Below are 51,335 nucleotides of genomic sequence, written 5' to 3' on the forward strand. Positions count from 1 at the left end.
TTCCTTTATTACCCCAGCATACTTTTTGATACACCACCAAGTATTTATCATGTCGAGCCGTTTTGAAGGGCTGAACCTAGCGGTGCTAGAAGCGATGGCAAGTGGCTGTGTCGTTATGGGAAGTACTGCAATGGGAGTAAAGGAGTTGATTGAAGACAACAAGGATGGCTTCTTGTTTTCAGTCGGGGCAGCAACAGAGCTGGCGAATATCATCGCGACTGTACTATCTAATCCATCAAACTACCAAGCACTAGCAACGGCAGCTAGAGAGAAAGTTTTAGTTCATTATGATAAAAAACAGGTCACTCAAGCGTATTATCAATTATTTCAGAATTTATTAACAAGCTGTTAATTATAAAGTTTTTAATGTGAGTGTTGTATGAATAAAGAAGATCTAACAATTGGTATTTTAATACCTGTTTATAATGTAGCGGATTATGTAGAAGAGTGTATAGAATCAATACTCACTCAAATCGATACTAGAGCATCTATTTTAATAATGAACGATGCTTCGACAGATAATAGTGCAGCTATTATCAAGCGTTTTGAAAATTACCCTCAAGTGCAAATCTTCGATGCGCCTTATAATAGAGGTTTGTCAGACACACGCAATGCGCTTTTCGATATGGGCCAAACAGAGTATATCTGGTTTATTGACTCTGATGATGTTATGTACGAAGGTGCTTATAAATCTGTCATGTCTCAAATAGAAAAATTGAACTCGGATGTGCTATGTGCCGATTATGTATCATTACGAGGAAAAAAAGAGGTAAATAAAAAAGGGTTTATAGGCACGTCTAATAAAAATTATATCAATAAGAGCAATAGCTTCTTAGATAATATTATTGAAAATAATAGTAATCATGTTTGGAATAAGGTTTTTAGAAGACAGATAATACAAGACATAAGGTTTAAAGAAGGATTGAATTTTGAAGATATTTTGTATATGACTGATATCTCATTAAAGAGTTTTCAATATAGCTATTTAAAATAGCCTGTAATAAAGTATCGTGAGCGTGAAGGGTCTATTTTAAAGAATATCGACAAAAAATACGTAGATGATTATTTATATGCTTTCACTTATCGCGTTGAAAACTATCAGAGAGATGGTGAAAAAGATGGCTATCATTATTTGCTGTATAAAGTATATAAACGTTATATAGGGCTGTTAAATAAAATCGCTAAAAACCATCAGGAAGATTTGTTAAAAGACACCTATGCTCAATACAATAAGTACTTCTCAGAGCTTTATCTTGTTGCTAATAAAGAGCTGCGAATACATCAAAGAATAACTCTGAATATTAAACGTTCCAAATTAGACAAAATTCTGAAAGGTATGTAGACCATGCAAAAGATCTTTAACGTTATCCGTAATAAGCCCTTTAAGGTTTTCTATAATGGCCTAGTGCCTAGAAATGTAAGGAAGCGCTGGAATTATCAGTATGATGATAAAATTAAGCAAGAAAAAGTAGCCTCTTACTGGAGGATGGTTCTTGATCAATACGCTGACAAAAAAATAGAAAAGTATGATACTCCACCAATCAAAAAAGAACTGGTAGGCAAAAAAATTATTTGGCAATATTGGGGACAGGGATTAGAAAATTTACCGGAAATGGTGGAAATATGTTTTTCTTCAGTAGACAGTCATGCTCACGATTATCAGGTTATCAGAATTACTGATGAAAACATAAATGAATATATAAAGCTTCCAGAGTTTGTTGATGAAAAACGTAAAAATGGAGTTTTTAGACCAGTATTCTTTTCTGATTTGCTGCGTGTTGCATTGTTGTCAATCTATGGTGGGGTTTGGCTAGATGCTTCCGTTTTATTAACAGATAGGCTACCCAAGGAATATGCAAACTGTAATTTTTTTATGTATAGCCGTGATCCTAACTCTCTTAATAAAAATTGGGGTACAAATGATACACATTTTTACTTTAATTGGAGAGATGAATTTAAAGTAAAACATCTTAGTAGTATTATGTTTTCTAAGCCAAACTCAATGATTACAAAGACCTTGGTTGACTTGCTGCTTTATTATTGGGAAAATGAAAGTAAAATTGAGTATTACTTTTTCTTTCAAGTAATGATTAATGAATTAAAGGAGTCAAAAATTATAGATTTTGAATTTCCTGTTATTGATGATACTTTTCCACATTTATTACAATCTGAGATAAAAAAGCAATTTAATGAAGACGAATACAAAAAAATAGTTTCACAAGCTAGTATTCATAAGTTGACTATTCATGAGGCTTTCAAGGAAGAGTATTTCGAAAAACAAACATATTATGGCTATCTAAAAAATAGATATATATATATAAATAAAGGGGCTGTAGTAGATAAGGATTAAACATCACACCATATTCTCAGAGTTTTAAGCTGAGTAGACGGTGATCCATAGTTGAATCTAAACTCACACTCTTTTAAAAATAAATGGAAGTTCTTCTTATCGATCCCATTATATTTTCTGAGTATTCGTTTAGACTGGTTCCAAAAGTTCTCAATGCCATTGATGTGATTGTTTTTACCGCAAGTAAACTCTTTAGAGTGATTGACTCTGAGGTGTTTAAACTCGCTCACATCTAACGCATTGTAACTTCGATAACTATCAGTATAAACAAAGCTGTCAGGCTTGATTTTACGCTTAATAACAGACATTAGAGTCGTCTGTTTGGTGTCTGCTACGACAATGGTATAAACCTTACCATTTCGTTTTAGAATACCAAATACAGCTGTCTTACCAGCAGCCCCGCGACCTCTTTTGCCTTTGCGTACGCCGCCAAAGTAACTTTCATCTAATTCGACTTCACCATCAAAGAGCTCATCAGCTTCTAATGAGAGATGGTCGTCTATTACAAGTCTAATTTTATGATAAAAAAGTGCCGCAGTGTTAGGTTGAATGTCGAGCAAGTCTGCGGCTGTTCTAGCAGTCACTTCAGCCGTGAAAAACTCTAAGAGCCTTCGCTGTACTTTTTTACTTAGTTTACAACGGGTTATCTTCATAAAAGTAGTCTAGCATAGTGCTTATCTACTACAGCCTCTAAATAAATTAAGCATGAAATTTTTGCATGGTTCCAAACCAATTTTGCTCACCATTGCTATTTTTACCAAGATAGTGAAATTTAAATAGATTGGATTGCTTAAGATGACACATTAAATAAACACCTTGATCATCGTCCACAATGTTTTTTTGAAATAATTCTTCTTGACAATTTTTTACAACATTAAAGAACTCTCTCCAAATATTTTGATTAGCTACTGTTACGCCACCTATGATAACTGCTCTATTATTTAAAATAGCAGATAAAACTTTGTTTTTTGTATGAGGGAAGTTGGGATTGTTAAAAAATAAAAAAAACTTGTCTTTTGTTAATGTGAAAAAATGAACATGTAAGTCATCAAAAGGGTAGTACCAATTATTAATACCTAGCAGAGTAGTATTATCTCTACAATATCCGAAGTCTACCCAAGCAACCAGATCATTAGACAAGTTAAAATCTTCAATAGCTTTGTTTACAAAGTAAGTTTTTAGATTAGTTACTAGGACATACTTTTCAGACCAATACTCAGGGTTGAGCTTGTGTTTATCGGGTATTTTACTCTTGAAATTATTGCTGTTAATTATCGATTTAATTTCATCTAGTAAGTTTCTAAACTTTTTTTCTAAATCAATAATGATGATCTTGGTTGGTTTGTTACCTCTTAATTTTCTGATATAAGGCTTCATTTCCTCAAAGGTAAATACAACCATTTCATTATCGAGTTTTGCTAAGTTCTCAAAATATGATAGGTATGTTTGATTATCCCTAAGTAGATGAGAAGGGTGTCCTTTTTCAGTGGACCAATCACCTCTACCAATATCAAAATAGGCAGTAACAATTGTGATTGACTTTTCAGTTGTTGATATTGAATTATCCATTACTACCGCCAATAATCTTTTAGCCAAGGGCTTGGCTTAACATGACGATACCACTTGCCTCCGCTACCATTGATGGCATCTGGCGGATTAATCTCACCATGAAAGATGACAATCTTTGCACCATCCAGCAGAGTAGGTGCGCGCACAAAGTTAAAGGGAATAGGGGCGATGCATTGGTACTTGAAGCTGACACACCATGTTTTATCCCAATACTCTAAATGATGATGCTCACGTAAATAGTTAGACAGATAAGCCTGCTCATGGCGCACTTGGGTACGAATGGTAGCAAAGTTACGCTCAAAGTTTGCGAGCAAATCAGGATAGGTGTTCATGCCAATGTTGAAACGATAAACAGAGCTATTACCAATCATTCGCCACGGTTTTTTCCAATCACGGATAATCACCACGCTGTCCTTGTGCTGAGCTTGATAGGTAAAAAAGGCGTCTATGTTATCAACAATAACAATGTCGATATCTAAAAATAAAGCCACACCTTTAAGACCATATAGTTCAGGTTTGAAAGTCGTGAGTTTTTTCCAACCACGCTCAGGTCCAGCAGGCAAATCCATCTTTGGAATAGGATGGCAAGTCACAGCAGGGTCGATACCGCTGCTATCATCAGTGAGGCAGATCATTTGAAAGTCTAAGGTCAAATGGCGACTGACCATATTATAAAGACGGTTGACGTACTCAGCGCCGTATTTGTTACCCCATTTCATACAGATAACATAACGCTGCTCAGCAGTGCTGCTGCGTGCGTGCGTGTGGTCTTTCGATGAGGTATTGGTTACGTCAGTTGCCATAATGCACTCATATTAATATAAATAAAAAATATTTAGGGCGTGTTCTCATTTTTAACATGGTGATAAAAATGAGATAAATTGTCGCCAAACAAGAAAGTAGCGCAGACAATATTGAGTTATTGACGGACTATTTGACGCTATTTGGCAAAATTTAGTCATCTCTAATCCATTTATAAGACGATCGATTGAACTGAGGACACGCCCTAGTAACGTTCAAAGGTACAAAAGTAAGCCGATATTATCACAGCTATGATTCACGATATCTCTAAACGTTTGGCTAATTGTAAGGTCATTGTTCATTGTTCATGGCCAGCGCGCGTGATTGTATCATGAACGTTTTGATCAGCCCGCTTGTTATCACGAATGAATTTGGCCAAAGTTTTTTCATCAACGTTGTAAGGATTCCCTAATGTGGGAATGTGTTTGAAACGTCGATAGCCCCACATATAGTGACTGCATTTTTCTTCAATCATCTGTTGCATGGCTTGGTTAAGTGCATAAGCGGCGGTCTCGGCATGACGATCATAAAGTGCTGGATCATCGAGCTTATAACAATAAATGTCAAATCCACGACCATCGTCACGGCGAATACAAGATAAGCCGACCAAGGCACATCTGGTTTTACTAGCAAGTTTAGAAGCAAGAGTACTGGTTAGCGTTTTAATACCAAAAAAGGGCACAACCACGCCGCCCGAAGGATCAGGAACATGATCGGGTAAGACGATACTAAAGCCACCTTGTTTGAGGGTTTTAAATATGGCTTTGACACCGCTACCATCGGTTGGTACTAAGGTCGCATTAAGCCTTGAACGCCCTTGTAGCACAAAGTTGTTGGTAATGTCACCTTTGACAGGTTTGTACATAATGGTTGGGGAACCAAATTGATTGAGCCAAGCGTTCATCATCTCCCATGTACCGAGATGCGGCACGATAGCGAGCATGCCGTTGGCACTCGCAAGTCCTTCTAATAAAATGTCTTTATTATGAACGTCGCGAATCTGAGCGATACTCCACTCAGGTGGCATGGCCCAGCTTTTAATCGATTCAATACTGGTCAAACACTGGTGATAAATAATCTCTTTGGTTAACACTTGTTTTTGCACATCAGTCAGCTTAGGCGCAATTAACGCCAAATTGATACTGACTGTACGCATGATACTAAAATTGGGTATCTTGATAATCACCCACGCAACAAAACGTGCCAGTATCTGCAAGACAGACAATGGCACGATTTTAAAAATGTGATACGGATTCATAACCATTCACACGGTGATGAATCACGTAATAAGTACTGAAAAAAATATCCGGACATCGTTAGACCATTTATTGCGCAGGTTTGTTGGTGTCAGCCTGTGCTTTTTCGCGCACACGGATACCAAGATCACGTAGCTGCTTGCTATCAACTTCAGCAGGTGCTTGAGTTAGTGGGCACTCAGCAGTTTTGGTTTTCGGGAAAGCGATAACATCACGGATAGAGTCTGCGCCTACCATGAGCATAATTAAGCGATCTAAACCAAAGGCCAAGCCACCATGCGGCGGCGCACCGAATTTTAAGGCGTCAAGTAAGAAGCCAAACTTATCTTGAGCTTCTTGCTCGCCGATACCTAACGCTTCAAGTACGGCTTGCTGCATATCATAGGTATTGATACGTAAGCTACCACCACCAACTTCTGTACCATTTAGTACCATATCATAAGCGATAGAAAGGGCAGATTCTGGGTTGTTTTTCAATTCATCAACAGAACCTTTAGGTTTAGTAAACGGGTGATGCATTGACGTCCAACGACCATCGTCCGTTTGCTCAAACATTGGGAAATCGGTGACCCAAAGTGGTGCCCACAGACAAGTAGTCATTTCAAGGTCTAGACCAATTTTTTGACGTAGTGCGCCGATTGCGTCATTGACGACACTGGCTTTATCCGCACCAAAGAAAATAATATCGTTGCTTTCTGCACCAGTACGCTCAATCAAGCTTACCAAGACGTCATCAGTCATATTTTTGATGATAGGAGACTGAAGACCAGATTCTTGGTCAACGCCGTTGTTGATGTTGCTCGCATCATTGACTTTGATATAAGCCAAACCACGTGCACCATAAATGCTAACGAATTTGGTATAAGCATCGATTTGCTTACGGCTTAATGACGCGCCACCAGGGATGCGTAGGGCAGCAACACGACCTTTAGGATCGTTAGCAGGACCGGCAAATACTTTAAAATCAACGTCTTTCATTAAATCAGCAACGTCGATGAGTTTTAATGGAATACGTAAGTCAGGCTTGTCTGAGGCATAGTCACGCATTGCTTCAGCGTAAGTCATGCGTGGGAATTGCTCAAACTCAACATCCATCATGGTTTTAAATAAATGCTTAATCAAACCTTCGTTGATGTTCATGATTTCTTCTTCATTTAAGAAAGAAGTTTCAATATCGACTTGGGTAAATTCAGGCTGACGGTCAGCACGTAAGTCTTCATCACGGAAACATTTAGCGATTTGATAATAACGATCAAAACCTGACACCATCAGCAACTGTTTAAATAGTTGTGGTGATTGTGGCAAGGCGAAAAAGTTACCTGGGCGTGTGCGTGATGGCACAAGATAATCGCGCGCGCCTTCTGGTGTCGCACGAGTCAAGATAGGGGTCTCAACGTCTAAGAAACCATGGTCATCTAAGTAACGACGAATGGCGGACGTGGCTTTAGCACGGAAAACCATACGCTCTTGCATTTGCGGACGACGCATATCAAGATAGCGGTATTTCAAACGCAAGTCTTCTGATACCGTGGTTTTCTCATCATTTAATGGGAAAGGCGGTGTTTCAGATTTTGCCAATACTTCAATTTCTTTGCCCAGCAGCTCAATCTGACCACTGGTCATATTATTGTTTTCAGTACCCGCGTAGCGTTGACGTACGCGACCAGTGATTTTTAGCACATATTCAGGACGTACCGCATCAGCCATTGCAAAGGCTTCTGGCGTATCAGGGTCAACGACGACCTGCAAGATACCAGCGCGGTCACGCATGTCTAAAAAAATCACGCCACCGTGATCGCGACGACGATGTACCCAGCCTACGATACTGATGGTTTGATCGATGAAGCTTTCGGTTACGGCTCCGCAATATTCGTCTCGATATTCGCTATGCGTCATAGTGCTTTGCGTCATAATATAATTATCCAGTTGTCAGCCCAATTCGAAATACAATAATGCAGCCATTGCTGTACGATTCAAGCTATCCGCTAAAAACGCACAAATAACGCGATTAAGACAAATGGTCATCACGTTGGCTACAGAAAATTTGGTGTAAACGCATATTATGCCTAATCTGCCCTTGTTATACAACCAGTGGCGTCCAATCAAAGCGTAGGAAAGTATCAGTAATGGGCGTATTTATTCAGTAACATTTGCATCGGGTTAAATATTGTCATTTTGCTTGAAAATATCAGCCACTGTGCACATATCAGGCTCACTTATAAAATCTTATTAAAATTATTCTAATCATGTAAGGAATGCTACTCATGCTTTTTCACCCTGCTAAGAACCCTGTTGAGCTACAAGTTGTTCATCTAAATAAAAGCCAAGAACAACGCCGTGAAGACTTAATGGAGGCAACTCAAGGTAAAGCCGCGCTTAAGCAATTCAAAAAAGTAATGGCTAAAAAAGCCAAGCAAGCATTGAAGGCAAAAAGCAAAAATAAGAAAAAAAACAGTGATAATAAATCACAAGTGTTCGTTCTCGACTTTGACGGTGATATCAAAGCCACGGCAGTCAAGCATTTACGCGAAGAAATCAGCACATTAATCAGCAGTGCAAATAAAGGCGATGAAGTCGTGGTACGTCTTGAATCAGGCGGCGGGTTGGTTCATGGTTATGGTTTGGCAGCAGCGCAATTGGCACGTCTAAAAGAGGCTGGTTTAAAATTGACAGTCTGTGTCGATAAAGTCGCGGCCAGTGGCGGTTATATGATGGCTTGTGTGGCAGATAACGTAGTGGCTGCGCCCTTTGCTATTATTGGCTCAATCGGTGTGGTATCACAGTTGCCAAACTTTCATAAATGGCTAAAAAATCATGACGTCGATTATGAGATGTTTACCGCTGGTGACTATAAACGTACCGTTACTATGTTTGGTGAAAATGATGCTGACGACCGTGCCAAGTACCAAGAAGAGCTTGAGCAAACGCATGAGTTATTCAAACATTTCGTTAACACCTATCGTCCAGCATTGGATGTCGCAAAAGTAGCAACAGGCGAGCATTGGTATGGTGAAGACGCACTAAAATTGAATTTAATTGACAGCCTACAAACCTCAGACAGCTATATTTTAGAGCGTATGGACGACAATGAAGTCTATGCACTGCATTCACGTCAAAAGCCAACGCTCGCCGAGAAGTTGGGATTGTCACAAGCTGCCGAAGCAACGGTGAATATTGCGATTGATAAGCTGCCAGATGCGCTAGCACGCTTTGATTTTAATAGCCGTTTAAATATCCTAAAGTAGTTTTCAGTTTTCCACTCTAAATAGAAGCATTGTTTGTATTTTGTAAAAGGCGTGTCCTAGCGGGTCGCGCCTTTTTGCTGTTTATTCATAAATGCTGTGTTATAAATGTGGCATACAGAACAGAGTATACGCACGTACACTATAAGATTAGTATTGGGCTTTTTATAAAAGCTTTATGTGAACGTGATGAAAATCATTAACCATCAGCAAGGAAAAGGATGCCAGCTATGTCTGAAAATACATTGATGTTTACCGCCACCGAACATGGTCAAGCCATGTATGCCAAAGTCAAAGCATTTATCGAAACTCATATTGAACCAATAGAAGCACAGTTTTGGGCGGATTGTCATGCGCAAAACCCAGACGGTAATTGGAAAAATTGGCAATGGCCAGAAAAATATGAGATTTTGCGTAAACAAGCACGCGAAGCCGGTCTATGGAATTTATTTTTGCCAGATGACACGCTAGGGGCAGGGCTGTCGGTGACCGATTATGCACCGATTGCCGAGCTCACTGGACGTAGTTTATTAGCGCCTTATGTGTTTAACTGTAATGCCCCCGATAGTGGCAACATGGAGCTATTATGGCGCTATGGTTCAGAGGAGCAGCAAGACAAATGGCTCACACCAATCTTAGAAGGTAGAACGCGTTCGGTATTTTGTATGACTGAGCCTGATGTCGCCTCCAGTGATGCGACCAATATGCAAGCGACAGCTGTGGTTGATGGCGATGAGATTATTATCAATGGCAGTAAATGGTGGTCATCGGGTCTGGGTGACCCTGCGGTCGACATTTTGATTGTGATGGCGTACACGCCTGATGAGAATAAAGACCGTCATCATCAACATTCGATGGTATTGGTCCCAGCAAAGACAGCGGGTGTCAACATCGAGCGCATGCTCAAAGTCTTTGGCGATTATGATGCGCCGCATGGCCATGGTGAAGTCAGCTTTGATAAAGTACGTGTGCCCGTCAGTCACTTTATCGGTGGTGCAGGTATGGGCTTTGAGATTGCACAAGGTCGCCTAGGACCAGGTCGTATTCACCATTGCATGCGCTGTATTGGCGCTGCCGAAAAGTCGCTAGAGCTGGCTGTTAAGCGCGGCATGGAGCGTACGGCTTTTGGTAAGCCGTTATTACAACTGGGTGGTAATTTTGAGCGTATCGCTGAGGCGCGTATTAAGATTGACCAAGCGCGTTTATTGACATTATATGCAGCGCAAAAAATGGACGCGCAAGGCACAAAAGCGGCATTGACTGAAATCTCTGCTATTAAAGTGGTTGCGCCAACCGTGCTACAAGAAGTGGTCGATATGGCGATTCAGATTCATGGTGGCATGGGCGTTTGCCAAGATACGATGCTACCTGCATTCTTTGCGCAAGCACGAGCGCTGCGCTTAGCCGATGGTCCTGATGAAGTGCATAAAACGATGATTGCTAAGTTAGAATTAAAGCGTCAGGGTTTTATTCGCCCTTCTAAACCTGGTAAATCCTAAGTTTAGTTATTCATAAATTTATAGAAACTGATTTAAATAACCATCTGTTTAACTTAATTTCTCATTGAAATTCACTATTACACCGTTAATAGTGAATTTTCAGCCCTATACTCACTGATAAAACATAATTGACCACAGGATAAGGAATGTCATATGGCAACTGCTAATCAAAGCAAAACTACCATTGAAGAAGTAGCTAATAAAATCTTAGATAAAGGCGGTGAGGTTCGTGAGGGTGAAGAGCTTGATACCAAAGCGGTCAGCTCATGGCTACGTGATCAGGGTGTGGATATAAAAGGCGAACCTACCGTTACTCAATTTTCAGGTGGTGCCTCAAACTGGACCTATCGTTTGCAATATGAAGGCGAAGGTAAAAGCCAAGATTTAATTTTACGCCGTCCACCAAAAGGTACCAAAGCAAAATCAGCACACGACATGGTGCGCGAATATACGGTTCAAAAATCCTTAGAAGATGCTTATCCTTATGTACCTAAAATGGTCGCGCTATGTACCGATGAAGATGTTATCGGCGCTGACTTTTATGTCATGGAGCGTATGGAAGGTATCATTCCTCGTGCCAATTTGCCAAAAGGCATCGATTTAAATGAAGAGCAAACGCGTGCATTATGTACCAATGTCATCGATGCTTTGATTGAATTGCATCAAGTCGATTATAAAGCGCATCCTGATTTGGTCCATCTTGGACGCGGTGAAGGTTATTGCGAACGTCAAGTAACTGGCTGGGACAAGCGTTATGTCAAAGCCAAAACGTCTAACGTCCCAAGTTTTGCCTTAGTCCGTCAATGGCTCGGTAAGCATACGCCTGCTGATAGTAAGACTTGCCTCATTCATAATGATTGGCGCTTTGATAATGTGATTTTGGATGCAGCAGATCCGACCAAGGTGATCGGCGTACTCGACTGGGAGATGGCGACCTTGGGCGATCCTTTGATGGATTTGGGCAGCGCATTGGCGTATTGGATTGAAGAAGATGACAACATCATTATGCAGCAGTCACGCCGTCAGCCCACCCATTTAAAAGGCATGATGACTCGCGATGAGGTGGTTGCTTATTATCTTGAGCAGACAGGTCTAGAAATAGACAACTGGACGTTTTATGAAGTGTTTGGGTTATTCCGTCTAGCGGGTATCGTTCAGCAGATTTATTACCGCTACTATCATAAACAAACGACCAATCCCGCCTTTAAAAATTTCTGGATTATTGTGCACGTATTACATGCCAAATGTCTTAAACTGATTGCTCAATATGAAGGTGAGATTTTGTTTACTAGCCGAGTACAGCCGCATCTACAGGATATGGGTGTTGATGCTGCGATGATTGAGCAGTTGCCAAGTCCTATACAGGCTGTGATTAAAGGTATTTTGCCAAAGAGCTATTTTGGACAAAGCGCACCTAAAGCTGAAGAGTAAGCAGCTTAAAAATTAAAAATCTAGGGCATATCCTCAATTGAATCGAGCATTCTCTAAATGGGTTAAAAATGGCTGAATTTTGCCAAACTGCGTCAAATAGCTTATGAATATCTTGATATTATTTGCGCTATTTTCCTTGTTTGGCGGCAATTTATCTCATTTTTTTCACCATTTTTAAAATGAGGACAAGCCCTAGTACGTTGAAAAATTATAAGAGTGCGATTAATAAGGCAGTATTTTATGACAACCATACTTTTGGCCCGTCATGGTCAAGCGTCATTTGGACAAGAGAATTACGATCAACTCTCAGAGCTGGGTGGCAAGCAAGCGCAGATGCTAGGTCAGCATTACGCGACGACTCAGCGTCGAATTGATGCGATTTTTACTGGTAGTTTGGTTAGGCAGCAAGACTCTGCACATCATTTTTGGCAGCGTTATCAGTCATTTTTTGATAGCGATAGCAATATCTCTAGTAAGCCTGCGATCGATATAAGTGCACCGGATAGCTATGTACTGCCACAATTTGATGAATTTAATCATAAGGACGTGTTTATAAAGTCTAATCCTGCTTTCATGAGTAAAGGTGCTATTGCCGCTGAGATTGCGCAAGCAGAAGTGCCGTCTATGCGTTTAGCGGAGCTGTTTGATGCTGCAATGCAGCGCTGGCATGCGGGTGGGGATGACGGTGATTATATTGAGAACTGGCCACAATTTAATGAGCGGGCAAAACAAGCGCTTGAGCAAGTGCGTTTGCAAGTGGCTAATCTGAATTTAGAGCGTGATAGTACGGTGCTGGTGTTTACTTCGGGCGGCATTATTTCGGCTATTACCGCGCAGTTATTACAACAAGGCAGTCAGACTGCGTATCAAATTAATAAAAGCTTGGTTAATACGGGCGTGACGTCTATTACTTTAAAAGCGCAGAGTACACGGCTATTGTCTTTAAATGAATACAGTCACTTATTTTCTGATGGCAAACGCTTCGTGACGTGGCGATAACATAGCATGTGATGGCCGGTGAGACATCAAGGTCATAATTCAGCCACAATTAAGCCGTGATTAACATCAGGATAAAATGATCACTCTAAACACGCAGCAGATTTTTATGTTATTAAAATCTGCTATGATAATTGTTGAGTATTTTTATGACAGACAAGCCGCACTTATCAATTTGCGATATTATAGACTGTCAACTTCATATAATATGGATGTAAACAGGACGTTCTATGCAAAATAAATTGATCAATTTAGTCACTAAAAGCGCCAAACAAAGTAAAAATCAGCTATTTAGCGCGATTGTGCCCGCACGATACCTAAAAGGTTTAAATAAGCAGCAGATTGGTCGTGGTAAAACAGTATTAATCACGGGTGCCAGCTCAGGACTGGGCGAAGGCATGGCAAGATTGTTTGCTAAGCTTGGCTATAATTTGGCGATTTGCGCGCGTCGTACCGACCGTCTAGAAAGTCTACAATCAGAGTTAATGGCAGCGTATCCTGATATTCGTGTTGAATATCGAGCATTAGATGTCAGCGACTATGATGCCATATTCAATGTATTTGATGCGTTCGCAACTGACTTTGGTCATATCGATCGTGTGGTGGTCAATGCAGGAGTCGGGGATAGTCGCCGTATTGGTAAAGGGCGCTTCGATACCAACCGCCGCACCGTTGAGATTAACTTTGTCTCTGCGCTCGCGCAATGTGAAGCGGCGATGAATATATTCCGCGCACAAAACAGCGGTCATCTGGTGGTGATATCAAGCATGTCAGCAATGCGTGGACTGCCTAAGCATTTGACCGCTTATGGCGCAAGTAAGGCAGGTCTGGCTCATCTGGCAGAAGGCATTCGTGCTGATATGTTATTAACCAAATTGCCCATTAAAGTCTCGACCATCTATCCGGGTTATATCCGTACTGAAATTAATGAAAATGCCAAATCACTACCGTTTGAAGTGGATGCAGATACGGGTACCAAATCCATCGTTGCAGCGATTGAGGCTGGAGTAGATGAAGCTTGTGTACCAAGTCTACCGTGGTCTATTGTCGGTCAAGCAATGAAGCATTTACCATTGCAAGTGGTTAATAAAGTCAATTAGTAACTATTTGACTTCATTGCTTTGGTATCAACAGCAATAAAGTCAAAAAGAAGACAATAAAAAACCCTCAACCTTAATGCTGAGGGTTTTTTATTGTCTTCTTTTTAAACATCTAAAATCTATGCACTACAGGGTTTGAGGGTTATCGGACAGATGCTTTTCACGTAACTTTTGACGCAATATTTTACCCACATTACTCTTTGGCAACTCGCTGACAAATTCGATATGACGTGGGCATTTATAACCAGTCAAATTGTCCAAAGCAAACTCTTTAATATCACTCTTGGTAACATTATTATCAGCAGGGACGATATAAATTTTGACTGCTTCGCCTTGGTGGTCATCAGGAATACCGATCACTGCGCAATCAATGATGCCTTTATAATCTAGCATGACTGACTCGATTTCATTTGGGAAGACGTTAAAGCCTGAAACCAAAATCATATCTTTTTTGCGATCAAGTAAAGTGATATAGCCCTGTTCATCCATACTGATGATATCGCCAGTACGGAAGTAACCATCACTGGTAAAGTCATTGCTATTGTCTTTATTAAAATAGCCTGAAGTGATGTTTGGGCCTTTAATGCACATCTCGCCAGCTTGATGTAAGCCGACACGATTACCTTCATCATCAACGACAATGATATCTACGCTAGGGACTGGTATACCAATCGTACCGTTAAACTTGCGATCAGTGATGACGTTAGCCGTACCAGCTGCAACCCCTTCAGTCATCCCCCAACCTTCGACCATCGGGCAGCCAGTGACTTCTAACCAGCGAGCAGCTGTTTGTTCAGTTGCTGCCATACCACCTGCTTGTGAGATGCGCAGTGAGCTAAAGTCCAAATCTTTAAAGGTTGGTTGGTCAAGTAAGCCTTTAAACAAAGTATTCACTGCTGGCAATATATGGAACGGCTGTTTTGACAGCGTTTTAACAAAGCCTGGCATATCGCGTGGGTTAGGAATCAAGATAAAGGTGTAACCCGAGCGCATGCCTAACAGGGTCAGCATAAAGGCAAAAATATGATACAGCGGTAACGCCATGACCATATTGATATAGACCTCATTAATATCTGAGGTGATAGGGCGGTACCAAGCTTCTGACTGCATCGCAGCGGCGACAACGTTACGCTGAGTCAAAACAGCGCCTTTCGACAAACCAGTCGTTCCACCAGTATATTGCAAAATTGCTTTTTGTTGCAGTGTGGTTTTTGGTGCTTGGATAGGCAAATTTTTGCCTTTCTTCAGCACATCAGGAAACTTGGTCACATCGTATTTAGGGTCATTCAGGTTATATTTAGGCACTAAGCGTTTGACCTGACGGATAACCGTATTGACCAAAATACCCTTTAGCCCCATCATATCGCCCATTTTCGAGAGGACAATACGCTTGATGTCGGTTTCTTCAATGACTTGTTCGAGCGCTTGAGCAAAGTTATCAACCACAAAAATAACCTGAGCACCCGAGTCGTTCAACTGATGGCGCAGCTCACGACCGGTATACAGTGGGTTAACAGGGGTACACACGTAGCCCGCTCGCAAAATACCAATCATCGTTGGCAGATATTGCGGCACGTTTGGCATCATGAGTGCGACCACACTGCCTTTAGGAATGCCTTGCGCTTGTAACCATGCGGCAACGGCCAGTGAGGCTTTATCCACATCACCATAAGTATGAGTGACACCCATACAAATAGTCATAGGATGCATACGAAAACGATTGAAACATTCCTCATACAGCTCTATGAGGCTCTCATATTGATCAGGATTAATGGTCTTGGGTACGTTTTCTGGATATTGCGCCAACCAAGGCTTATCTACTGTCATACTTAGCGTCCTTAAATGTTGTGATACGTTAAGGTTCTATAAAAGAGTAGTCACATCCTTGTCAACAATATAAATCATCGCCTTGAGAGCAATGGATTGTCGCGTGCTATCCTATTGATTCACAGACTGCTAAAATACGGTGACCTTTATATAAATTATTTAACTACAAGCTCATTTCACTATAAAAAGCAGTGGTCTAAATACAGTAAACAGCTGGTTACTATTGTCCTTACTAAGAAAAGCACCACTTGCTCATAAACTGATCTGAATTGAACGACTATCGACTCACACTAATAAAAAATAGCGTGACTTATTTTGGCAACACATTAACATAACTACAATTGATATTGTTATTTTTATACAAGAACTTGATAGTTTATAATTAAGTTTGATAAAGCAAAAAATATATGTTGTAACAGCATAGAGGATAAGCGGTTAGCAACAAGGTGCGAACGGTATTTCTCTTGGAAATTTGTGAAATATTATAAGAATCATCTATTTTGTAAGAAAAGTTGTTACGTAAAAGCATTAACATTATAGTTACAAATGAATGACTTTCTGTATAAGAATGATAGATTCACATAAAAAAAGCGCTCTACATATGATGTAAAACGCTTTTTGATAATGATTTCTTTATTTACAATTGTGGGTTGTCCGACATATGCTTTTCACGCAGTTTTTGACGTAATACTTTACCCACATTACTCTTTGGCAACTCGCTGACAAATTCGATATGACGCGGGCATTTATAGCCAGTCATATTGTCCAATGCAAATTCTTTAATGACGTCCTTGGTGACATTGTTATCGGCAGGGACGATATAAATTTTGACCGCTTCACCTTGATGCTCATCGGGAATACCAATCACCGCACAATCAATAATACCATCACAATCTAGCATCACTGATTCAACCTCATTTGGGAAGACATTAAAGCCTGAAACCAAAATCATGTCTTTTTTACGGTCTAATAATCTAAAGTATCCTTTTTCATCCATGCTGACGATATCGCCAGTGCGAAAGTAGCCATCTGCCGTAAAGTCATCACTACTGTCTCTGTTAAGATAACCTGAGGTTACGTTAGGACCTTTGACACACATCTCACCAGCTTCGTTTACACCAACGCGATTGCCTTCATCATCGATGACAATGACATCGACACTAGAGACAGGCACACCAATCGTACCGTTGAACTTGCGATCAGTGATGACGTTAGCGGTACCTACAGCGACCCCTTCTGTCATACCCCAACCCTCAATCATAGCGCAACCAGTGACTTCTAACCAGCGTGCCGCTGTCTGCTCAGTTGCTGCCATACCACCTGCTTGTGAGATGCGTAGTGAGCTAAAGTCTAACTCTTTAAAGTTTGGATGATCAAGTAAGCCTTTAAACAAGGTATTCACCGCTGGCAATATATGGAACGGCTGTTTTGATAAGGTTTTAATGAATCCTGGTATATCACGTGGATTAGGTATCAAGATAAAGGTGTAGCCTGAGCGCATGCCGAGTAGACTGAGCATAAAGGCAAAAATATGATAGAGCGGTAACGCCATGACCATATTGATATAGACCTCATTAATCTCTGACGTAATCGGTTTGGTCCATGCTTCTGATTGCATCGCAGCCGCGACGATATTGCGCTGCGTTAAGATAGCCCCTTTAGATAGTCCTGTTGTGCCACCTGTATACTGTAAAAATGCTTTTTGATCTAATTGCATTTTTGGTTTATGGAAAGGAAGGCTTTTGCCTTTCTTCAGCACATCAGGAAACTTGGTCACTTCGTGCTTAGGGTCATTCAACTTGTACTTAGGCACTAAGCGTTTGACCTGACGAATGATGGTATTCACTAAGATACCTTTTAAGCCCATCATGTCGCCCATTTTTGATAGGACAATACGCTTAATATTGGTCTCATCAATGACTTGTTCGAGCGCTTGAGCAAAGTTATCAACCACAAAAATAACCTGAGCGCCAGAATCATTTAATTGATGGCGCAGCTCACGACCAGTGTAAAGTGGGTTAACTGGGGTACACACATAACCCGCCCGCAAAATACCAATCATCGTTGGCAGATATTGCGGCACGTTTGGCATCATAAGTGCGACTACACTGCCTTGAGGCAGCCCCTGCGCCTGCAACCATGCAGCAACGGCAAGTGAAGCTTTATCAACATCATCGTAGGTATGGGTCACGCCCATACAGATACTCATAGGGTGCAGACGAAAGCGCTCAAAGCATTCTTCGTACAGCTCCATGATGCTGCTATATCTATCGGGGTTGATAGTTTTTGGTACACCATTAGGATAATGGGCAAGCCAAGGTTTATTCGGCGTCATAGTCAGCGTCCTTGAAGTTTAAAATAGGGTGAATTCTGTCGTAAAGCAGTCATATCCGTGTCAATAAAACACATCAGCGCTGACGTAAACCGTTTGCCGCTGAGCGTGATAATATCCTTATCTATTGACTGGCTGCTAGGTTTTATTGCTATCGTACAAAACGACTTAATCATTATTAAAGGATAATGACGTCAATTGAACGAACAGATCGCTTAATTGTAAAAGCATTTTTGCTCTTAAATAAGCTCCACCTGTTATCTAACACTAAGGTATCAGAAAATAATGATACATTTAAGCAATACAGTAGCATGAATGTCATCAAATATTATACTAATATGAAATACTGAGCAGTGCATAAATAAAGCTGAAAAATATGATTTTTATGGAATTTCACGTGACTAGATAGATGCGCTGTTTGTCATTTAAGATACGCTATTCGCCACTTAATAAGTATAGAAATGAATGAGTTGAGCAAAAAAATTATCATAGCCAACATCAATATATCAACTATAGATTTGTCAGCACTCCAACTGAATGCAGTTATGCTCAATTATTAAGGTAATATCAGTTGCTTGTTTTGATTAAAAAAGCGTCGATAAATGAGTAAAGCGCTGATCGTACAGCCGAGCGTACTGCTCACACATATCAAAAACATAGTGACTATCTGATAGCGAATCGCTTGAGTGGGGTCAGCGCCAGCCAATATTTGACCCGTCATCATTCCGGGCAAGCTAACGATACCGACGACTAGCATAGAGTTCAGCGTTGGAGTCATGCCATTGACAATGGCGGCGCGTATTGGTTCATGTACCGCTTCAAATGGGCGAGCAGATAGGCTGAGCATCATCTCTATACGTCCTTGCTGCTCATGAAAGGATTCAATCAACTGGTTGCTGGTCAATGAGATAGCGGTGAGCGAATTGCCCAATATTAGCCCCAATATAGGAATAACGAATTGCGGTGTGTACCAAGGCTGTACCTTTAAAATAACCATGATGGCTATGGCAGTGACTAATATAGCCGAAGCGCTCACTGCTAGCAAAGTGTCAGTTAACAAACCTTTATAGCTGCGTTTGACGCGATTTTTGGCAGCAGCGCCTGCAATCAAGGTCATGATGGTCAAAATTAACAGGACTTCATACCACTGTTCACGAGCGAAAATCCATGCCAATATCAAGCCGATAAAACTGAGCTGGAGCACCGTGCGGATAGCCGCGATTAACAGCGTTTTGGTCAGCTGTAAGCGTAGCCGCCAAGAGATAATAAGAACGATGATAATTAAGCTGCTGGCAAGGGCAATATCACCGTAAGTTAAAAATACTTGTATGTCATCTGTACCGCTCATAGTGGCTCATTATATAAACTGACGAATATAAGATAGACGTTAATACGAATTTGTTAAAAAAAGTCATCTTAAAGAGTGACCTGACAGGCTTAGCTCAACGTTAGAATATCTCAGTTAATACCCCTGCTTGCATCTGCCAATGCTGATCGGCTAACGGCATGATGTCTTGTGTATCGTGAGTTACCCACAGTAATGTACGCTGCTCATCTGCCTCTAACCAGTTCATGAGTAGATTGACGAGCTGGGCTGATGTGTCACTATCTAGGGCCGCGGTAGGCTCATCTAGTAATAACACCCGAGGGTTCAATTGTAAGAGGCGTAACGTGTTGACCAGTTGCCGCTCACCGCCCGATAGATGATAGATTTCTTGCTGCAAAAAGTCAGCGCTGCGTTGCAATTGCTCAAGCTGTGCGATATGCCAGTCGATATCAAACCTGCGATGCTGATGCGCTTGTAGCTGATAAGGCATTTGCAAGTTCTCAAGCACACTGCCTTCTAATAATTGTGGGTGCTGGGCGAGTAGGGCAACGTGCGTGCGCCACTGTATCGGTGCAGTATCATGGATACTACAATAAGCACTACTGGTTGATTGGTCATCAGAGCGCAAACGCACATTGCCGCCGCTCATTGGCAGTAGTCCAGCCAATACCCGTAATAATACCGATTTACCACTGCCAGAAGCGCCTGTTAACACGGTTACTTGACCTGCTAACAGCTTGCCTGTGGCGCCATCGATTAATAATCGTTGATGTGCAGGTATGATTGGCTGAGAGACAGAGTTTGGTCTTAGTTTGCCGATCCATCTTTGACAAATGGTAGATAGCGCAGATGTTGTGGCTTCTGTGGCCTCCATATTTTTGTCATTAATATTTTTATCGCCAACCTTATTCTCATTATAGGCAGGTATGCTGGCTGTATGTTTACTATGTACCTGAATATTCTCGAATATCAGTATCGGTTTATTATTATGAAGATGCATAAGTCGTTATCGCCAATTATTCAGCCACTAATTATTCAACCATTCAGTATCTAACTACTAAGTATCCAACCACTAATTATCCAACCACTAATTATCCAACCACTAATTATCCAACCACTAAGCATTCAACTGCTCGTGGATCGCTTGCTCAATGGCATCGCGTAAATGCTTTGGAACACGAATAGGGCGCATGGGCATGGCACTAGCAACCGCAGTATCTACCTTACTATTGGATAGCGGTTTGGTTTTGACTTGGTTTTGCACACAAGCAATGACGATTTTGCCACTACTTAATAAACTGCTAGCATTATTGGCATTGCTATTAGCATGATCAGGAGAAAGGCTGTCTGGGCTGTGACGATGAATGCTCTGGTAAAAGATAATGCTGGCAGGTTTTAACTCGACTTTATCGATGCGCACACTGATGACTTCATCTAACAAAATAGCTCTTTTATATTGCAAGTCTGCTTGACTGACGACAAAATGCTGGATTTCTCCATCGTCAGTCTGCAAAAAATACCCGTTTAAATTCAGTTCCCCAAACCAATCACGGCGGCAGTTTTCAAAAAACACCAAATGATTGGCATGGTAGACTATACCGCCTGCATCAGTATGGTTAATATAGACATTATAATTTTTGGTAAACAATGGCGTATATTCGCCGTCTACACTTGCCACTGTGTTTTTGCTGTTATTTTTTATCATAAAGATGCTCGGTCATTGTTTTAATAAATATTGTTCGATGTTCATGATTCGATGGCCAAAATTTGATAGCAGCCATATTAACCACAACTACTCTAGCTTAAGATATCAGGGCGCGCAACAGTTAGGTCGGTCGACGTCTGTTATGATAGTGGATTATGCATTTTCATAGCCCATTTCTTTATATTAGCACCGTATTTTCATCAATTAGTATAGGATAATTTATGACCCGTTTTGTCAGTTTTAATATCAATGGTATTCGCGCTCGTCAACATCAGCTTGAGGCCGTGCGAGAAGTGATCGATCCTGATGTGATGGGTCTACAGGAAACCAAAGTACATGATGAACAGTTTCCCTTGGAAAACATAGAGAGTCTGGGCTATCACGTAGAGTACTTTGGTCAAAAAGCCCATTATGGCGTGGCATTACTATCCAAGGTTTCACCTATATTTGTGCAAAAGGGTTTTCCTGGTGAAGATGACGAGGCACAGAAGCGTTTTATTCATGCACGATATGAATTTGACGGTCGTGAAATTGATGTGCTCAATGGTTATTTTCCACAAGGAGAGAGCCAAGACCATCCGACTAAATTCCCGATGAAGCGGGCTTATTATGCAGATTTAATGGCGTATATCGATACCCTAAAAGCAGAAGGTCGCTCGCTCATAATCATGGGTGATATGAATATTGCCCCAGAAGATACTGATATTGGCATCGGCGACGTCAATGCTAAGCGCTGGTTGAAAAATAGAAAGACCTCATTTTTACCAGAAGAACGCGAGTGGTATGCGGCGCTGATGTCACGCGAGCTGACAGATACCTATCGCTTACATTATCCAAAAAGCACAGAGCTATATAGCTGGTTTGATTATCGCAGTCATGGGTTCAATGATGAGCCGAAACGTGGCTTGCGTATCGATCATATTTTGTGCAGCTCGGATCTTGTTGAGGCCTGTGTTGATGCTGGGATTAGTTATGAGCTACGGGCGATGGAAAAACCGTCTGATCATGCGCCAATTTGGTCGGCATTTGATTTAAAAAAACGGTAATATTTATATAGGTCGCGTTTGATACTTCACCAGCAGTAGCGTCATGGTTGAAGGCTCAACGCATCTTAGTATTTACCACATCATCTGTTATAAATAATGATAAAAATTTTACAATAAGGATTGAACCATGGCAGTCGGAAATGTTGCAGTACCTGATATTATTTATCCTATCGAAGGAATCAAGCTAAGCGCCACAGCCGCAGGCGTACGCTATAAAGACCGAGATGATTTAGTGGTGGTTGAGATCGCTGATACCGCGACCACTGCGGTTGTGACCACCAAAAACACCTTTTGTGCTGCGCCTGTACGGGTGTTGCGTGAGCATTTTGCCAAGATGAGTCCGCGTTATTTGGTCACTAACACAGGTAATGCTAATGCTGGGACGGGTGCTGATGGCAAACGTCGAGCCGTTGATATCTGTGCCGCTCTGGCGAGTAAGGCTGGCGTGGATAGTAATGCAATATTGCCATTCTCGACTGGTGTCATTGGCGAGCCATTAAATAGCGATGCGGTCATCGCGGGCTTAGATAATGCACTTGCCAATTTGGGGGCTGATAATTGGCTTGCCGCGGCGAATGGTATTCGCACTACAGATACGATTCCGAAGCTCGCTAGCCAAAAAATCGATGTGGCGGGTGTCAGCTATCATGTGACAGGTATGTCGAAAGGCTCAGGCATGATACGCCCTAATATGGCAACCATGCTGGGTTATGTGGCAACTGACGCCAATATCGCCGCTGACTTATTACAAGAAATGCTAAGTGCCATCAATGAGCAGTCTTTTAACCGCATCACTGTCGATGGCGACACTTCAACCAATGATTGCTGTGTGTTGATCGCCACGGGTGCTGCCAGCTCAGATATCATTGATAGTCCAGAACATCCGCATTATCAGGCTATATTTTCGGCTTTGACCGAGGTGTTTGTCCGTCTGGCGCAATTAATCGTACGTGATGGCGAGGGTGCTACCAAGTTTATGACCGTCAACGTCACTGGTGGCAAGACAATGCAAGAGTGCTGCGATGTGGCATATGCGGTCGCGCATTCACCGTTGGTCAAAACCGCGTTCTTTGCTAGCGATGCCAACTGGGGTCGTATCTTAGCGGCAGTGGGTTATGCTGGTATCGAAGACTTGGATACGGAACAAGTGGATGTCTATTTAGATGAAGTCATGATTTGCCAGAATGGTGGCGTCGCTCCTAGTTATACGGAAGCGGCAGGTAAGACCGTCATGAGTCGCCCTGAGATTACCATTCATATCGATCTTGCTCGCGGCGATGCCAGTGACACCGTTTATACTTGTGATTTGTCCTATGACTACGTCAAAATTAATGCGGATTATCGCAGTTAAAAACTATTGATAATTATTAAAAACTAAAACCAACCATTTTTTTGGTCTATTTATCATCAAGCCAGGGCATGTATTGCTCTGGCTTTTTATTGTGCACATTAAGTATGTGTCAATAAGTATGTATCAATTTACCCTGTTATTTCATACGTTCCATTAACATCAGTTGCAAAAGCTGACGTTACTTTACAAAGCAGTTATAGAGCAGAAGACGAGTTGCGCTCTATACTGGCCTCAGTAAACAAACAATAGACGACATTATTGAGACGTAATAGGTTTATTCGGTAAAGCTAAATCAGGTAAATACTCTTGCTTGGCTCAATATTGACAGTAGTATTACACCCATCGCAAAAATTGACTGATATTTTCAAATATATATTTACCAGCATGATGTGTCCAAAACAATAATCTCAAACCATCAATAATGTATTTATAACAATTAACTGAGGATTTAATAATGAAAAAATTAGTACTTGCAGCAGTAATGACCGCCTTTGCCCTGTCAGGTTGTTCTACCATGGGTATGGATAACGAACGTACGATGGTTGTCGATGGGCAACCTATGAATGTTAAAGTGGTTAACATTCCAAGTTTTGAAATAGAAGTAGCACCACTGAAAGCCGTCTGTGAGCTGTCAACAACTGAGGGTACTAAGGTTGAAGCAGAATGCCTACAGTATCGCCAGACTTATCAGAAAAACTACACACCTTTAAACGGCAATATTCAGGGCTTCACTTATGAGCCAAACTATCGTTATATTCTAGATGTTCGCCAAGAAGTAATGATGGATGAAAATACTAACATGGCCAAGCCAGTTTGGATTCTAAACGAAGTGGTTTCAAAAACAGCTGAGTAATGAATCATTGAGCATGTCTAGTTAGTAACCACATCTAACTAAAATAAAAAAGACCTCTAATTCTTCATTAGGGGTCTTTTTTATTTCAGCAAATACTTGGGAATGTGATGTCAGGATAAGCTATATTAAACAATCGTTATGTTAGCACTGACTATATTTTACACTGACGCCATGAGTGGCAGTAGGGATACGATTGTCTGCATAAACGGCAAGACCGCCTCGTGAGGTTTCTTTGTATTTATCTAGCATATCCGCACCAGTGACTTTCATGGTTTCAATCACTTTATCTAAAGAGACAAAGTGCTGTCCATTACCACGGCAAGCAAGTCGCGCCGCATTGACAGCTTTGACAGCACCCATGGCATTGCGCTCGATACAAGGCACTTGCACTAGACCGCCTACAGGGTCGCATGTTAGACCTAAGTTATGTTCGATACCAATTTCGGCCGCATTCAGGCATTTAGCTGGATCACCGCCTAAGATTTCTGCCAATGCAGAAGCTGCCATGGCACAAGCAGAACCAACTTCACCTTGGCAACCAACTTCAGCGCCAGAGATGGAGGCATTCTGTTTGATTAAACTGCCAATAGCAGTCGCATTTAACAAAAACTTGCGTGCACCATCTTGGCTATAGCTTGATAAAAAGTCGCGATAGTAATGCATCACCGCAGGAATAATACCTGCTGCACCGTTGGTGGGGGCAGTGACGACATTTCCACCATTGGCATTTTCTTCATTGACCGCCAAGGCATATAAATCAATCCAGTCCATGGCAGCGAGTTTGTCATTTTTGGTAATGGGTTGGTTTTTCTCGGCGCACAATTGTAGATGTAACGCTTGGGCACGGCGTTTTACATCCAAGCCACCAGGTAATATGCCACTGTTTTGACAGCCTCGCGTCACGCAGTCCTGCATTGACTCCCAAATAGAGTCTAAATAAACAAAAACTTCTGATTGATTGCGGTAATGACATTCATTTGCCAATACCAATTCACTCACGCTTAAGTGGTGTTGACGACATTGCTCCAGCAATTCTGCGGCGCTGTTAAAGGGGTAAGGAATGGCGTCAATGGTCGGCGTGGCGTTATCTTCATCCGGATTGGTGGCATCCTCTTCATTGATAACAAAGCCGCCACCTACCGAATAATAGGTTTGTTGATAATGACTGCCGTCGGTCAATAATGCACGGATAGTCAAGGCATTAGGATGGTAGGGCAAAACGGTTTCGTCATACCAGTGAATATCGCGCTCTGTCTCAAAGGCAATAACATGCGTGCCTGCTATATTGAGCTGTTTGTCCGAAAAAATCGGTGACAAATATTGACTGGTCAAACGGGTATCGATCGTACTAGGAGCATGCCCAAGCAGCCCTAACAATATAGCAGTATCGGTTGCATGCCCTTTGCCAGTGGCTGCCAAAGAGCCATAAAGCTCAATTTCAACGCCTGTAATAGCCGTCAGCTCTGTTTGCTTGGTTAATGAGCCCAAAAAAAGATTGGCGGCGACCATGGGTCCTACCGTATGTGAGCTTGATGGGCCAATACCAATTTTAAATAAATCAAAAACACTAATCATAATAACTTACCAAGTTTTTTAAGTGCACTAACATGTTGTATAGCTGCTTTAGGCACTTTCATTGAGAATATAACAGGCAGCTCTCGCTTATAGCACCGACAAAGGTGTAGAGGAAGCACCGCCCATGGAAGTATTAACGCAAAAGAGGAAAAATGGTGATTGAATAATAACTTTTATTTGTTTTGAAACTCCGCTATCATGCTCGGAGCTAATGGCTATGTAACATCCTGTAAGTTGATTGTCGCTGCAGAGTACACTGAGTCATAAGCGACCATAACCATTTTTTAGTTAAACATATCCGACCACATACATCTACCAAAACATGGTCACCATACCAAATAATACTTTTGGTTTGCCATATTGCAACATAAATGAATGAATCAGGGCGACATATTATAAATGAAAAGATGCGGATTTTACTCGTTATCGTAATTTCTAGCCACATATTCTTGCCGATTGATGCTCTGATTTAACGCAATTTTTATTTTTCATTTACTGTTGTCTATTATTTTAGCCCAGTTTACATAGGACAAGCGTGTATGCCCTCTCAAAAAGACCCTTCCTCGCCTTTAGAAAACAGCGCTCAAGCACCATCTGCTGAACATGGATTAGAGGCTGCGGCGATCAGTCCTCCGTACAATACAGACTTTGAAAATGGACGCTGGTTTCCGACATGGCGTCCTTATCAAGGCGATTTAGATCGTGATCCAGTCGGTATCAATGAATATTTGCCACCGTCAAAAAGCGTGCTATTAGGTGTACAGCATACTTTTGCGATGTTTGGTGCGACTGTGCTTGCACCGCTGTTAATGGGCTTTGATCCCAACTTAGCCATTTTGATGTCAGGTATCTGTACGGTGATGTTCTTTCTGATCACTGGTGGGCGTATGCCGAGCTATTTGGGCTCAAGTTTTGCTTTCATTGGTCCCGTTATCGCTGTGACAGCTTATGCAGGCGCAGGGTTCAATGGTAATTTGAATGTCGCTTTGGGCGGCATCATGGCTTGCGGTATCATTTATGCGTTAATTGGGCTGCTGGTGATGAAAACGGGTACTGGCTGGATTGAGCGTTTGATGCCGCCTATCGTTACTGGTGCTATCGTGATGATTATTGGTCTTAATTTAGCGCCAGTGACCATTCAAGGGGTGTCTGCCAATCAGTTTGATGCTTGGATGGCTACCTTGACCGTATTACTCATCAGTGGTGTGGCTGTCTTTACACGTGGTATGCTGCGTCGTCTGTTATTACTGGTTGGTTTAATATTATCCTATTTTGCCTATTTTATCATGACCAACGTCATGGGTTTTGGCGCGGCGATTGACTTTAGTGGTGTGGCAGCTGCTTCGTGGTTTGGTTTACCTAGTATCCATACGCCTCGCTTTGAGATGAGTGCTATTATTCTGATTGCGCCTGTGGCCTTTATTTTGGTGGCTGAAAACTTAGGGCATTTTAAGGCTGTCGAAGGTATGACCAAAGCTCGTGTAACGCCTTATATGGGTCGAGCATTTTTTGCTGATGGTTTGGCAACCACTTTTTCAGCAGGATTTGGCGGTACTGGTGTGACGACTTATGCTGAAAACATCGGTGTGATGGCGGTGACTAAGGTGTATAGCACAACAATATTTGTCGTGGCAGGCGTGGTAGCTATTTTGTTAGGGCTATCACCGAAATTTGGTGCCATCATTCAGACGATACCAGCCGCTTTATTGGGCGGTGCGTCCATTGTGGTGTTCGGTTTGATTGCTATTGCAGGCGTCAAAATTTGGATAGACAGTCGTATCGACTTTAGCAAAAACAGCAATCTAATTATCGCGGCCGTGACCGTTATTATGGGTACCGGTAACTTTAGTTTGCATTTAGGCGGCTTTGATTTGGGCGGTATCGGTACGGCAACTTTGGCAGCGATTGTCTTAAATGCGTTATTTAACCAAGGATCTGAAGCGAAGGCTGCTCATCAATCATTGGCTAAGTAATCAGCTTTTATGATGCTGAGGTTTTATACCTATCAGATAACGACGATAACAGCGTATATCACTCCATAAAAAGCGCCCATGCTATCGGTAGCATGGGCGCTTTTTATGGAGTGGCAGCAAGTGCACGATAAAAATGCAGAATAAAAGCTACTTGTAGTCTCGCTTGTAAAATTTTGAGAAAAACCGATAACGTCGTAGGGCGCGCGGCTTAGGTTTCAGTGAGCCCAAATAGATTGCAAACATGGTCAACAGAGCACCGCTCCACTGTAAGCTATTAATTGGTTTGTCCAGCCAGCTATAATCAATGACCAATGCGGCAATAGGTTCTGATAATAATAATAATCCAGTTAACGCCAAAGACAGCTTAGGAATGGAATAGGCAATTAGCCCCCACGCCAAGCATTGCATCACCGTACCGTAGATGAGCACCCAGCCAATCTCAGACCAAGTGTTTGGTAAAATATGACCCATATCAAACACAAACATAGGAACAATCATCGCCAATACACCACCGATACTAATCAGCTGCATCAGCATAAATATAGGTGTGGGTTCAGTATCATGCGTCTTACGGATAAAAGTCATCGATGCTGCTAGCATTGCCCCTGAGACGATACCAGTGATGAACCCCCAGGTGGCGGCGCTGTTATGCGCAAACTCAGGACTGCCTATCATGGCCACACCAAACATGGCTAAAAACAAACTGATGAGCTGCAATATAGATTGGCGCTCGTTAAAATATAAGAACCCAATGGCGGCTAAAAAGAAAATCTGTAGGCTATTCAATAAAGTCGAGATACCAGGGCCGACCGCATAAATACTCTCGTGCCAGAGCGCCAGATCTAAGCCTAAAAAGACACCTGATAATAAACCATAAAAAATAGCGCGCCTTGAGCGGGGTAGACGCTGTCCCATGATTTTGGCCAATACAGCGAATACGACACCTGAAATAGCCAAGCGCCAAAATGCCATTGCCCAACCACCAATATCAACGTGAGCGACAATCAAACTACCCAGACCAAAGATAATACAACCAATGACCAACCCAGTAGAGGCAGAGCGTGAAGAAGCAATCGCCATACAATGTCCTTATATCCGTATTATTATTTTATCTTACTGTATCAACGATGACGCCAATGAATACTGACGCTAATACAAGCCGTATTGTCTAGGTTTTGACGCTAAAATGAAATGGTCAAACCATCATTTATGCTTATTGTTTGATTTATTATCAAGATATTAGGTTTTATCTCTTATATGCTAGGTATAAAATCAACGATGACCTTAAGCTTCTCTCATATAAGAAAATCTCTATAACAATGCGAATATATGGTGGAGACATTCTTACAGGAACGATGTTGGCGTGGATATCACTATTTGCTAATCTAGTGGTTTATAATCTCTGTAGTGGCACAATAAAACAGGATAGTTTCTTATTAGTCTTTACCTCAAGTACTTAAATACCATTAGCCTAGGTTCATCTATGTTGCGACGTTCATTATCCCTACAACAACGACCATTGATATCTGGTTTTGCTATCGCCATCTTTGCTATTACGCTATTTATGGTGCCAAGCGTACAAGCGGCCAGTTGCAAAATTCCAAAAAGTTATTATAAAAACGTGGCTTGTACGGCAAATAGCGGCTATTTTTTGGCGACAAAAGATTTCGGCGCGCCTGTTGCTCTGATTAATAGTAAGGGCAAAAGCGTCGTTGATTTATCACGCTATCAAAAAGTTGATGCCAGTAAGATATCGGCAGGTTTACTTCCTGTACTGCGCAACGGTCATGTCGGTTATCTTAATATGCAAGGTCGTGAAGTAGTACCTGCGATGTATGATGTGCTTAAAGAAGGACAGGGTTGGGCGCGTCCCGTCTCTAACGGGCGTATCGTGGTAAAGCAGGATGGTAAATATGGGGTCATTACTACTAGTAATAAAACCATCGTGCCATTTTCGTCCGCGATTAGTGACATTGATGATTACCAAAATGGTGTCACCCGTGTACGTAAAAATCAAGCAATCAGTTGGATTGATGAAAACGGTAAAACGACCAGTGACCCAAATGGTAGTAACAACGAGCAATCCACGACGCCACGAGCACCTGCCAGCGCTAATGGCAATGCATCCTCATCCAACCAGACACTTCCCAATCGTTTTACGATGCTACAACCGCGTCAGCAAGATGGCAAATGGGGATTTATCGATGACAATAATGTGACCATGATTACCTATTCTTTTGATGAAGTACGTCCCTTTGCCGAAGGCTTGGCTGGCGTGCGCATCGATGAGAACTGGGGCTTTGTTAATCTTGGTGGCGAGTTGGTGATTCCTTTTCGCTTTGCCAATAGCGGTGTGTCAGCTGGTGATCTTTATCAAGGCAAACCCGCCTTTACCTTTACTGGTGGTAAAGCGTGGATTGGCAATCTAAAAAACGGCAATAAAATGTGTATCGATAAAGAGGGTACAGGAGTAGGCTGTGATTAAGCGGCGCGTCCAAATCTAAAGACTTACATGATCTAATGACCTAGGTAAAATATCCAGCATAAAAAAGAGCGTAAACCCTATGAATCAATAGTAGGATTTACGCTCTTTTTTATTACAGATTTTATTATGAGTAAATAGCTATTTTTCTAATAAATGATTACTGATTAAATCCACCATATAAGGTTGATAGTATTCAGGAATATCATGCGCCATGCCTTCGATTAAATGAAACTTGGCATTCGGAATGGTCTTGGCAACCACACGACCTTGTGAGGCGGGCAGTAGTCCATCTGCGCTACCATGCAGTACGATAGTCGGTGCTTTGACTTGCTTGCTAAACCGGCTAATAGAGCCTGACGCCAAGATAGCATTGAGCTGTTGTACCGTGCCGAGCGGATGAAAGTTGCGCTGATAACGCAATTTGGCAATTTCACGCACCATACGTACGTTGACATGCCCAGGCGTACCGACTGTCTTCATAAACCACACGCTATGGCGCACGATATCGCGCTCAGAATGACTTTCAGGGCGGTTGATCAGGGTATATAGCTGCTTAGGTTTCGGTGGTTTTAAAAATGCACGGTTGGTCGTGGTAAACATCAACGCCATACGCTGCACTAAACTTGGATAACGTGCCGCTACGATTTGCGCAATCATGCCGCCCATAGAAGCCCCAATCAGATGGGTTTTTCCCAACTGCAACGCCTTAATCAAACGAGCGGTATCTTCTGCCATATCCGTTAAATTATAAGCAACTTGCGTACCTTTATTGGACAACCCGGTTTGCAGGCGCATCATCATTTTTAGCTGACTGATACGCGGTAGTCCATCAATCTGCACTTTAGAAGACAGACCAATATCACGATTATCAAAACGAATGACAAAAAACCCGGCATCAATAAGGCGCTTGATAAAATTATCTGGCCAAAATATCATCTGTGAGCCAAGTCCCATAATCATGAGCAGTGGTGGATTATTAGGATTACCACCTGCCTCAACACACAGCTCAATGCCATCGCCGATATCAATCATTGATTGATACAGATGCTTGCTAAGGTCAGAGTCTCGCCATTGGTGCGCGCCAAACTTTTGCCACTCAGGAGTAGGGTAGCCACCTAAGTTTTCTGGTAGGGTTGCCGATGGTTTGATGTCATTCGATGTTGTCATGAAGTGTCCTAATTAGAGGGTCGTCTATTACAGCTCAAGCATCTCAAAATCAAGCTTGCCCACACCGCACTCTGGGCAGGTCCAATCATCAGGGATGTCATCCCATTTGGTGCCTGGGGCAATCCCTTCTTCGGGACAGCCGAGTGCTTCATCATATATCCAGCCGCAGACGATACATTCATAACGTTTCATAAATAGTCCTATCGAGCATTATCAGTGTTTATAATCCGTGTTACAGGGTGTTTTTGACGTTCATATTTACAATCATAGCCGTTAGATGAGACTGTAAAAGCGCACATAGTTTAGCATATAACCGTGATTTTCGTCGTTAAGTTTACACTTGTATATTGAGATTGATTGGTTTTTATCAAGGGGTTTAGGTCTTCTGTCTGTCAGTAAGTACCTGTACGCTTATGTGCTCAACTGCGATATTTCTATCAATTATGTTATAATAAGCGCCGCTAAATTCACAGTATTCGCCATCATTTATCGTTGATATATTATTATCTAAATTACATTATCTAAGTCATATACGCTAAGGGTTACCATGAGCATTAATGCTGCCGCTACATCTAAAAATGTCGAAAATGAGTCGTCTAATAAGCTCAATACGGATCATCCCTTTTGGCAAGTGATTCGCACAGTACCAGACTTCCCGAAAGTCGGCATTGATTTTTATGATATTATGCCGTTACTGCGCAGTCATATTAATCAGGTGATAGATGCATTGCTCGCCGCACTGCCTGAAGGCGTGATGGACGAGGTAGATTGTTTGGGTGCAGTTGAAGCGCGTGGTTTTGTCTTTGCAAGTTTGCTTGCAGGTCGATTGGGCAAAGGAATGATTTTGCTACGTAAACCCGGTAAGCTGCCACCGCCCGTTGCCAATAAAGCGTATGCTCTAGAATATGGTAAAGACACGCTTGAGATGCAAAACAATCTACCGCCTGAGCGCGTGCTATTGGTCGATGATATTTTAGCCACAGGCGGTACTTTAACCACCGCTTATGAGTTGTGTAAATCGGCAGACCATACCGTGGTGGGGGCGTTAGTATTGCTAGATTTGGTTGATTTGCATGGCGAATTTCCAGTGCCTGTCTATACGGTCTTAAAGGCTTAAAACTGGCAACGCTTAGTGAATAGCGTGAAATGAAGCAATCAAAAAAGCGCGCTGAATGAGTTTAGCGCGCTTTTTTGATTGCCTGTCTTTGGTTTGTCTTAACGTACGTTACTTGTCTTGCTGGTAAGGTAAGTTTTACACGCCTGTTCTATTAGCATGCGACTGATCGTTTTTGGCTTGGTTATCTTAAAATCTTTGGTGGTTAATATGGGTTTTTCTGATTGCCAAGATTCTAATACCTTGTTATTGGCATCATAGTTAACGTAAGCGCGTCTATAGTAACTGGCGTCTTTACAAGAGATGAGCAATTGCTGATCGCTATGATGAATCGCTTTTTCTTTACCTTCCTTATCTACTTTTGTTTCATCTTTTTGTGCAGGGTATGTTCTGCGGATAGATACGGTGATGTTTTCGACACTTTTTTCGTCTATGATATTGATGTCGGAGCTTTCAATAGAGTCCAAGTCTAAGCTAAAAATTGATCCAGTAGGACTTTCTGATATTTTTGACCAGTTCACTGCATGCGTGCTGACTGCTAGAACACCACCCACTAATAACACTGATAGCCGTTTCATAATCAAGCCTTGCTTCTTGTTGTGAGAAGTGAGCCATGATAGCCAACTTACTATTAGCAGGCAAATTTCTTTTATAACCTGCGACTGAGGTTTGTAAAGTGTTGATCATATTCATCACCGTTTATATCGCTCGACGCTCATATCAATGACGCATCGCTGCTAACATCTGAGCAAGCTCATCACGAGCACCAATAAAGCCATCGATACCTTTTGGTAATAAATCTTGTGTAACCGTGTCTTGTTGATAGGCGCTACTATATTCCTCTCGCGTTAGACTCACGCGTTTCATGTCAGCCACATCTAATGACATGCTAGGTGACAGTTGCTGTATCACCTCAGTATCCATCGCTGCCAGCGCGTCGATAAGGTCAGGCGCGATGGTCAATAGATCACACCCTGCTAGCGCCAATATCTGTTCAGTCGAGCGGAAGCTTGCGCCCATCACTTGCGTATTATAGTTATGCTGCTTGTAGTATTGATAAATGCGCTTTACAGACTGCACGCCCATATCATCAGAAGCGGGCACGTTTTGACGATTTTGTTGGCGTTTTTGCCAGTCTAAAATACGACCAACGAAAGGCGATATCAGTGTCACGCCTGCATCCGCACAGGCAATTGCTTGATGCTGTCCAAATAACAACGTTAAATTGCAGTGAATATTTTGGGTTTCAAGATAGCGTGCTGCCTCAATACCTTGCCATGTCGCGGCCATCTTAATTAATACGCGCTCTGAGTTAACCCCTGCTTTTTGGTAAGCTTCCATAAATGCTAAGGCTTTATCAATCGTCGCCTGAGTGTCATAAGACAAACGAGCATCCACTTCGGTAGAGACGCGGCCTTGGATAAGCTCTAAAATATCACAGCCAACCTGAATGGTTAGCGCGTCAATCACTGCATCTATATTGCCATTATGACGACTCATGGTTTCTGACAGCATGCCTTGGTTGTCAGGATGGAGGAGTGCTTTGGTAATGAGGCTTGGATTGGTGGTCGCATCGATAGGTTTTAAGCGCGCAATGGCGGCAAGGTCGCCAGTATCAGCGACAATGGTGGTCATGGTACGAAGCTGTTGTAATGCGCTCATCATATATCCTTTTTGATCAAAAACAGATTGTGTTCAGTTACGTGGTGATTTTCTACTTTATAGTGCTATTTGCTATCAGTTTTAGACTGTAACATAGTTTTGAGTGGATGTTCCTTCATAGTTTTGCCGTACATCGCTGCCATATTGCCTCTGTTTGCCAATATTGACGAATTTACGCGCATTTACACATGGGCACTGTCGATAGTTTTTGTTATAGTAGACCGGGTCAGCGATCTGGCTGTTACATTTGCATGCTGGTGTGTGTGACTAACATGCGACAACACTAGACGATAGCGCTCGCAGTGCAGGGTGCTTTTGGGAGGCTGCTTGCTATTTAGTGTGATTTCTATCGAATATCATTGCTAGTATGCTTGACACCTCTGACCGTCATTGAGTGCTGACTCAGTAATGAGATGAATGATTACTAATAATTAGAAATACGTAAAGACTTCAAAGTTAAAAAGCAGTACCTAACTAGTAAAAAAACTCAGTAATAATTTTAGAAAAAGGATAGGCGGTAATGAGTGAGCAGTCATCAGAGCAAAACACGGATAAGCTAAATCAAGCCATCGCAGGGGCTAACGATACTGCAACTGAAAAAGCGTTTTTGGACGATATTCGCCAAAGTATTGATACAGTAGACTGCGAAATCCAGACACTGATTAATAACCGTGCCAAGTTGGCTCAGCAAGTGGCCGCAGTAAAGAAACAGCACATTGTCAATAACCCAACTGCCGACAATAGCAATCCTATTTTTTATCGCCCTGAGCGTGAAGCGCAAGTGCTAAAAGCGGTGATGGAACGCAACACAGGTCCGATCGCTGATGACAAAATGGCGCGGCTGTTCCGTGAAATTATGTCGGTCTGTCTCGACTTAGAAGCACCGCAGCGCATTGCTTTCTTGGGACCAGTAGGCACATTTACTCATGCTGCTGCGCTCAAGCATTTCGGTAAAGCCGCTGATACCGTACCAATGACCACCATCACTGATGTATTTCGTGAAGTTGAAGCGGGCACAGCGATGTATGGTGTGGTGCCAGTCGAAAACTCGTCTGAGGGTGTGGTTAACCATACGTTAGATGGCTTTTTGTCTTCTACCTTAAAGATAATTGGAGAAGTTGAGCTGCCGATTCATCAGAATTTCTTGGTCGCTGAGCATACCAAACTTGATGGTTTAAGCCGTATTTACTCGCATCAGCAGTCACTAGCGCAGTGTCGTCATTGGCTCGATGTCAATTATCCTAATGTCGAGCGCGTGGCGGTATCGAGCAACGGCGAAGCGGCCCGCCGCTTGAAAAATGAATGGCATTCAGCAGCAATCGCCGGTGATGTGGCTGCTGCAGAATATGGCTTGCATAAGCTATATTCAAATATCGAAGACAACCCGAGCAATACCACGCGATTCCTTATCATCGGTCACGAAGCGATTGCGCCATCAGGTCAGGATAAAACGTCTATCGTTGTGTCAGCACATGACAAAGCGGGCGCATTGATCGAGATTTTGAAGCCTTTGTCTTATCATGGCGTGTCGATGACCAGTATCGAAACCCGTCCTGAGCGTCCGAATAAGTGGGCATACGTATTCTTCATTGACATGAATGGTCATATTGACGAGCCAAACGTCAGCGCTGCTATCGCTGATATCCGTCCATTGGTAAAAGATGTGCGTGTTCTAGGTTCTTATCCAAAAGCAGTGCTATAGTCCCTCTACTGTAAAAGAGTCATGGTGTTTACCTTGCGTGAAGCATCACATAATCATCTGCACTCGGTTGCCTTGGTTACCCTTGACTCGCTTTGAAATTGAACCAACGATATAACGCCGAATGGGTCACATCACTTGCCAAAATCATATCTAAGGATAAATCATGCCGTCATCTCATTCAGTAGAGTCAAATTTATCACCGCTTGTACCTGCCTACGATAGTATTTTAGAGCTAGTGCCTTATCAAACGGGCAAGCCGATTGAAGAGTTGACGCGTGAGTATGGCGTCTCAGATGTGGTAAAACTTGCCAGTAATGAAAACCCAAGAGGCTGCTCACCGCACGTCACGCTAGCGATTACTGAGCAATTGGGTCAGTTGGCACGTTATCCTGATGGCAACGGTTACTATCTAAAACAAGCACTGGCTGACTTCAATGATGTCAGTGTCGAGCAGATTACTTTGGGTAATGGCTCTGATGATTTGCTTGATATTTTAGCGCGTAGTTTTGCTAGTGCTGACGATGCTATCGTTTACAGTCAATATGCCTTTATCGTTTATGCGATGTTGGCTAAAATACAAGGGGCGACAGGTATAGAAGTGCCTGCAAATCGCTTCGGTCATGATCTAAAAGCGATGAGTCAAGCGGTTCAAGACAACCCCAATACTAAAATAGTCTTTATCGCCAATCCTAATAATCCAACTGGCACGCAGCTTGAACCTCAAGAGTTACGAGCATTTATGGCTAGTATACCAAGCTCGGTATTGGTGGTATTAGATGAGGCGTATATTGAATATAGCCCTGAGAGTAATAATCGGGCGTTGTTAGATGAATTTGATAATGTCGTCATCGTGCGCACTTTTTCCAAAGCTTATGGACTGGCGGGTTTACGTGTCGGTTATGCGCTTAGCTCAGTGGCTGTCGCGGACTTACTCAACCGAATCCGTCAACCATTTAACGTGAGTAGAGTGGCTTTGGCGGCGGCGGCGGCGGCACTTGCTGACTCAGACTTTATTGAAAAAACTCGTCTGATGAATGATGAGCAAATGCGCTGGTTAGAAAAGCAGTTTGACGCATTAGGCTTGGGGTTTATTAAGTCGCATGCCAACTTTATTATGGTAGAAATAGCCGTTGAGATGGAAGACATCACCGCTGCTTCTATTCATCAAGCATTGCTAGAGCAGGGTGTTATCGTCCGTCCATTAGAGGGCTATGGCTTACCTCATTGGCTGCGTATCACAGTAGGGGTGGCAGAAGAAAATATGCGCCTGATTGATACACTGCGCTCAATCTTGACTGATAATTGATCAGAAGTATGTTAGGTCGTTTTGGATAAGTAAATAATTTATTAATCATTTTCATGACACTAGCGTCGGCTTGTTTTAGTCATTCTGATGCTAGTTTGTTTAACGAGAAAAGCCGTGAGTCGCCAGCAAAACAATATAAGCAATCAAAACAATAATATGCAGTGTATGAATACTCAGCCGCCGTTATTTAAACAGATTTGTGTGATTGGTCTAGGGCTTATCGGTGCGAGCCTTGCCCAAGCCATTAAAGACAATGGTTTGAGTGAGCGCTTAGTGGCGGTTGATAGACATGTACCAAGCATCGACGAAGCCATTCAGCACGGCTTATTAGACGCTGGTAGTGCTGTCTTAAGTGAGGTAGTGTTTGGTAGTGATTTGATTGTTATCGCTGTACCAGTACAGGCTGTGCAAGCCGTATTTATCGATATCAAAGCGGCGATGGATAATGGACAACTTGCCACTGATTGCATCATTACTGATGTTTGTAGCACCAAGGTCAATATCATTGACGCTGCCAAAGCCGTCTTTGGCTCATTGCCTATAGGTCTTGTTCCAGCGCATCCGATTGCGGGTGCTGAGAATTCAGGATATCATGCCAGACGCGCGACATTGTTTGTGAATCATAGTGTCATTATCTGCGAGCTGCCAACGACCAATGATAACGCTATCGCTAAGCTGCGGCAGTTATGGGAAGCGGTGGGTGCAAACGTTATGTCAATGGATGCGGAACACCACGATCGTATATTGGCGCATACCAGTCATTTGCCACATCTGCTTGCCTTCAATTTGGTTGAGCAGCTGGCAAGCCATGATGATAATTTAGATATGTTTCGCTATGCAGCGGGCGGCTTTCGTGACTTTAGCCGCATCGCTGCCAGTGATCCTAAAATGTGGCATGATATATTTTTTGCCAACGAAAGCGCGATTGTTAGCGCCCTTGATGAGTATGGCGTTTACCTACAGACCATGCGTCAGCTTATCATCGATAAAGATTCAACCGCCCTGATGGGACTTTTGGGCCGCGCGCAAGCCGCACGGCGACATTTTGGCCATATGTTAGCCAGCACCCCTTATACGGATACTTCTGCCATGTCAGCTTCTTATAATATTACTCCTAGCAATACTGTATTGGGCACTATTGCCATTCCTGGTGACAAGTCTATCTCGCATCGCAGCATTATGCTGGGCAGCCTTGCGACAGGCGTGACCAATGTCACTGGATTTTTGGAAGGGGAAGATGCGCTTGCCACCTTGCAAGCATTCCGTGATATGGGCGTGACCATTGAAGGGCCTGATAACGGAAAATTGACCATTCATGGCGTGGGTATGAACGGTCTGAAACCGAGTAAAACACCATTGTATATGGGCAACTCAGGTACTAGCATGCGCCTGCTGGCTGGTATTTTGGCGGCGCAATCATTTGACAGCGTGTTGACAGGCGATACCAGCCTGAACAAGCGCCCAATGGAGCGTGTGGCCGCACCTTTACGCGAGATGGGCGCAGTCATTCAAAGCACGGGTCATAGTGGTACGGCGCCACTTAGTATCACTGGTCGAGCGACTATCGGTAAGCCATTACAAGGCATCGATTATGAGATGCCTGTGGCTTCTGCGCAGATTAAATCCTGCTTGTTGCTGGCTGGACTTTGGGCAGAAGGCACCACAACCGTTACCCAACCGGAAGTCAGTCGTGACCATACCGAGCGTATGCTTTCAGCTTTTGGTTATCCAGTAACGGTTGATGGCAACCGCATCAGTGTAGCAGGTGGCGGGCAACTCACAGGTGGTGATATTGCTGTCCCTGCTGATATATCCTCTGCGGCATTTTTTATGGTCGCTGCTGCGATCAGCCAAAATAGCGAGCTGACCTTGACGCAAGTAGGTATTAATCCGACACGCACGGGCATTATCGATATCTTAAAATTAATGCAAGCAGATATTAGCCTAAGCAATGAGACACATGTGGGCGGCGAACCAGTGGCTGATATCACTATTCGTAGCTCAAGCCTAAAAGGTATTGATATCCCAGAATATTTAGTACCATTAGCGATTGATGAATTCCCAGTATTGTTTATTGCTGCCAGCTGTGCGCAAGGTCGTACGGTGTTAACTGGTGCTAAAGAGCTGCGCGTAAAAGAGTCTGATCGTATTGCAGTTATGGCAGAAGGATTACAAACACTGGGTATTGACTGTACAGTGACGGAAGATGGGCTAATCATCGAAGGTAAGGGCATTGAACGCGAAGGTATTGAGGGTCAAAATAGCAAGGTCAATAATAGCCAGCCTGTCTTTGGTGGCGGTCATATTACCTCGCACCATGATCATCGCATTGCTATGAGTTTTGCCATTGCCAGCTTACGTGCATCCAAGCAAATTACTATTGAAGGCGTTGAGACCGTCAATACCAGTTTCCCAGAATTTGCAGAGCTTGCCAATCACATTGGAATGTCTATTAAAGTTGATAATGCTGCGGTTTAATACCACAAACTATATTAACTTGCTGAATAGTATTATTGGCTTTTGCAAGGTTGAGCTTTAAAGTACTGACTTGTAAAATGCTGGCTACAGCATTCAATAAAGTCTAAAAAGTTGCTCATTAGCCTTGATGTAAATGTTATTTTCAAAGTTGTTATCGTTAGCAATGTGTTGATGCCTATATTGGCATGAGCGCATTGCTTTTTAACTTGTATCCTATCTGTAGTGACCCTGCGCTTTTGCCATTGAATTGATATAAACATTAATATGGGGCAAGAGTGCGCTTTGCTCTAAAAAGTTGTACTGTACTATGACCACCCAAAACGTCATCAAAAAACCAGTTACGCCCATTAAAACAACCAGACGTGGCATCATCACCGCACTCATTGCCTTTTTTATCTGGGGTGGGTTTCCATTATATTTTAAACAATTGGCCGCCTACGATGCGACCGAGATTATCGGTCATCGTATTATTTGGACGTTTGCTTGCTTGCTTATCGTGTTGGTAGTCACCAAGCGCTGGCAATGGATCGATACCTTAAAGAAAAATCCGAGATGGATCGCGTTCTCATTTATATCGGGTTTGATTATTGCCACCAACTGGCTCACTTATGTATGGGCCGTCAATCACGACCGTATTCTCGAAGCCAGTTTGGGGTATTTTATCGGACCATTGGTGGGCGTTGCGCTATCGATGATTTTATTCAAAGAGCGCTTACGTACGCTGCAATGGGTTGCCATCGGTTTCGCCTTATTATCCGTAGTCATTCAAGTGGTTATGATTGGTAGCTTGCCATGGATATCACTGATTTTAGCCTTTAGTTTTAGTACTTATGGCACCATTCAACGGCAGACACCTTTGACGGCAGTCGATGCTATGTTTGTCGAAACAACGATGTTGGTGCCGATTTGCTTATGGTGGTTCTGGCAAGCAGATGTGGTCAGCAGTCAATTGAGTTTTTGGTTTAGTCCGAATATTTGGCTACTAATGATCGCAGGGCCGATTACCTTGATACCGCTATTATTGTTTAATAAATCTACCAAGCTCGTTGCTTATAGCATTTTAAGTTTTATGAATTATCTGACGCCGACCTTTATCTTCTTCTTAGCGGTGTTCTATTATAACGAGCCATTTGATTTACAGCGTCTTGCAGTGTTTGGTTTGATTTGGTTTGGTCTGTTATTATTCAGCATTGACTTATGGCGTCATCGCCCTAGTAAAGCGCTAAAAGCTGCGCGTTTGCGTGAAGAGGCGTTGCAGAAAACCAATTAAAAAACCTGAGTTCAAAATTTAATTAAAATTTAGCAAACAAGGATGAGAGCATGTTTCATACCGAATCTGATGTAGTATTCGTTAAAGGCTTGACAGTAGAAGCAGTCATCGGTGTTTACGCGTGGGAGCGTGCAATCACGCAGCCGCTGCTGATTGATATAGCACTTGAAACAGATATCAGCCGTGCGGCTATCTCAGATGATGTCAATGATGCGCTGAATTATAAAGCGGTTTGCGATGATGTGAGCGCGTGGTGTCAAGCAATTAAAGCGCAGTTGCTAGAGCATTTAGCGGGGCAAATCGCTGATAAGTTGCTTGCCAAATATAGCTGTCATAAAATCACTTTAAGCATTGCTAAGCCTACTGCTATAAAGCAAGCCGATGCGGTTGGGGTACAGATCACGCGTTATGCAACGGTCATTGAAAATAAGCCAATTGTAAGCAAGGACGATGATGCATAATATGCATAAAAATTTGGCTGATTTGAGTCTTGAAACGCTAAAAAAGCAGACGCCTGAACAGTTGGAAACACAATCTGTGACGGCAGTATTATTGGCTTTAGGCAGTAATTATCAAGCTGAACATTATCTGCCGCTTGTCCGAAAGGATCTAGCGGCGCTAGGGGAAATACAGTTATCTACTGCGTTTGAAAATCCTGACTTTACATCGACCGAAGCGCAACCAAAGCCCGATTATACCAATCAGTGCGTTTATCTGCGTTTGGTAGAGCCAATGACACTGCAACAGTTACAGCAGGTTTTTAAAGATCTTGAAGGTGACTGTCATAGACAGCGTCTAACAGAAGCTCAGACGCCAATAAAAAAAGTTACGATGGATATCGACATTCTATTGATAGAAACGCTATTAATAGGAGCTATGTCTGATGAAAATAGCCTAAGCAGCAATAAGGAATTTGAAGAGTCTAATTGGATTGTAATGGCAGATCGTTACCCATTCAAAGCGCATGAAAGAGCAGGGGTAGAGGAGTTGATTAAAGGTCATTTTTTAAAAGGTCACATGAAGCAGCCAAGATGCTATTCTAAATAAGTAGAAGTTATTGAAGACACGCCTTAGTGTTTTTCTTAAAACCTCTCAAAATAAAAGCTGAGCAAAATGCCTAGCCTATATCACATTTAAAAAGTTTAACTATTACGCCTACTGTGCGGTCAAACCACCATCAACGACAAACTCTGAACCTGTCGAGTAGCTTGAGTCATCAGAGGCTAAAAACAACACCATGCCGCTGACTTCTTCTGGCTGAGCCACACGCCTCATCGGAATAGTTTTGGCAAATGCTTCAACCGCATCTTTGGTATCGCCTTGCATAATCATCGGTGTGGCAATGACGCCTGGATGAATGGAGTTCACGCGAATGCCATGAGGGGCACACTCTAATGCTGCCGCTTTGGTCATACCGCGTACCGCAAACTTAGAATCGGTATAACCGATAGCGCCGCCAACCAAGCCATTAATTGATGAGATATTGATGATAGAACCTTGTTTGGCGGCTTTCATCGTTGGAATGACTGCTTTCATGCCTAAAAAGACCGATACTTGGTTAATCTCTAGAATCTTGCGATACGCTTCTACCGAGGTATCTAAAATAGATTTGTGAGTGGTGATACCTGCATTATTAACCAGTACATCAATTCGACCAAATTTTTCCTGTGTTTCTTTAGCGACTTGCGTCCAATCTTCTTCACTAGTGACGTCATGCTTAATAAATAGAGCGCTATCGCCAAGCTCTTTTGCTAATGCATCGCCTTTATCAGAGTTGATGTCGGTCAAGACCACTTTAGCGCCTTCTGCCATACACAAACGTGCATGAGTCTCGCCCATGCCTTGGGCGGCACCAGTAATAATGATAACTTTATCTTGTAAACGAGCCATGAGTTTTCCTGTTTTTTTAGTTATGAATAATGAAAGAGTATAGGACACAATCGCTAAATACTCCTTAGTGATTATGAAACCAAAAGTGAATACTTTATGCTTTTAAAGGATAGCTTTAAACATAGCTTTGAATAATGTTTTGGGCTGATTTTTTTAAATAATGTAGTGAGGAAATGATGTACAACGACATATTAAATTTCTGTTTTGATGAGGTGGGTAGTGAGAAGTTTTTTGAGAAAGACATAGTGTTTGATCAAGTATTAATAGAGCGATACAGCGGTATACTTGAGCAAGCCGCCGCCGTAGAATTTTATACATGGCGAAGCAGCATAAAAGGGCGTTTAGCAGAAATTATTATATTGGATCAATTTTCACGCAATATTTACCGTGATACGCCAGCGGCTTTTGCCCAAGATGCGATGAGTCTCGCGCTCGCGCAAGAAGCGGTTGCTGCAGGTGCATTAGAGGCGCTTGAAACGATGGATGAACGTAAGTTTTTATTGATGCCTTATATGCACAGCGAATCAAAACTGATTCATCAGCAAGCAGAAAAGCTATTTAAGCAATATACCAATGCAGACACCGTGGATGCTGAGCTTAAACATAAAGTGATTATCGATCGTTTTGGTCGTTATCCACATCGTAATGACATCTTAGGGCGGGTTTCGAGTAGCGAAGAAATAGCGTTTTTGACCCAGCCTGACTCATCTTTTTTATAAATGTTGTCTGTTAACTAGCTAGTCCATAAAGCGCTGCTTATCAATTGGTTAAAATAGAAAAAGAGGCTGTTTGGCCTCTTTTTTATTCAGTATTGACGACAGCTAGAAGATTACTTCTGCTCAGCGCCTATCTCATCTATATCGGCACGGCCAATCACATCGATATCTTCTAAGCATAGTTTGTCATATTCTTTTTTACAAAAGTTAGGATCGATTTTGCACATCGCTGCTTGTAGTTGATCGAGGCGATTTTCTGATTGTTGAATATGCTCTAGCATTTTAGCAAAAGCTTCAGCTACAGGATCTTGTGAGGATGGGTCGATACCATAGGCTTGAAAAGCAGTTTCGCGTGCTGAGCGGTTGGTGGCTTTTTCATCTATTGATTTTTTATCTATGCCATTATCTGTAGAAGCAGCTTGCGCCACTTTTTCTTGTTGCTTGGCATCATCGACTTTTTTGACAATTGGATTGCCCTTTTCATCATGATGGTCGGATATCATCCGAGCGGCGCTGCCGACCATGGTCGCACCTGCTGGTACTGCCTTTACTACGACGGCATTTGAGCCAATTTTGGCGCCTTTACCGACAGTAAATGGTCCCAATACTTTAGCACCAGCACCAACGATAACCCCATCTTCCAAAGTAGGGTGGCGCTTGCCATTATTCCAAGAGACGCCGCCAAGCGTTACCCCGTGATAAAGCGTCACATCATTGCCAATCTCTGCCGTTTCGCCAATAACGATACCCATACCATGATCAATAAAAAACCGTCGACCGATTTTGGCAGCAGGGTGTATCTCAATACCCGTAATGATGCGTGAACCATATGAGATAACGCGCGCCGCCAGTTTTTGTTCATGATTCCAAAGATAATGGGCACCGCGATGTAGGACGAGCGCGTGGATGCCAGGATAAGTCAAGATGACTTCCAGACTATTACGCGCAGCAGGATCACGGTTAAATACCGCATCGATATCTTCTTTTAGGTCTTTTTTGATGCGTGAAAGTGATTTGAATAAGGCCGTTGGCAATGACATAAATTGTCCTATCGTATTTTTGATTACAATCAATTTAGTTATAGCAGCTTTGCAGCACAAAATATAGCGATGAGCGATAAATAAAAACAGACGACTGACAGATGAAATACCAGTCATTGACAATTTATCTATAGGCAATTATTTATGATTTAGCTATCACTGACAACATATTTTAGCAGTTCGACAACCTGCTCAGGCGTTTGCGCCCATGCCATTGCCGCCGCATCGACTTCTTTTAGCGGATGGATAATATCTTCAGCATGAAGGGTAATGTACGGCTTGCTTAAAGCCGCGCAGTAGCCGGCATCGAAGGCAGCGTTCCACTGCTTATATTTATCACCAAAACGAATGATAGCAATATCGCATTTTTGAATCATGTTTTTGGTGCGAATCGCATTAACTTTTGATGACTGATGGTCGCGCCAGAAGCCATTGTCATTTTTACCGAGTACGTCACCGGCGGCATCACTGGCTTCATGTTCAGTGACTGCTGAGGTAAAGGTAATGTTTAAACCTTGGTCTTTCGCGCCTTGCATGATTTTTTGTCGCCAGTCGGTGTGTATTTCTCCGGACAAATAAACGTTCCAATTCATCATTAATTCCTTTTTATTATTGAATCCTATCATTTTTAAAATCATAGCATTTGTAAATGCTACGGCTGCTAATGCAATAGCAACTCAACGCCTGAAAATTTGCATATTAAAAGCTTTAGTCTTTTGCAAGTTTGGCAATCAGAGCACTGAGTAGCTGATACTCTTTTTGATCAAGCTGTAAGCGTGAGCCCAGTCGTGACAGTCGCGATGGTAATGACTTCAAGTTTTCACTATCGGCTAAACCTCGTTGAGCCATCAGTTCAGTGGTGCGCTCGGTTAGCTGTTGCAGTTGTTGCTGAGTAATCGCGGGCTCATCCCATTGCTGACGTAAATGTACATCGAGCATTGGCTGAGTAGTAGTGCTCAAAGCAGTATCTAAACTATCCGCTGTCTGAATGTGTGATTGCGCGTAAGCAAAAATAAAGCTAGCGATTACTTGCACGGCTGACGCGACATTGAGTACAGGATAAGCAGGGTTGGCATCGATTTGGATATGATAATCGGCATAAGCCAACTCTTCATTGGTCAATCCACGATCTTCACGCCCAAATAGGATAGCGATATTTGGTTTACTAGCAGTAGCAGCCGATAGGGTATCAGCGTTGCTATCGTCTTTGCTCGACGCAGACTGTTTATCGATAAAATCAAACATAATCTTAGCAGCTTGCGTGGGTGTCACGATAGGGCGGGGCAAATGACGACTGCGACTGCTAGCAGCAAATACCAGCTGGCAATCCGCAATAGCAGATTCTAAAGTAGGTGCAATGATGGCTGATGATAGCAGCTCGCTGCCACCTGCTGCATGAGACACACTGGTTTCATCAATTGGTAGCTTGGGATCGACAACTGTCAAACGAGACAAACCCATTGTGTGCATCGCGCGCGCTGCTGAGCCAATATTGGCAGGCAAAGTGGTATTAACCATGACAACTTGCACACAAGCCAAATAGTCGCTCACTGTATGATGGACAGTAGATGCTGCTAATATAGGGGTAGGATCATTACTCATTATAATCCCAGTCTTAGATTGATTTCTTGTTCTGCGCGTTGCAATGCGACGGCGATATTTTCAATCAGTGCCGCTTGCTCGCTGATAAGACGCTCGCGGCAGCGCTCTTGTAACTGGCTGCTCAAGTTCATTAATTGGGTCGTGCCCAAGTTGGCGCTAGCCCCTTTTAACGCATGAGCAACCTCAAAACCATTGGCATTGTCATTTTCTTGCTGAGCGACTCGCAGCGCACTTACTCGCTGCTGACTATCAGTGATATACACTTGTATCAAGTCAGCAAAGTCTTCTTCTAATAAATCACGCATGTCTTCAAATTGCTCATGATTAATGATTTCTTCAGCTTGGTGAGCCATATTTTTATTTGGGGTTTCATCCATGGTTTTATGTCCAATTCTAAAAGTTAAAACGGTAAAGGGTTTGTAATAAATACGTCAATGTTCTTTAAGTATTAGGACGTGTCCTCAATTCAATCAATTACTCTCTAAATGGGCTAAACATGGCTAAATTTTGTTAAACATCGTCAAATAGCTTATCAATATCTCGATATTAACTGTGCTATCTTCCTTGTTTGACGGCAATTTATCTCATTTTTATCACCATTTTTAAAATGAGGATACGCCCTAGCTATAATGGAAATGCAAATTGTCTTCACTAACCATATTCTTTAATTGCTGTAAGTTGTCATCGTTGGGGTAGATGCGCCAGTGCTCAGATAGCCCTACGTTAGCGATGCCAAATTTCTCATAAATGCTCAGTCCCAGTGGCAGACAATTATCATTAATGGAGGTGTCGGTATTGCTCAAAGCATTATTGGCATAACTTTGATTAGCACTATTTTGATTCATGTCATTTTCTAGCGCCAATAAATCATTGCCATTTTCATCATACAGACTTCCGCCCATCGCAGCATCGTAGCCACTATTGCCATTAAAGCTGCCACTTTGCTCGTCTTGCTCGTTGTCATGAGAAAGTTTTGGTGCTGGAATAATGCTGGCTTGTGCGGACTTGAGTAACGGTTGCAGTCGCGTCAGCAGATTGATATCGCTGCCATGAATTTTGATACTGATTTTTTTCATCCATCTTAGGCGCGCATCGACCATGCTCATGGCACTATCAAGACGGGCAAATAAACGCCCATCACGCTCACGAATGCTGCCTTTGATGATGACGACTTCATCAATTTTCAACTGTTCTTTGACACGATTAAAACGCTCGGCATAGCAGCTTACTTCCAGCCTTGAAGTGCCGTCATCTAAAATAATGACGTTGCGATTACCAAAGTTGGCAATATCAATAATCAATCCGGCGAAATAACAGCTACCGTTATAGCCCGTGTCAGTCAGTTTGTCGAGACGAGTGCCTGAGGTATAGCGTTTTAACTCATCCAAGTATTCATTGATTGGATGACCCGTCAAATACAATCCCAACGTGTTCTTTTCTGCTTTTAAACGATGTTTATCACCCCAGATTAGCTCTGGCGTCATCACTAACGGTGGCGCGGCGACGACACCGTCCATTTCACCGAATAAATCCATCATGCCGATTTCGCGGTTTTGACGGTCTTGTTCAGCAGCTTGTACGGCACTTGGCAGCTGGCTCATTAATGCGCCGCGAATCTCGTACGCTTCATCGGCTGGTAAATCTGGTCGCAGGGTAGCTGCAAAGTCATCAAAACAACCAGCGTTTATCAGTCCCTCTAAAGTGCGTTTATTAACCTTTTTGATATCAACGCGGCGGCAAAAATCATATAGATCTTTAAACGGACCTTCACGGCGGCGTGCATCAACGATAGACTCAACCGCACCTTCACCAACGCCTTTAATCGCACCCAAGCCATAAATGATATTGGTTGGGGTATCGGCAACAAAATGCCACTCACTGCGATTTACCGATGGATTAACAACGGTTAAATCAAAGTTTTCACGGCAATCATTGATAAAGAACACCACGTTGTCAGTGTTGTTCATATCTGATGTGAGTACGGCTGCCATAAACTCAGCAGGATAGTATTGCTTTAGATACGCGGTCTGATAAGCGAGTACACCATAAGCAGCCGAATGCGAGCGGTTAAAGCCGTAACCGGCAAACTTCTCCATCAAATCAAACACACCGCCTGACGTTGCTTCATCAATACCTTGCTCTGTTGCACCAGTAATAAAGATATCGCGCTGCTTAGCCATTTCTTCAGGTTTCTTTTTACCCATGGCACGGCGAAGCATATCTGCGCCGCCCAAGCTGTAGCCTGCCATGACCTGCGAGATTTGCATGACCTGTTCTTGATAGACAATAACGCCATTGGTATTTTCTAAAATCGGCTCAAGATTGGGATGATCATAAATGACTTCCTCACGACCATGTTTGCGGTCGATATACATCTCTACCATGCCAGCGTCCAGCGGGCCTGGGCGATAAAGCGCACACATGGCGATCACATCTTCGATATTGGTCGGTTGTAATTTCGCCAGATATTTTTTCATGCCCATACTTTCTAGCTGAAAAACGGCAGTGGTTTTGGCATCTTGCAAGAGCTTGTAGGCTTTTTTATCATCTAATGGTAGGTCTTCTAATACCAACGCATCTTTGCCTTCTTTGGCACGGCGCAGATTGATATTTCTGACCGCGGCATCAATCACCGTCAAGTTACGTAGACCCAAGAAGTCAAATTTTACTAGCCCAACGGCTTCAACGTCATCTTTATCAAACTGGCTGACACGGTGACCTTCATCATCACAATAAATCGCGCTAAAATCTGTGATTCTGTGCGGCGCAATCAATACGCCACCCGCATGTTTACCCACGTTCCGGCAAATACCTTCAAGCTTAATCGCCATTTCCCACACTTCAGTGGCATCTTCGTAATCCATATTGTCAGGATTGGAGATTAAGTCTTTGAGCTGCGGCTCTTGTTCGAGTGCTTGACTGAGGGTGATACCTGGTGTTTTGGGAATAAGTTTCGACATTTTGCTGGCAAGGAAATAGGATTTACTTTGTGCGCGCGCGACATCTCGAACTACCGCTTTTGCTGCCATCGTACCAAAGGTAATGATTTGCGAGACCGCTTCACGACCATAGGTTTGCGCCACATAATCAATAACGCGGTCGCGACCTTCAATACAAAAGTCAATATCGAAATCGGGCATGGAGACACGCTCAGGATTTAAGAAGCGCTCAAATAATAAGTCGTAATGAATAGGGTCGAGGTCGGTAATATTGAGCGAATAAGCAACGAGCGAGCCTGCACCAGAACCACGACCAGGACCGACTGGTACGCCATTGGCTTTTGCCCAGCGGATAAAGTCCATGACGATGAGGAAGTAACCAGGAAAGCCCATTGAAAGAATAACCTTTAGTTCATACTCTAAGCGGTCATCATATCTTTGTCGAAAGTCGTTCCAATTATCGCTACGTTTCTCGATGGGGAATAGTTTATCTAGTCGATTATTCAGACCCCGTATTGATTCTGCACGGAAAAACGATTCAATCGTCTCACCTTCGGGCACAGGAAAGTCAGGTAGTACGTTGATACCAAGCGTCAACGTCACATTACAGCGGCTTGCTAAGCGCAAAGTATTATCTATAACCTGCGGAATATCAGCAAATAGCTGCTGCATTTGTGCTTGGGTTTTAAGATATTGCGCATCAGAATAAGTTTGCGGGCGATTTTGGTCGGCAAGTACGTAGGAGCCTGCGATACAAACCCGCGCTTCGTGAGCATCGAAATCATCCTGCTCTAAGAAACGCACGTCATTATGAGCAATGATAGGAATATGATGCTTAGCACCCGAATGAATAGCCGCTTTAATAAAGGCGTCTTCACCTGAGCGATTGGTACGCTTAATCGCAAAATATAAGCGATCAGCAAATTGCGCTTGCCATTCTATTAGCAGCTCATCGGCTTTTTCTGGCATAGATCCAACCAGTGCCTGACCGACATCTGATTTTTCAGTAAATAAGACAATCACGCCTGCCGCATGCGCTAAAATATGACTGCGCTTGACGACTGGTACACCATGATTGGCATCGTCGGCGCGTCCTTCGGTAAAGCCGAGCGATACGATACGAGTGATGTTTTGATAGCCCTCGTTGTCCATCGCGAGTAGGGTGAGCCGAGTGTCTTCATTTTCCATGATGACTTCACTGCCGATAATGGGCTTGATACCCGCACCTAGGCAAGCACGATAAAACTTCACCGTGGCATACAGATTGGACAAATCGGTCAATGCCAGCGCGCGCTGATGGTCAGCCGCCGCAGCTTTCACTAGCGGCTTGATACGCACGATAGAATCAGTGATTGAATATTCGCTGTGGATGCCAAGGTGTACAAATGCCATAGAAGACTCTTACTAGTACGATCAAAAGCTATAAGCTATCGATAAAATAAAGGATATGTATCCGTTATTTATATGGATGTTCAAAGGTAAATAAGACCTCGATAGCCATGTTGATACGTTTTAAATGGGGTCGTCAATAATAGCATTATTTGCCGTAGACAGCCACTGATTCAAAGGGTTTAATCTGAGTGAGAGGATTTGTTTTTCTTATTTATAAAGGTGAAATTTTGCTGTGTTTTGTCTTAATATTCGATAAAATAAACATTTGTTTTTAGATGGTGTGATGTACTGCTAGTTTTACTATAGTAGATCTTTTATAAAAGTGGTACATTAGTTTTA

Annotated in this window: 43 protein-coding genes; 21 read left to right on the plus strand and 22 right to left on the minus strand. The window is 42.6% G+C overall.

The genetic code is table 11. The features are described 5' to 3' along the window. The 3 genes from INT03_RS10935 to INT03_RS10945 all read left to right on the plus strand — a co-directional run. A partial coding sequence (locus tag INT03_RS10935; protein WP_226951685.1) for a glycosyltransferase occupies nt 1-352 on the plus strand: 352 nt, incomplete at its 5' end. Between the two features lie 27 nt (nt 353-379). Continuing rightward, nucleotides 380-994 (plus strand): glycosyltransferase family 2 protein, encoded by a 615-nt coding sequence (locus INT03_RS10940; RefSeq protein WP_193008973.1) that lies wholly within the window; start codon nt 380-382, stop codon nt 992-994. A gap of 351 nt (nt 995-1,345) precedes the next feature. After that, on the plus strand, nt 1,346-2,350 hold the full coding sequence (locus INT03_RS10945) for a capsular polysaccharide synthesis protein (protein ID WP_193008974.1): 1,005 nt from the start codon (nt 1,346-1,348) through the stop codon (nt 2,348-2,350). Here INT03_RS10945 and INT03_RS10950 read toward each other — a convergent pair. The 5 genes from INT03_RS10950 to aspS form a co-directional block, all read right to left on the minus strand. Further along, a complete protein-coding gene (locus INT03_RS10950; protein ID WP_193008975.1) occupies nt 2,347-3,003 on the minus strand; it encodes an IS1595 family transposase in 657 nt (218 codons plus the stop codon). The two genes, INT03_RS10945 and INT03_RS10950, sit on opposite strands and share 4 nt — an antisense overlap. A gap of 46 nt (nt 3,004-3,049) precedes the next feature. Further along, nucleotides 3,050-3,919 carry a WlaTC/HtrL family glycosyltransferase gene (locus INT03_RS10955; protein WP_193008976.1) on the minus strand — a complete coding sequence of 290 codons (870 nt, stop codon included), beginning with the start codon at nt 3,917-3,919 and terminating at the stop codon, nt 3,050-3,052. Nucleotides 3,920-3,921: 2 nt separating this feature from the next. Then, nucleotides 3,922-4,638 (minus strand): glycosyltransferase, encoded by a 717-nt coding sequence (locus INT03_RS10960; protein ID WP_406947499.1) that lies wholly within the window; start codon nt 4,636-4,638, stop codon nt 3,922-3,924. A gap of 380 nt (nt 4,639-5,018) precedes the next feature. Then, a complete protein-coding gene (locus INT03_RS10965; RefSeq protein ID WP_193008978.1) occupies nt 5,019-5,978 on the minus strand; it encodes a lysophospholipid acyltransferase family protein in 960 nt (319 codons plus the stop codon). A 67-nt stretch (nt 5,979-6,045) separates the two neighbouring features. Beyond that, nucleotides 6,046-7,872, minus strand: a complete 1,827-nt coding sequence (aspS, locus tag INT03_RS10970; protein WP_193009000.1) for an aspartate--tRNA ligase — start codon at nt 7,870-7,872, stop codon at nt 6,046-6,048. 368 nt (nt 7,873-8,240) lie between these two features. Between aspS and sohB the strand changes: the two genes are divergently transcribed. The 5 genes from sohB (at nt 8,241) to INT03_RS10995 (ending at nt 14,244) form a co-directional block, all read left to right on the plus strand. Next, complete coding sequence (gene sohB, locus INT03_RS10975; RefSeq protein WP_193008979.1) at nt 8,241-9,221, plus strand: protease SohB; 981 nt, start codon at nt 8,241-8,243, stop codon at nt 9,219-9,221. Between the two features lie 245 nt (nt 9,222-9,466). Continuing rightward, the gene (locus INT03_RS10980) at nt 9,467-10,717 is read left to right on the plus strand and encodes an acyl-CoA dehydrogenase family protein (RefSeq protein WP_193009001.1); all 1,251 of its coding nucleotides are present in this window, start codon (nt 9,467-9,469) and stop codon (nt 10,715-10,717) included. A 153-nt stretch (nt 10,718-10,870) separates the two neighbouring features. Next, nucleotides 10,871-12,148, plus strand: a complete 1,278-nt coding sequence (locus INT03_RS10985) for a phosphotransferase family protein (RefSeq protein ID WP_193008980.1) — start codon at nt 10,871-10,873, stop codon at nt 12,146-12,148. A 240-nt stretch (nt 12,149-12,388) separates the two neighbouring features. Further along, nucleotides 12,389-13,147 (plus strand): histidine phosphatase family protein, encoded by a 759-nt coding sequence (locus tag INT03_RS10990; protein ID WP_193008981.1) that lies wholly within the window; start codon nt 12,389-12,391, stop codon nt 13,145-13,147. Nucleotides 13,148-13,374: 227 nt separating this feature from the next. Further along, a complete protein-coding gene (locus INT03_RS10995) occupies nt 13,375-14,244 on the plus strand; it encodes an SDR family oxidoreductase (protein WP_226950275.1) in 870 nt (289 codons plus the stop codon). Between the two features lie 126 nt (nt 14,245-14,370). Here the strand turns inward: INT03_RS10995 and INT03_RS11000 are convergent, their stop codons facing one another. The 5 genes from INT03_RS11000 to INT03_RS11020 all read right to left on the minus strand — a co-directional run bounded on the left by INT03_RS11000 (nt 14,371) and on the right by INT03_RS11020 (nt 21,435). Beyond that, a complete protein-coding gene (locus tag INT03_RS11000) occupies nt 14,371-16,071 on the minus strand; it encodes an AMP-binding protein (RefSeq protein ID WP_193008982.1) in 1,701 nt (566 codons plus the stop codon). A gap of 637 nt (nt 16,072-16,708) precedes the next feature. Then, entirely contained in the window at nt 16,709-18,406 is a 1,698-nt protein-coding gene (locus INT03_RS11005) for an AMP-binding protein (RefSeq protein WP_055124120.1), read from the minus strand. Nucleotides 18,407-18,959: 553 nt separating this feature from the next. Beyond that, nucleotides 18,960-19,751, minus strand: coding sequence for an ABC transporter permease (locus tag INT03_RS11010; RefSeq protein ID WP_193008983.1), 792 nt, complete (start codon nt 19,749-19,751; stop codon nt 18,960-18,962). Between the two features lie 100 nt (nt 19,752-19,851). After that, nucleotides 19,852-20,730: an ATP-binding cassette domain-containing protein gene (locus tag INT03_RS11015; RefSeq protein ID WP_193008984.1), complete on the minus strand. Its 879-nt coding sequence runs from the start codon at nt 20,728-20,730 to the stop codon at nt 19,852-19,854. Between the two features lie 117 nt (nt 20,731-20,847). Further along, entirely contained in the window at nt 20,848-21,435 is a 588-nt protein-coding gene (locus INT03_RS11020; protein WP_193008985.1) for an acyl-CoA thioesterase, read from the minus strand. Nucleotides 21,436-21,656: 221 nt separating this feature from the next. Here INT03_RS11020 and xthA point away from each other — a divergent pair, with 221 nt between their 5' ends. From xthA to INT03_RS11035, 3 genes are all read left to right on the plus strand, one after another. Beyond that, on the plus strand, nt 21,657-22,481 hold the full coding sequence (gene xthA, locus INT03_RS11025) for an exodeoxyribonuclease III (protein ID WP_193008986.1): 825 nt from the start codon (nt 21,657-21,659) through the stop codon (nt 22,479-22,481). Between the two features lie 127 nt (nt 22,482-22,608). Beyond that, on the plus strand, nt 22,609-23,832 hold the full coding sequence (argJ, locus tag INT03_RS11030; RefSeq protein ID WP_193008987.1) for a bifunctional glutamate N-acetyltransferase/amino-acid acetyltransferase ArgJ: 1,224 nt from the start codon (nt 22,609-22,611) through the stop codon (nt 23,830-23,832). A gap of 454 nt (nt 23,833-24,286) precedes the next feature. Continuing rightward, nucleotides 24,287-24,685 carry a DUF4377 domain-containing protein gene (locus INT03_RS11035; protein WP_193008988.1) on the plus strand — a complete coding sequence of 133 codons (399 nt, stop codon included), beginning with the start codon at nt 24,287-24,289 and terminating at the stop codon, nt 24,683-24,685. 141 nt (nt 24,686-24,826) lie between these two features. On the opposite strand, the gene INT03_RS11040 is transcribed toward INT03_RS11035, so the two are convergent. Continuing rightward, complete coding sequence (locus tag INT03_RS11040) at nt 24,827-26,260, minus strand: L-serine ammonia-lyase (protein WP_226950274.1); 1,434 nt, start codon at nt 26,258-26,260, stop codon at nt 24,827-24,829. A gap of 539 nt (nt 26,261-26,799) precedes the next feature. Here INT03_RS11040 and INT03_RS11045 point away from each other — a divergent pair. Next, nucleotides 26,800-28,233: a solute carrier family 23 protein gene (locus INT03_RS11045; RefSeq protein WP_193008989.1), complete on the plus strand. Its 1,434-nt coding sequence runs from the start codon at nt 26,800-26,802 to the stop codon at nt 28,231-28,233. 147 nt (nt 28,234-28,380) lie between these two features. Here the strand turns inward: INT03_RS11045 and INT03_RS11050 are convergent, their stop codons facing one another. Then, nucleotides 28,381-29,313 (minus strand): DMT family transporter, encoded by a 933-nt coding sequence (locus INT03_RS11050; RefSeq protein ID WP_045447840.1) that lies wholly within the window; start codon nt 29,311-29,313, stop codon nt 28,381-28,383. Nucleotides 29,314-29,716: 403 nt separating this feature from the next. On the opposite strand from INT03_RS11050, the gene INT03_RS11055 reads away from it, so the two are divergent. After that, nucleotides 29,717-30,718, plus strand: a complete 1,002-nt coding sequence (locus INT03_RS11055; RefSeq protein ID WP_193008990.1) for a WG repeat-containing protein — start codon at nt 29,717-29,719, stop codon at nt 30,716-30,718. 138 nt (nt 30,719-30,856) lie between these two features. On the opposite strand, the gene INT03_RS11060 is transcribed toward INT03_RS11055, so the two are convergent. After that, nucleotides 30,857-31,885, minus strand: a complete 1,029-nt coding sequence (locus INT03_RS11060) for an alpha/beta fold hydrolase (RefSeq protein ID WP_193008991.1) — start codon at nt 31,883-31,885, stop codon at nt 30,857-30,859. A 27-nt stretch (nt 31,886-31,912) separates the two neighbouring features. Further along, on the minus strand, nt 31,913-32,077 hold the full coding sequence (locus INT03_RS11065) for a rubredoxin (protein ID WP_011280463.1): 165 nt from the start codon (nt 32,075-32,077) through the stop codon (nt 31,913-31,915). 355 nt (nt 32,078-32,432) lie between these two features. On the opposite strand from INT03_RS11065, the gene INT03_RS11070 reads away from it, so the two are divergent. Next, nucleotides 32,433-33,002, plus strand: a complete 570-nt coding sequence (locus tag INT03_RS11070; RefSeq protein ID WP_193008992.1) for an adenine phosphoribosyltransferase — start codon at nt 32,433-32,435, stop codon at nt 33,000-33,002. 98 nt (nt 33,003-33,100) lie between these two features. Here the strand turns inward: INT03_RS11070 and INT03_RS11075 are convergent, their stop codons facing one another. After that, entirely contained in the window at nt 33,101-33,577 is a 477-nt protein-coding gene (locus tag INT03_RS11075) for a hypothetical protein (RefSeq protein WP_055124106.1), read from the minus strand. A 142-nt stretch (nt 33,578-33,719) separates the two neighbouring features. Then, entirely contained in the window at nt 33,720-34,661 is a 942-nt protein-coding gene (locus tag INT03_RS11080; protein ID WP_055124105.1) for a transaldolase, read from the minus strand. Between the two features lie 520 nt (nt 34,662-35,181). Here INT03_RS11080 and pheA point away from each other — a divergent pair. The 6 genes from pheA to INT03_RS11110 all read left to right on the plus strand — a co-directional run bounded on the left by pheA (nt 35,182) and on the right by INT03_RS11110 (nt 42,464). Further along, nucleotides 35,182-36,363: a prephenate dehydratase gene (gene pheA, locus INT03_RS11085; protein ID WP_193008993.1), complete on the plus strand. Its 1,182-nt coding sequence runs from the start codon at nt 35,182-35,184 to the stop codon at nt 36,361-36,363. A gap of 163 nt (nt 36,364-36,526) precedes the next feature. Then, nucleotides 36,527-37,669 carry a histidinol-phosphate transaminase gene (hisC, locus tag INT03_RS11090; protein ID WP_193008994.1) on the plus strand — a complete coding sequence of 381 codons (1,143 nt, stop codon included), beginning with the start codon at nt 36,527-36,529 and terminating at the stop codon, nt 37,667-37,669. 156 nt (nt 37,670-37,825) lie between these two features. After that, complete coding sequence (locus INT03_RS11095) at nt 37,826-40,147, plus strand: bifunctional prephenate dehydrogenase/3-phosphoshikimate 1-carboxyvinyltransferase (RefSeq protein WP_413469118.1); 2,322 nt, start codon at nt 37,826-37,828, stop codon at nt 40,145-40,147. 307 nt (nt 40,148-40,454) lie between these two features. After that, the gene (gene rarD / locus INT03_RS11100) at nt 40,455-41,417 is read left to right on the plus strand and encodes an EamA family transporter RarD (protein WP_055124102.1); all 963 of its coding nucleotides are present in this window, start codon (nt 40,455-40,457) and stop codon (nt 41,415-41,417) included. A gap of 50 nt (nt 41,418-41,467) precedes the next feature. Next, complete coding sequence (folB, locus tag INT03_RS11105; protein WP_193008995.1) at nt 41,468-41,878, plus strand: dihydroneopterin aldolase; 411 nt, start codon at nt 41,468-41,470, stop codon at nt 41,876-41,878. Beyond that, nucleotides 41,871-42,464 (plus strand): 2-amino-4-hydroxy-6-hydroxymethyldihydropteridine diphosphokinase, encoded by a 594-nt coding sequence (locus INT03_RS11110; protein WP_226950273.1) that lies wholly within the window; start codon nt 41,871-41,873, stop codon nt 42,462-42,464. Before folB ends, INT03_RS11110 begins: the two co-directional genes overlap by 8 nt. Before the next feature lie 108 nt (nt 42,465-42,572). On the opposite strand, the gene INT03_RS11115 is transcribed toward INT03_RS11110, so the two are convergent. After that, on the minus strand, nt 42,573-43,307 hold the full coding sequence (locus INT03_RS11115) for a glucose 1-dehydrogenase (RefSeq protein ID WP_193008996.1): 735 nt from the start codon (nt 43,305-43,307) through the stop codon (nt 42,573-42,575). A 173-nt stretch (nt 43,308-43,480) separates the two neighbouring features. Here INT03_RS11115 and INT03_RS11120 point away from each other — a divergent pair, with 173 nt between their 5' ends. After that, on the plus strand, nt 43,481-44,026 hold the full coding sequence (locus tag INT03_RS11120; protein WP_193008997.1) for a DUF924 family protein: 546 nt from the start codon (nt 43,481-43,483) through the stop codon (nt 44,024-44,026). A 110-nt stretch (nt 44,027-44,136) separates the two neighbouring features. Here the strand turns inward: INT03_RS11120 and cysE are convergent, their stop codons facing one another. From cysE to dnaE, 5 genes are all read right to left on the minus strand, one after another. Beyond that, nucleotides 44,137-45,024 (minus strand): serine O-acetyltransferase, encoded by an 888-nt coding sequence (gene cysE, locus INT03_RS11125; protein ID WP_413469376.1) that lies wholly within the window; start codon nt 45,022-45,024, stop codon nt 44,137-44,139. Nucleotides 45,025-45,212: 188 nt separating this feature from the next. Then, complete coding sequence (locus INT03_RS11130; RefSeq protein ID WP_087815309.1) at nt 45,213-45,656, minus strand: YtoQ family protein; 444 nt, start codon at nt 45,654-45,656, stop codon at nt 45,213-45,215. 115 nt (nt 45,657-45,771) lie between these two features. Beyond that, nucleotides 45,772-46,665, minus strand: a complete 894-nt coding sequence (locus INT03_RS11135) for an RNA methyltransferase (RefSeq protein WP_087815311.1) — start codon at nt 46,663-46,665, stop codon at nt 45,772-45,774. Then, the gene (locus INT03_RS11140; protein WP_045455494.1) at nt 46,665-47,042 is read right to left on the minus strand and encodes an Hpt domain-containing protein; all 378 of its coding nucleotides are present in this window, start codon (nt 47,040-47,042) and stop codon (nt 46,665-46,667) included. Before INT03_RS11140 ends, INT03_RS11135 begins: the two co-directional genes overlap by 1 nt. 243 nt (nt 47,043-47,285) lie before the next feature. Then, the gene (gene dnaE, locus INT03_RS11145) at nt 47,286-50,996 is read right to left on the minus strand and encodes a DNA polymerase III subunit alpha (RefSeq protein ID WP_193008999.1); all 3,711 of its coding nucleotides are present in this window, start codon (nt 50,994-50,996) and stop codon (nt 47,286-47,288) included. Nucleotides 50,997-51,335 lie beyond the last annotated feature (339 nt).

It is taken from the genome of Psychrobacter sp. PG1 (assembly GCF_014897815.1).
GTDB lineage: Bacteria > Pseudomonadota > Gammaproteobacteria > Pseudomonadales > Moraxellaceae > Psychrobacter.

Excerpts from the sequence above, each read along its gene's own strand:
- INT03_RS10940 (WP_193008973.1), top strand. The coding sequence starts at position 380 with ATGAATAAAGAAGATCTAACAATTGGTATTTTAATACCTGTTTATAAT.
- INT03_RS10945 (WP_193008974.1), top strand. The coding sequence starts at position 1,346 with ATGCAAAAGATCTTTAACGTTATCCGTAATAAGCCCTTTAAGGTTTTC.
- INT03_RS10950 (WP_193008975.1), bottom strand. The coding sequence starts at position 3,003 with ATGAAGATAACCCGTTGTAAACTAAGTAAAAAAGTACAGCGAAGGCTC.
- INT03_RS10955 (WP_193008976.1), bottom strand. The coding sequence starts at position 3,919 with ATGGATAATTCAATATCAACAACTGAAAAGTCAATCACAATTGTTACT.
- INT03_RS10960 (WP_406947499.1), bottom strand. The coding sequence starts at position 4,638 with ATGAAATGGGGTAACAAATACGGCGCTGAGTACGTCAACCGTCTTTAT.
- INT03_RS10965 (WP_193008978.1), bottom strand. The coding sequence starts at position 5,978 with ATGAATCCGTATCACATTTTTAAAATCGTGCCATTGTCTGTCTTGCAG.
- aspS (WP_193009000.1), bottom strand. The coding sequence starts at position 7,872 with ATGACGCATAGCGAATATCGAGACGAATATTGCGGAGCCGTAACCGAA.
- sohB (WP_193008979.1), top strand. The coding sequence starts at position 8,241 with ATGCTTTTTCACCCTGCTAAGAACCCTGTTGAGCTACAAGTTGTTCAT.
- INT03_RS10980 (WP_193009001.1), top strand. The coding sequence starts at position 9,467 with ATGTTTACCGCCACCGAACATGGTCAAGCCATGTATGCCAAAGTCAAA.
- INT03_RS10985 (WP_193008980.1), top strand. The coding sequence starts at position 10,871 with ATGGCAACTGCTAATCAAAGCAAAACTACCATTGAAGAAGTAGCTAAT.
- INT03_RS10990 (WP_193008981.1), top strand. The coding sequence starts at position 12,389 with ATGACAACCATACTTTTGGCCCGTCATGGTCAAGCGTCATTTGGACAA.
- INT03_RS10995 (WP_226950275.1), top strand. The coding sequence starts at position 13,375 with ATGCAAAATAAATTGATCAATTTAGTCACTAAAAGCGCCAAACAAAGT.
- INT03_RS11000 (WP_193008982.1), bottom strand. The coding sequence starts at position 16,071 with ATGACAGTAGATAAGCCTTGGTTGGCGCAATATCCAGAAAACGTACCC.
- INT03_RS11005 (WP_055124120.1), bottom strand. The coding sequence starts at position 18,406 with ATGACGCCGAATAAACCTTGGCTTGCCCATTATCCTAATGGTGTACCA.
- INT03_RS11010 (WP_193008983.1), bottom strand. The coding sequence starts at position 19,751 with ATGAGCGGTACAGATGACATACAAGTATTTTTAACTTACGGTGATATT.
- INT03_RS11015 (WP_193008984.1), bottom strand. The coding sequence starts at position 20,730 with ATGCATCTTCATAATAATAAACCGATACTGATATTCGAGAATATTCAG.
- INT03_RS11020 (WP_193008985.1), bottom strand. The coding sequence starts at position 21,435 with ATGATAAAAAATAACAGCAAAAACACAGTGGCAAGTGTAGACGGCGAA.
- xthA (WP_193008986.1), top strand. The coding sequence starts at position 21,657 with ATGACCCGTTTTGTCAGTTTTAATATCAATGGTATTCGCGCTCGTCAA.
- argJ (WP_193008987.1), top strand. The coding sequence starts at position 22,609 with ATGGCAGTCGGAAATGTTGCAGTACCTGATATTATTTATCCTATCGAA.
- INT03_RS11035 (WP_193008988.1), top strand. The coding sequence starts at position 24,287 with ATGAAAAAATTAGTACTTGCAGCAGTAATGACCGCCTTTGCCCTGTCA.
- INT03_RS11040 (WP_226950274.1), bottom strand. The coding sequence starts at position 26,260 with ATGATTAGTGTTTTTGATTTATTTAAAATTGGTATTGGCCCATCAAGC.
- INT03_RS11045 (WP_193008989.1), top strand. The coding sequence starts at position 26,800 with ATGCCCTCTCAAAAAGACCCTTCCTCGCCTTTAGAAAACAGCGCTCAA.
- INT03_RS11050 (WP_045447840.1), bottom strand. The coding sequence starts at position 29,313 with ATGGCGATTGCTTCTTCACGCTCTGCCTCTACTGGGTTGGTCATTGGT.
- INT03_RS11055 (WP_193008990.1), top strand. The coding sequence starts at position 29,717 with ATGTTGCGACGTTCATTATCCCTACAACAACGACCATTGATATCTGGT.
- INT03_RS11060 (WP_193008991.1), bottom strand. The coding sequence starts at position 31,885 with ATGACAACATCGAATGACATCAAACCATCGGCAACCCTACCAGAAAAC.
- INT03_RS11065 (WP_011280463.1), bottom strand. The coding sequence starts at position 32,077 with ATGAAACGTTATGAATGTATCGTCTGCGGCTGGATATATGATGAAGCA.
- INT03_RS11070 (WP_193008992.1), top strand. The coding sequence starts at position 32,433 with ATGAGCATTAATGCTGCCGCTACATCTAAAAATGTCGAAAATGAGTCG.
- INT03_RS11075 (WP_055124106.1), bottom strand. The coding sequence starts at position 33,577 with ATGAAACGGCTATCAGTGTTATTAGTGGGTGGTGTTCTAGCAGTCAGC.
- INT03_RS11080 (WP_055124105.1), bottom strand. The coding sequence starts at position 34,661 with ATGAGCGCATTACAACAGCTTCGTACCATGACCACCATTGTCGCTGAT.
- pheA (WP_193008993.1), top strand. The coding sequence starts at position 35,182 with ATGAGTGAGCAGTCATCAGAGCAAAACACGGATAAGCTAAATCAAGCC.
- hisC (WP_193008994.1), top strand. The coding sequence starts at position 36,527 with ATGCCGTCATCTCATTCAGTAGAGTCAAATTTATCACCGCTTGTACCT.
- INT03_RS11095 (WP_413469118.1), top strand. The coding sequence starts at position 37,826 with ATGCAGTGTATGAATACTCAGCCGCCGTTATTTAAACAGATTTGTGTG.
- rarD (WP_055124102.1), top strand. The coding sequence starts at position 40,455 with ATGACCACCCAAAACGTCATCAAAAAACCAGTTACGCCCATTAAAACA.
- folB (WP_193008995.1), top strand. The coding sequence starts at position 41,468 with ATGTTTCATACCGAATCTGATGTAGTATTCGTTAAAGGCTTGACAGTA.
- INT03_RS11110 (WP_226950273.1), top strand. The coding sequence starts at position 41,871 with ATGCATAATATGCATAAAAATTTGGCTGATTTGAGTCTTGAAACGCTA.
- INT03_RS11115 (WP_193008996.1), bottom strand. The coding sequence starts at position 43,307 with ATGGCTCGTTTACAAGATAAAGTTATCATTATTACTGGTGCCGCCCAA.
- INT03_RS11120 (WP_193008997.1), top strand. The coding sequence starts at position 43,481 with ATGATGTACAACGACATATTAAATTTCTGTTTTGATGAGGTGGGTAGT.
- INT03_RS11130 (WP_087815309.1), bottom strand. The coding sequence starts at position 45,656 with ATGAATTGGAACGTTTATTTGTCCGGAGAAATACACACCGACTGGCGA.
- INT03_RS11135 (WP_087815311.1), bottom strand. The coding sequence starts at position 46,665 with ATGAGTAATGATCCTACCCCTATATTAGCAGCATCTACTGTCCATCAT.
- INT03_RS11140 (WP_045455494.1), bottom strand. The coding sequence starts at position 47,042 with ATGGATGAAACCCCAAATAAAAATATGGCTCACCAAGCTGAAGAAATC.
- dnaE (WP_193008999.1), bottom strand. The coding sequence starts at position 50,996 with ATGGCATTTGTACACCTTGGCATCCACAGCGAATATTCAATCACTGAT.